This window comes from Synechococcus sp. PCC 7336 (assembly GCF_000332275.1).
In the GTDB taxonomy this organism is placed as follows: Bacteria; Cyanobacteriota; Cyanobacteriia; order Thermostichales; family PCC-7336; genus PCC-7336.
In genome coordinates this window covers 746,621-803,183 of sequence record NZ_CM001776.1, presented here as the reverse complement: position 1 = coordinate 803,183, position 56,563 = coordinate 746,621, and the positions used below count along the sequence as shown (strand labels likewise).

The 56,563-nt window shown below is 54.0% G+C and carries 55 protein-coding genes (2 of these 55 cut by a window edge); 27 read left to right on the top strand and 28 right to left on the bottom strand.

All coding sequences use genetic code 11. The features are described 5' to 3' along the window. Positions 1–210: the 5' portion of a 2Fe-2S iron-sulfur cluster-binding protein gene (locus SYN7336_RS03925; RefSeq protein WP_026100673.1), read on the bottom strand. It extends 105 nt beyond the left edge of the window; the window shows 210 of its 315 coding nt (coding positions 1–210); the start codon lies at positions 208–210; its stop codon lies off the left edge, out of view. An 892-nt stretch (positions 211–1,102) separates the two neighbouring features. Here SYN7336_RS03925 and SYN7336_RS24365 point away from each other — a divergent pair. Next, positions 1,103–1,588: an FHA domain-containing protein gene (locus tag SYN7336_RS24365; protein ID WP_017324618.1), complete on the top strand. Its 486-nt coding sequence runs from the start codon at positions 1,103–1,105 to the stop codon at positions 1,586–1,588. Between the two features lie 359 nt (positions 1,589–1,947). Continuing rightward, a complete protein-coding gene (locus SYN7336_RS24360; RefSeq protein ID WP_017324617.1) occupies positions 1,948–2,394 on the top strand; it encodes a two-component system response regulator in 447 nt (148 codons plus the stop codon). A gap of 84 nt (positions 2,395–2,478) precedes the next feature. On the opposite strand, the gene SYN7336_RS03910 is transcribed toward SYN7336_RS24360, so the two are convergent. Then, a complete protein-coding gene (locus SYN7336_RS03910) occupies positions 2,479–3,288 on the bottom strand; it encodes a response regulator transcription factor (protein WP_026100672.1) in 810 nt (269 codons plus the stop codon). 542 nt (positions 3,289–3,830) lie between these two features. Between SYN7336_RS03910 and SYN7336_RS24355 the strand changes: the two genes are divergently transcribed. Both SYN7336_RS24355 and SYN7336_RS03900 read left to right on the top strand, forming a co-directional pair. After that, positions 3,831–5,216, top strand: coding sequence for a hybrid sensor histidine kinase/response regulator (locus SYN7336_RS24355; protein WP_227498594.1), 1,386 nt, complete (start codon positions 3,831–3,833; stop codon positions 5,214–5,216). Between the two features lie 234 nt (positions 5,217–5,450). Further along, on the top strand, positions 5,451–6,602 hold the full coding sequence (locus tag SYN7336_RS03900; protein WP_017324614.1) for a hybrid sensor histidine kinase/response regulator: 1,152 nt from the start codon (positions 5,451–5,453) through the stop codon (positions 6,600–6,602). A gap of 24 nt (positions 6,603–6,626) precedes the next feature. On the opposite strand, the gene mgsA is transcribed toward SYN7336_RS03900, so the two are convergent. Further along, entirely contained in the window at positions 6,627–7,898 is a 1,272-nt protein-coding gene (gene mgsA / locus SYN7336_RS03895; RefSeq protein WP_017324613.1) for a methylglyoxal synthase, read from the bottom strand. An 855-nt stretch (positions 7,899–8,753) separates the two neighbouring features. Between mgsA and psb35 the strand changes: the two genes are divergently transcribed. The 6 genes from psb35 (at position 8,754) to SYN7336_RS24335 (ending at position 15,417) form a co-directional block, all read left to right on the top strand. After that, positions 8,754–8,960 (top strand): photosystem II assembly protein Psb35, encoded by a 207-nt coding sequence (psb35, locus tag SYN7336_RS32830; RefSeq protein ID WP_071590735.1) that lies wholly within the window; start codon positions 8,754–8,756, stop codon positions 8,958–8,960. A gap of 57 nt (positions 8,961–9,017) precedes the next feature. Next, positions 9,018–9,449, top strand: a complete 432-nt coding sequence (locus SYN7336_RS32140) for a chlorophyll a/b-binding protein (protein WP_017324612.1) — start codon at positions 9,018–9,020, stop codon at positions 9,447–9,449. Positions 9,450–9,616: 167 nt separating this feature from the next. After that, the gene (locus SYN7336_RS03885) at positions 9,617–11,848 is read left to right on the top strand and encodes an amino acid permease (RefSeq protein WP_038025720.1); all 2,232 of its coding nucleotides are present in this window, start codon (positions 9,617–9,619) and stop codon (positions 11,846–11,848) included. A gap of 56 nt (positions 11,849–11,904) precedes the next feature. Further along, positions 11,905–13,350 (top strand): hypothetical protein, encoded by a 1,446-nt coding sequence (locus tag SYN7336_RS24340; protein WP_017324610.1) that lies wholly within the window; start codon positions 11,905–11,907, stop codon positions 13,348–13,350. A gap of 132 nt (positions 13,351–13,482) precedes the next feature. Continuing rightward, the gene (locus SYN7336_RS03875) at positions 13,483–13,734 is read left to right on the top strand and encodes a hypothetical protein (protein WP_026100670.1); all 252 of its coding nucleotides are present in this window, start codon (positions 13,483–13,485) and stop codon (positions 13,732–13,734) included. A gap of 123 nt (positions 13,735–13,857) precedes the next feature. Next, a complete protein-coding gene (locus SYN7336_RS24335; protein WP_017324608.1) occupies positions 13,858–15,417 on the top strand; it encodes a metallophosphoesterase in 1,560 nt (519 codons plus the stop codon). 58 nt (positions 15,418–15,475) lie between these two features. Here SYN7336_RS24335 and SYN7336_RS31420 read toward each other — a convergent pair whose 3' ends face one another. From SYN7336_RS31420 to rsmH, 5 genes are all read right to left on the bottom strand, one after another. After that, complete coding sequence (locus tag SYN7336_RS31420) at positions 15,476–15,631, bottom strand: hypothetical protein (protein ID WP_017324607.1); 156 nt, start codon at positions 15,629–15,631, stop codon at positions 15,476–15,478. Between the two features lie 1,592 nt (positions 15,632–17,223). Further along, complete coding sequence (locus SYN7336_RS03860; protein WP_017324606.1) at positions 17,224–18,288, bottom strand: isocitrate/isopropylmalate dehydrogenase family protein; 1,065 nt, start codon at positions 18,286–18,288, stop codon at positions 17,224–17,226. 154 nt (positions 18,289–18,442) lie between these two features. Further along, entirely contained in the window at positions 18,443–19,651 is a 1,209-nt protein-coding gene (gene tyrS / locus SYN7336_RS03855) for a tyrosine--tRNA ligase (RefSeq protein ID WP_017324605.1), read from the bottom strand. Positions 19,652–19,749: 98 nt separating this feature from the next. Further along, positions 19,750–20,223, bottom strand: coding sequence for a hypothetical protein (locus SYN7336_RS24330; RefSeq protein ID WP_017324604.1), 474 nt, complete (start codon positions 20,221–20,223; stop codon positions 19,750–19,752). Between the two features lie 57 nt (positions 20,224–20,280). Beyond that, complete coding sequence (rsmH, locus tag SYN7336_RS03845) at positions 20,281–21,189, bottom strand: 16S rRNA (cytosine(1402)-N(4))-methyltransferase RsmH (RefSeq protein WP_038025718.1); 909 nt, start codon at positions 21,187–21,189, stop codon at positions 20,281–20,283. Between the two features lie 83 nt (positions 21,190–21,272). Here rsmH and SYN7336_RS03840 point away from each other — a divergent pair, with 83 nt between their 5' ends. Continuing rightward, entirely contained in the window at positions 21,273–21,485 is a 213-nt protein-coding gene (locus SYN7336_RS03840) for a hypothetical protein (RefSeq protein WP_038025717.1), read from the top strand. Beyond that, positions 21,473–21,820, top strand: coding sequence for a DUF2887 domain-containing protein (locus SYN7336_RS24325; RefSeq protein WP_017324601.1), 348 nt, complete (start codon positions 21,473–21,475; stop codon positions 21,818–21,820). The genes SYN7336_RS03840 and SYN7336_RS24325 overlap by 13 nt, the downstream gene beginning before the upstream one ends. A gap of 51 nt (positions 21,821–21,871) precedes the next feature. Here SYN7336_RS24325 and holA read toward each other — a convergent pair whose 3' ends face one another. Next, positions 21,872–22,846, bottom strand: a complete 975-nt coding sequence (holA, locus tag SYN7336_RS03830; RefSeq protein WP_017324600.1) for a DNA polymerase III subunit delta — start codon at positions 22,844–22,846, stop codon at positions 21,872–21,874. 71 nt (positions 22,847–22,917) lie between these two features. Between holA and SYN7336_RS03825 the strand changes: the two genes are divergently transcribed. Together SYN7336_RS03825 and truB are read left to right on the top strand one after the other, a co-directional pair. After that, positions 22,918–23,322 (top strand): NIL domain-containing protein, encoded by a 405-nt coding sequence (locus tag SYN7336_RS03825; protein ID WP_017324599.1) that lies wholly within the window; start codon positions 22,918–22,920, stop codon positions 23,320–23,322. A gap of 40 nt (positions 23,323–23,362) precedes the next feature. Further along, positions 23,363–24,247, top strand: a complete 885-nt coding sequence (gene truB, locus SYN7336_RS03820; RefSeq protein ID WP_017324598.1) for a tRNA pseudouridine(55) synthase TruB — start codon at positions 23,363–23,365, stop codon at positions 24,245–24,247. Between the two features lie 196 nt (positions 24,248–24,443). Here the strand turns inward: truB and SYN7336_RS03815 are convergent, their stop codons facing one another. Beyond that, positions 24,444–25,106: a DUF3611 family protein gene (locus tag SYN7336_RS03815; protein WP_017324597.1), complete on the bottom strand. Its 663-nt coding sequence runs from the start codon at positions 25,104–25,106 to the stop codon at positions 24,444–24,446. A gap of 346 nt (positions 25,107–25,452) precedes the next feature. Here SYN7336_RS03815 and SYN7336_RS03810 point away from each other — a divergent pair, with 346 nt between their 5' ends. The 3 genes from SYN7336_RS03810 (at position 25,453) to SYN7336_RS03800 (ending at position 26,657) form a co-directional block, all read left to right on the top strand. Then, positions 25,453–25,674: a type II toxin-antitoxin system HicA family toxin gene (locus SYN7336_RS03810; protein WP_017324596.1), complete on the top strand. Its 222-nt coding sequence runs from the start codon at positions 25,453–25,455 to the stop codon at positions 25,672–25,674. Further along, positions 25,671–25,934 (top strand): type II toxin-antitoxin system HicB family antitoxin, encoded by a 264-nt coding sequence (locus SYN7336_RS24320; protein ID WP_017324595.1) that lies wholly within the window; start codon positions 25,671–25,673, stop codon positions 25,932–25,934. The genes SYN7336_RS03810 and SYN7336_RS24320 overlap by 4 nt, the downstream gene beginning before the upstream one ends. A 216-nt stretch (positions 25,935–26,150) precedes the next feature. Beyond that, entirely contained in the window at positions 26,151–26,657 is a 507-nt protein-coding gene (locus SYN7336_RS03800; protein ID WP_026100668.1) for an inorganic diphosphatase, read from the top strand. Here the strand turns inward: SYN7336_RS03800 and SYN7336_RS03795 are convergent. The 5 genes from SYN7336_RS03795 to rlmB form a co-directional block, all read right to left on the bottom strand. After that, on the bottom strand, positions 26,654–27,685 hold the full coding sequence (locus SYN7336_RS03795; RefSeq protein WP_017324593.1) for a DUF3326 domain-containing protein: 1,032 nt from the start codon (positions 27,683–27,685) through the stop codon (positions 26,654–26,656). The genes SYN7336_RS03800 and SYN7336_RS03795 overlap by 4 nt on opposite strands. Before the next feature lie 21 nt (positions 27,686–27,706). Continuing rightward, a complete protein-coding gene (locus SYN7336_RS03790; RefSeq protein ID WP_017324592.1) occupies positions 27,707–27,901 on the bottom strand; it encodes a hypothetical protein in 195 nt (64 codons plus the stop codon). Beyond that, positions 27,901–28,215: a 2Fe-2S iron-sulfur cluster-binding protein gene (locus tag SYN7336_RS03785; protein WP_017324591.1), complete on the bottom strand. Its 315-nt coding sequence runs from the start codon at positions 28,213–28,215 to the stop codon at positions 27,901–27,903. Before SYN7336_RS03785 ends, SYN7336_RS03790 begins: the two co-directional genes overlap by 1 nt. 74 nt (positions 28,216–28,289) lie before the next feature. Next, the gene (locus SYN7336_RS03780) at positions 28,290–28,526 is read right to left on the bottom strand and encodes a DUF1816 domain-containing protein (RefSeq protein ID WP_017324590.1); all 237 of its coding nucleotides are present in this window, start codon (positions 28,524–28,526) and stop codon (positions 28,290–28,292) included. Between the two features lie 65 nt (positions 28,527–28,591). Then, the gene (gene rlmB / locus SYN7336_RS03775) at positions 28,592–29,560 is read right to left on the bottom strand and encodes a 23S rRNA (guanosine(2251)-2'-O)-methyltransferase RlmB (protein ID WP_017324589.1); all 969 of its coding nucleotides are present in this window, start codon (positions 29,558–29,560) and stop codon (positions 28,592–28,594) included. Between the two features lie 144 nt (positions 29,561–29,704). On the opposite strand from rlmB, the gene SYN7336_RS03770 reads away from it, so the two are divergent. Continuing rightward, positions 29,705–30,556, top strand: coding sequence for a glycosyltransferase family 2 protein (locus SYN7336_RS03770; protein ID WP_017324588.1), 852 nt, complete (start codon positions 29,705–29,707; stop codon positions 30,554–30,556). Between the two features lie 150 nt (positions 30,557–30,706). Here the strand turns inward: SYN7336_RS03770 and SYN7336_RS03765 are convergent, their stop codons facing one another. Further along, positions 30,707–31,891 carry a glycosyltransferase family 4 protein gene (locus SYN7336_RS03765; RefSeq protein ID WP_017324587.1) on the bottom strand — a complete coding sequence of 395 codons (1,185 nt, stop codon included), beginning with the start codon at positions 31,889–31,891 and terminating at the stop codon, positions 30,707–30,709. Between the two features lie 181 nt (positions 31,892–32,072). Between SYN7336_RS03765 and SYN7336_RS03760 the strand changes: the two genes are divergently transcribed. Beyond that, positions 32,073–32,312, top strand: a complete 240-nt coding sequence (locus SYN7336_RS03760) for a hypothetical protein (protein WP_156820017.1) — start codon at positions 32,073–32,075, stop codon at positions 32,310–32,312. On the opposite strand, the gene SYN7336_RS27665 is transcribed toward SYN7336_RS03760, so the two are convergent. After that, positions 32,309–33,130 carry a bifunctional 2-polyprenyl-6-hydroxyphenol methylase/3-demethylubiquinol 3-O-methyltransferase UbiG gene (locus tag SYN7336_RS27665; RefSeq protein ID WP_051039738.1) on the bottom strand — a complete coding sequence of 274 codons (822 nt, stop codon included), beginning with the start codon at positions 33,128–33,130 and terminating at the stop codon, positions 32,309–32,311. The genes SYN7336_RS03760 and SYN7336_RS27665 overlap by 4 nt on opposite strands. 354 nt (positions 33,131–33,484) lie before the next feature. Between SYN7336_RS27665 and SYN7336_RS24310 the strand changes: the two genes are divergently transcribed. Both SYN7336_RS24310 and SYN7336_RS03745 read left to right on the top strand, forming a co-directional pair. Continuing rightward, positions 33,485–34,381, top strand: coding sequence for a glycosyltransferase family 2 protein (locus SYN7336_RS24310; RefSeq protein WP_017324584.1), 897 nt, complete (start codon positions 33,485–33,487; stop codon positions 34,379–34,381). Between the two features lie 74 nt (positions 34,382–34,455). Continuing rightward, on the top strand, positions 34,456–35,460 hold the full coding sequence (locus tag SYN7336_RS03745) for a glycosyltransferase (protein WP_017324583.1): 1,005 nt from the start codon (positions 34,456–34,458) through the stop codon (positions 35,458–35,460). 157 nt (positions 35,461–35,617) lie between these two features. Here SYN7336_RS03745 and carB read toward each other — a convergent pair whose 3' ends face one another. Next, a complete protein-coding gene (gene carB, locus SYN7336_RS03740) occupies positions 35,618–38,833 on the bottom strand; it encodes a carbamoyl-phosphate synthase large subunit (protein WP_017324582.1) in 3,216 nt (1,071 codons plus the stop codon). 296 nt (positions 38,834–39,129) lie between these two features. On the opposite strand from carB, the gene psb34 reads away from it, so the two are divergent. Next, the gene (psb34, locus tag SYN7336_RS30460; protein WP_156820015.1) at positions 39,130–39,300 is read left to right on the top strand and encodes a photosystem II assembly protein Psb34; all 171 of its coding nucleotides are present in this window, start codon (positions 39,130–39,132) and stop codon (positions 39,298–39,300) included. A gap of 69 nt (positions 39,301–39,369) precedes the next feature. Here psb34 and SYN7336_RS24305 read toward each other — a convergent pair whose 3' ends face one another. The 9 genes from SYN7336_RS24305 to eno form a co-directional block, all read right to left on the bottom strand. After that, positions 39,370–40,170 (bottom strand): hypothetical protein, encoded by an 801-nt coding sequence (locus SYN7336_RS24305; RefSeq protein WP_017324580.1) that lies wholly within the window; start codon positions 40,168–40,170, stop codon positions 39,370–39,372. 16 nt (positions 40,171–40,186) lie between these two features. After that, positions 40,187–41,542, bottom strand: coding sequence for a histidinol dehydrogenase (hisD, locus tag SYN7336_RS03725; protein WP_017324579.1), 1,356 nt, complete (start codon positions 41,540–41,542; stop codon positions 40,187–40,189). A 199-nt stretch (positions 41,543–41,741) separates the two neighbouring features. Beyond that, positions 41,742–43,469 (bottom strand): bifunctional 3,4-dihydroxy-2-butanone-4-phosphate synthase/GTP cyclohydrolase II, encoded by a 1,728-nt coding sequence (gene ribBA / locus SYN7336_RS24300; RefSeq protein ID WP_071590733.1) that lies wholly within the window; start codon positions 43,467–43,469, stop codon positions 41,742–41,744. Positions 43,470–43,637: 168 nt separating this feature from the next. Beyond that, positions 43,638–44,624 (bottom strand): LysR substrate-binding domain-containing protein, encoded by a 987-nt coding sequence (locus tag SYN7336_RS24295; protein ID WP_017324577.1) that lies wholly within the window; start codon positions 44,622–44,624, stop codon positions 43,638–43,640. Positions 44,625–44,869: 245 nt separating this feature from the next. Then, positions 44,870–46,093 (bottom strand): geranylgeranyl reductase, encoded by a 1,224-nt coding sequence (gene chlP / locus SYN7336_RS03705; RefSeq protein ID WP_026100667.1) that lies wholly within the window; start codon positions 46,091–46,093, stop codon positions 44,870–44,872. 306 nt (positions 46,094–46,399) lie between these two features. After that, positions 46,400–47,815, bottom strand: coding sequence for an aspartate ammonia-lyase (locus tag SYN7336_RS03700; protein WP_017324574.1), 1,416 nt, complete (start codon positions 47,813–47,815; stop codon positions 46,400–46,402). Positions 47,816–47,916: 101 nt separating this feature from the next. Then, entirely contained in the window at positions 47,917–48,468 is a 552-nt protein-coding gene (locus tag SYN7336_RS24290; RefSeq protein ID WP_156820014.1) for a hypothetical protein, read from the bottom strand. 57 nt (positions 48,469–48,525) lie between these two features. After that, positions 48,526–48,864 (bottom strand): cytochrome c6 PetJ, encoded by a 339-nt coding sequence (gene petJ / locus SYN7336_RS03690; RefSeq protein ID WP_017324572.1) that lies wholly within the window; start codon positions 48,862–48,864, stop codon positions 48,526–48,528. Between the two features lie 153 nt (positions 48,865–49,017). Further along, a complete protein-coding gene (gene eno, locus SYN7336_RS03685; protein WP_017324571.1) occupies positions 49,018–50,295 on the bottom strand; it encodes a phosphopyruvate hydratase in 1,278 nt (425 codons plus the stop codon). Between the two features lie 368 nt (positions 50,296–50,663). On the opposite strand from eno, the gene SYN7336_RS03680 reads away from it, so the two are divergent. Next, positions 50,664–52,142 carry a hypothetical protein gene (locus tag SYN7336_RS03680; protein ID WP_026100666.1) on the top strand — a complete coding sequence of 493 codons (1,479 nt, stop codon included), beginning with the start codon at positions 50,664–50,666 and terminating at the stop codon, positions 52,140–52,142. Positions 52,143–52,492: 350 nt separating this feature from the next. Next, a complete protein-coding gene (locus SYN7336_RS27660) occupies positions 52,493–52,945 on the top strand; it encodes a late competence development ComFB family protein (RefSeq protein WP_017324569.1) in 453 nt (150 codons plus the stop codon). Positions 52,946–53,045: 100 nt separating this feature from the next. Here SYN7336_RS27660 and SYN7336_RS24280 read toward each other — a convergent pair whose 3' ends face one another. Next, positions 53,046–53,501: a hypothetical protein gene (locus tag SYN7336_RS24280; RefSeq protein WP_156820013.1), complete on the bottom strand. Its 456-nt coding sequence runs from the start codon at positions 53,499–53,501 to the stop codon at positions 53,046–53,048. Between the two features lie 353 nt (positions 53,502–53,854). On the opposite strand from SYN7336_RS24280, the gene SYN7336_RS03665 reads away from it, so the two are divergent. The 3 genes from SYN7336_RS03665 to gltX form a co-directional block, all read left to right on the top strand. Further along, positions 53,855–54,433 carry a hypothetical protein gene (locus SYN7336_RS03665; protein ID WP_017324567.1) on the top strand — a complete coding sequence of 193 codons (579 nt, stop codon included), beginning with the start codon at positions 53,855–53,857 and terminating at the stop codon, positions 54,431–54,433. Positions 54,434–54,720: 287 nt separating this feature from the next. Continuing rightward, positions 54,721–55,131 (top strand): DM13 domain-containing protein, encoded by a 411-nt coding sequence (locus SYN7336_RS03660; protein WP_026100665.1) that lies wholly within the window; start codon positions 54,721–54,723, stop codon positions 55,129–55,131. Between the two features lie 91 nt (positions 55,132–55,222). Continuing rightward, positions 55,223–56,563 carry the 5' portion of a glutamate--tRNA ligase gene (gene gltX / locus SYN7336_RS03655; protein ID WP_017324565.1) on the top strand. It continues 96 nt past the right edge of the window, so 1,341 of the gene's 1,437 nt are visible here — the first part of the coding sequence; the start codon lies at positions 55,223–55,225; its stop codon lies beyond the right edge, outside the window.

The window sequence follows — 56,563 nt, the reverse complement described above, 5'->3', positions numbered from 1 at the left end:
AAAAAACATCTCTGGCTGACCGGCAGAGTCGTCCACATCTCCTTCAATCACGCGGCCCGTACAGGATGAGCAGGTGCCAGAGCGACAGCTAAAGGGCAACTCGATTTCTTCGAATTCGGCCACATCGAGAATGTACTCGTCTTCGTCAACCTCAATAGTTTCGTCGAGACCGAGATTTTCATTGATCAAGCGAACTTGATATTCAGCCATTTCCCTCAACTCCTCCTGGAGATTAATACTGGGGCAAATCCCGCTCGAAGTGCTATGCAGCCAGATTCCAGCAACCACTCCGCTGCCGTTGATTTGCGGGTGAAACGAGTTTAGAGCCTGTTGAGCGATCTCGATCGAAGCTTTTTGAGAAATTTAGAATGTGCCGCTGCGATTTGGGAAAAGCGCAAACGCCTTAAACCTCGTCCATGTTGAGACCTGGCGTTTTCAGACGTTGCACTCAGCCCCCTAAATCCTCCACTAGGGGTCGAATGCAGCGAGCGGCAGCGCTAGTAGGAAGAACTCAAAACTACGGGTTTCAAACTAGACTCGGTTTAACAGAAGCCAAGCATCTCGAGGTCGCAATTCCTACTCGTGTTGCCTGGGGCAATTGGTAACTCGTGGCAGTTCTCCCAGGCTACAGCGGCAAAAACCTTTCATGCCGGCAGGAAAACTCATGCCGGCATGAAAACAGGGGTTCATCATCCCTTCATAAAAGCCGTGAAATCTTCACGCAGTATTTACGCAGAAAAGCGACAGCTTCAGTATAGGATATATTAATTACCGTAAATGCACGAGCTCTCAAGACAAGAATTTTCCATAAAAATAGCTTTATCGTGTTTCATTCGCATAACCTCAGGCTTTTTCTCGCAAGCTGGGACATAAGCCCTCTGTCTCTTAGCGAAACCTTACTCTTAGCGAAACCTTACTCTTAGCGAAACCTTACTCTTAGCGAAACCTTACTCTTAGCGAAACCTTACTCTTAGCGAAACCTTACTCTTAGCGAAACCTTACTCTTAGCGAAACCTTACTCTTAGCGAAACCTTCGAAACCTTACTCTTAGCGAAACCTTATCTTAACGAAACTTTAGCAGGAGCCTGATGGTATGAGAGCTGTGGGTCGAAGTTTATCCCCTCAAGTATTTGTTTTACGCGATCGGGCAGGTAAACGGGCTCTGATCCTCCAAGATGAGGAATACACCATTGGCCGTTCGTCTAAATGCTCCATTCGGTTGTTCGACCCCTTTATCTCTCGCTGTCATGCTTACCTGCGCCGCATCGATCGCGGTAACGGGCAATTTCATTACCTCTTAGTCGACGGGAACACAGAGGGCCATCGCAGTGCAAATGGCATGTTTATCAACGACGCTCCTGCCCAAAGTCGACTCTTGCGGGTTGGCGATGTAATTAATTTCGGGCCTCAAGTGACTGCCCTCTTGTGGAAAGCTCACGACATTCCCACGGCGGAACTGGAGTTATTAGAAACGGCTTTCACCCGAGCGCAAATGGCTAGGAAACATTCAGAGACTCGTCTTCCGGTTGGTGTCGTAGCCAAACCTCCGACTGAACTAGTCGGGTCATCACATCAGACCCCTCAGTAATCAGCCCTATCAGTCATCAACCCTATCTGCATTTCGACCTAGGCTGTTTCAGCTCGGCGCTCGAGTAGCCTAGAGTTCTCGACCTGCAAGGTCGTCAGACATATCCTCAAATTCAATTCGATTCACCCTGTCAGTCATAGCAACTTATATTACCGCTATAGACTGATTTTAATAGCAATATCTACAGAGACTATTGCTCAATCGAGGGCTTGTGTTAGGTTTTGTTTGCAAAGCGCTCGAGCTTCCCCGATCGTTGACGACTGAGTACTCGACTGCAGCAGACAAGAGCCAAGTTGGGTATAGCGCAGATTTGCCCTAAACTCGACTGTTGCCTCTCCGAAATACTTACGGAGGGCAGTATGAATGAAAACTGTATTTTCTGCTTTGCTGGCTACAAGCATCCAGCGAAACCGCTGGTTTTGGCCGTCGATCCCGATCCCGACAACCTGCGCTTGTTGGACCTCGTTCTGAGATACCTAAATCTCTCAGCGGCAACGGCACTCGATGCGTCTCGAACCAGTCAACTCCTCGATGCATTACAGCCGCAGCTACTGATGCTCACTCTGCCCTCTACAATCGGCCAGGGTGCCCGCTTAGTGGCGGCTTTAAAAGATGACCCTAAGACTCGGCAAACCCCAATTTTGGCGGTTACCACATCTATCAATCCAGATGAACAGGCACACCTGTTAGCTTCGGGTTGTTGCGGCCTCATCTGCAAGCCGTTCATGCTGGATGAACTTGCAGCCCTACTCAATCGGCATCTGAAGCATAAGGCTGTTCGAGACGTTGAATTGCAGGCTCCATAGAGATTCCAAGCCCTTATCGCGGACCTCTTCTCGCAACGCCAATTGAGCCAAAGATGAATATTGGGTTGTTTTGCTAGTTCTGCGTTACTGAACCAGGCCCGAACGTAGTGCGCGAACTGCAGCTTGAGTGCGATCGTTAGCACAGAGTTTGTTCATAATGCTGCGGACGTGGGTTTTAACGGTTCCGACAGTAATGAACAGCTTGTCAGCGATCGCCGCGTTGCTACAACCAGCCACAATGTGCTCCAAGACTTCTAACTCGCGCTCGGTGAGGGGACTACTTTCGATCGCTTGCATATACTCGGGCTCAATTGCCGCAATGGTGGCCACATCTCCTTCGCTGTTACCGGAAATGCTATCGTCTGCCGTCTCATCGGCTAGTGTAGGCTCCGAGCTGGTTTGACTGTCTGTGGCGGATAAACTGATCGGTGAAACAGCGGTTGCACGGCGTGGCTGATTCTTGACCTGCCGCAAGACTACGCGGGCGATCGCGGGGTCGATCCAAGCGCGATCGTCGGCAGTGGCCCTCACAGCTTCTAACAATTTGTCGATGCCCACATCTTTGATGCTGTACGAATCAGCACCTGCGGCAAAAGCGGCAAGAACGGCTTCCTCATCGTCGTGCATCGTCAGAATTAGAACCTTGGTTTGCGACGCGCCAGTCTGCTGTTGCAATTGCCGTAGTTGCTGAGTCAGCTCTATACCGTCCATATCGGGCAAGCCAATATCGATAACAGCTACATCGGGCTGGTGCATTTCGATCAACCGCAAGCCTTCTTCTGCCGTCCCTGTTTCCCCAACAACATCGAGCTCGTCCGCCTCCTGCAAAGCCGCTCTGAGCCCAATGCGCGTCAGAGCGTGATCTTCTATCAGTACAATCTTAGTTCTGTCCATTGCGAACACCAGATCCTTGCAAAGCCGCTCTGAGCCCAATGCGCGTCAGGGCACGATCTTCGATCGGTACAACCTTAGCTCTATCCATATGCGAACACCTGCAGCAAAATCAATACTTAGGTTGCACAGCCTATAGCCTCGGTATTGTGCATACAAATTTAAACTCACTGCACCTGCTTGAAGCAATACCAGCACTATCTGTCTTAGGTAAGAAGCCGCAGAGAGATTGGGTTGCACCACTTGACATTCATCGTGGCACAGAGATTCGCAGTTTGCCTAAACCCCAGATGGCAATCGGTCGAGCCGCGATCGAGGTCACCTGCACGGAGAATCCATGATGGAATGCCCATACCTTGTAAAAAGTCTACCTTCAGTAGCGCTTGAATGTATGTAGCAAAGCGCGGCAATAGAGTAGCACTGCAATGGTAGGCCAATGCTACCAAAGAGTCGTAGCACAATACTTTTTAGAGAAGGTATCGTACAATACCTCTTTCGCTAGATGCGATCGTCAAGTTGAGCTAGTAATCTAATGGTTGGGGACTGTGGGGAAGTCTTCTCGATTTCTCGATTTTTTGGTGGTAATCGAGCGAGTTGTTGATGGTTCTGCTCCCGACTTTTTTGGCGAAGTGGTGGTTGAGCTATATCAATACTGGACACAATGCGAGATGTCACGAGCCACTGCCAAAGATAAAGAAGAAATAGGTTGTATGGTCGAACCTTTAAAACTACTCATCGTCGATGATGACCGGGCGGATCGAATGGCGATTCGTGAAGCTGTTATGCGCAGTAATCTAGTGGCTCGCTGCGACGAGGTTTGCAGTGGCGCTGAAGCTCTAGCCGCGCTTCGAGGAGAGGACTACAATTGCGTTTTCCTCAACTTTTGGCTCCCCGACACTGATAGCCTGTCGCTAATCAAAGAAATTCGCCAAGCGGACGTGAAAGTTCCATCGATCGTGCTGACAGGTCGGGGGGACGAGCAAACTGCTGTGAACCTGATGAAAGCAGGAGCTTCAGACTACCTATCGAAGTCAAATGTTTCTTCAGATAATCTCGCCCCATTGGTTCGCAATGCCATTCGCTTGTACGAGGCCGAGTGCGAAACTGCATTGGCCTATCAAAAGCTGCATGAAAGTAACGAGTTGCTTAAGAAGCAGAACCGGGAGCTGGAAGAACAGCGTCAACAGATTCACCTGAAAAACCTCCAACTTATAGAAGTATCTCGCCTAAAGTCAGAGTTTTTGTCGACAATTTCTCACGAACTCAGAACTCCTCTCAATGCAATTATTGGATTTTCTCAGCTGCTATCCCGTCAGTATCCAGACCCACTCACTAGCGATCAATTGGACATGATAGAGCGGATTCTCAGCAACGGAAAAAATTTGCTGGCAATATTTAGCGAAGTACTTGATTTCTCCAGACTTGAGGCAAACCGTCTAGAGCTTATTTGCGAGCCTTTCGATCTTGAATGCCTTGTGACTACCATCACCTACGAACTAAAACCTCTGACCAAAAAAGGCGATTTGAAGCTTATAGTCAAAGCAAACTTAGCAGAACCTATCATTAAGGGCGACAAGCAGAAGATCCGTCAAATAGCGATCAACTTACTATCTAATGCAGTTAAATTTACTGAAAAGGGCACTATATATATCGAATTAAACTCAATCGGGACAGATTGGGTCGAAATTGCTGTGTGCGATTCTGGAATTGGCATTCCTGAAGAGCAACTCGATCGCATCTTTGAGGCATTTGTACAAGTGGATCAGACAACAAAACGCCGATTTAATGGCACGGGGCTGGGATTGGCGATCGTTCACTCCCTTGTCAAATTGATGAACGGTTCCATCTCAGTTGAGAGTCAACTGGGTCGAGGCAGCGAGTTTAGAGTGCGCATTCCCAGGAATGCTTTGCGTACCGCCTCAGCAACTTAGCCTTTGCGATGTTATCCCAGAGAAACGAAAAACTTGTACGATCTACGTCGATCGACCTATCGGTATAAAAGTAGTGTACTGAGAGAACCCCTAGTAGACCTGTTAATTTTCAACATATATCATGCAAATATATGTCAACTCTATCTGGTCTAGTTTTATAGAAGGAAATATTCCGTTCTACTAAACTGTAAGGCTGTTAATGTTCTAAATTTGACTCGTTTGGCAAGAAGATTGATGAGTGATAAATTGCTGCATAAAATTAGCGAAGCCAGAATTCTGGCAGTTGACGACTCATCAGATAATCTATTTTTGCTAGAGAAAATATTGGGGCCGGAAGGATATGACGTACAGACCTTGAGCGATCCTCGGCAGGTGTTAGCAGAGATTGAGCGAGAGCCCCCCCACCTGCTATTGCTCGATGTCATGATGCCCGCGATGGATGGTTATGAAGTGACCAGGCAATTGCGGCAGGAAACAGATCTACCTTTCATTCCAATTCTGTTAATCACCGCCCACGATCGAGCAAGCGCCGTCAAAGGATTGGATGCAGGTGCCGATGACTTTATCCGCAAGCCAGTTGAGATGGATGAGTTATTGGCTAGAGTGCGATCGCTTTTGAGACTCAAGCAAAGTATCGATCGGCAGCAGTTGATGATCGGGCAGCGCGAAGATTTTGTTTTCCGCTTGACCCACGACTTACGCACGCCGCTGGTGGCTCTAGACCGCATGATGCAGCTCTTCGAGCGTAGCGGTCTGGATCTGTTGCCTCCCGACCGTCGCGAAATGCTCGGCCTGATGCGCGAGAGCAATCAAAATCTGCTGCACATGGTGAACAATATCCTCGAAGTGTATCGGCTTGATGCCGGTCAAGAGCAATTTGCCTTTAGTCAGTTAGACTTTCTCGCGTCGATCGAAAGCGTTCAGCAAGAATTGCTTCCGCTGGCGGAAGCAAAACACTTGGAGTTATCAATTCAGTGCGATCGCAGCAGTAGCGAGCGATTTGACGAAACGATCGCTTCAGTTTGGGGCGATCGGCTAGCCCTGCGCAGAGTATTTACCAACCTCGTTGGCAATGCCATCAAATTCACTGAAAAAGGCTCGGTCACGATCGAAATTTGCATCATTGCTGCTCCTGGAAGGACGAACAACGGCCACTCCCCCTCTCCGTGGTTGCAAGTCAGCGTGCGAGATACGGGGCCGGGAATCCCCCTTGCAGAGCAAAAGCACCTGTTTGAACGATTCCGCAGGGGCAAGCATTGGCGATCGGGGAGTGGCCTCGGTTTGCACCTGTCCTCTCGCATCATTGAGGCGCACCACGGCCAACTTGAAGTTGAATCAGAACCCGGAGAAGGAAGCTGCTTCAGAGTTCGGATTCCAACTCATTAGAGCCCAAAGAAGGGTTCCAACTGCTTATTGCTCGCCCACAACTACCGTTAAACTCTGGGGGATGCACTCAATTTCAATGGGAGTCATTTCCACAACCTCCCCATCCACAACCACTTTTTGAGGAGGGTCAGTGCGAAGCACGACCTGTTTCGCTTGTAAATGAATCGCTTTATCGGACTGTAGGTTAGAGCCAATCGTGGCCGCCCCAAACATCTCCAGCAACGTCCGTACAGCGTCCAATTTCCCTTCTGCTGTCACGATGGTGATATCCAACAAACCGTCATCAGACGTCACTCTACCGCTCCCCTGGGCTAGCACCGAAGTGGGTGGGGCAGCATTGGCGATCGTGATCGCCCCTGCCTCAAATTGCCGCAGATTTCCGTCAACCTCCAACTCCATCTCAAAAAGCTGATGCTCCTTCAATTGCTGCCACCCAGCAAACAGATAGGCTAAGACTCCCCAGCGATTTTTCACCTCGCGATCGGCCCGTTCCACCGCCTCCGCCTCAAACCCCACTCCTGCCAATAAAATCATGGGGCGACCGTTGATGGTGGCTGTGTCCATGACTCGCGTGTGTCCTTTGAGAATCGTCTCGCAGGCATTGTTGATGGGATTAATTGCGGTGGCGAGACCCAACGAAGCCGCAAACGCATTTGCTGTGCCGCGCGGTATGACCCCCAAGGGAATTTGGGTTCCCACTAGCGCACCCGCCACCTCGGAAATTGTGCCATCTCCACCCGAGGCAATGACTAGATCTGGCTCGTCAGCGATCGCCTCTTTGGCGAGGTCTGCGGCTCCCACTTCGGGGGTGGTGGTGTGAATCTGGAGCTTCATGTAAGGGGTCAGCCGATCGCGAATCAGCTCTAGGGCCTGTTGTTCGTCCCTTTGGCCAGATACAGGATTAAAAATCAGATGGGCAATACGGGCTTGGGCTAGAGAAGTGGCGATCGCTTCTGCAGTCGCTAAGTTAGTGGCCAGAGGAATGTTGCGAATATTGCAAATCCGCAGGAAAGCCCGAATGTCAGGTTCGTAAGGTTTGGCATAAAGGGGATCGAGCAGGAATATGACGGCGGTAACTTCACCCGAAGCGATGCGGGCTCCGATTTCCTGGTCTCCACCACGAGGTCCCGACAGCATAATTTCAATCGCCAGTTGAGTACTCTCTCGGATGCGTTGGCCTGTGGTGCCAGTGGCAATCAAGTGGTAGCGAGCAAACACGGGAGCATGTCGCTGTACCAATGCGACCATGTCGTCTTTTTTGCTGTCGTGGGCAATCAGAGCAATAGTAGCGGCCATAGGCTGCGATCGAAGAATGTTGAAGTCAGGAATAATTTCAGATTAGTCAGCAGTATAGCGGAGGGAACTACAGACAGGATAGGAACAGAGTGTTGAGAGCAGGTAAAAAATGACTTGATTATCATTGATGAAAGCATTGACTTCATAGCTTACACCCACCTAAAGATAGAATTTAGTTAGGCCGCAATCTCGCGATAGGTAGAAAAACATCAACTAAGCTGCGACTCGACCCTACTTGCCGCGCCGAATGCGACCCTAAAAAGCCGAAACTCTTTCACAGCATGGCTTACATGCTGTCTCGTCTGTAGGGAAAGAAGGCGTTTTGCAATCTAACTACAAGCAAGTCTGCGTGTAATCACGGACTTAAAAATCGCAGGCCAATTTCGGGAAAGTCCTAATTGCTTCTTATTGGATAATCAATTTATCTGTCTTTCGATTTATCTGTCTTTCGATACACGCTGGAAGCAATGCTGCCATGTTAAATTGCAGTTGTAGTCAAAAAAACGAAATTGGAACGAAGTGAAATATTCATTATTAAGTAAGTTACAGCATCGACAACTTCAGATATGGACATGTAAGACTCTGTAGCTCGAGCTTTGATCCGATCGGATACCGACGATTGTGCTTCATCCAAGTATATCAAGTATGTAAGATATCAAGTATGTAAGACTCAAGTATGCAAGCAATCCATAAAGCTATTTGCGTCGCCTCATCCCCAGACAAGTTCTCGGTTTCTACTTTTGCAGAGAGCGATCGGGAGTGAACATTTACTTCTGTGAGCGGAATATCTAAAGGTATCTGTTAAATTGACTTGTCTCTTTCACGACAGCACTGTAAATTAGGAGGATTTCCTTTATGCTTCCACAGCAAACACTTTTCCACATATTTTCTACTACTAGCAGCCTTTCAGAGTCACACTTTCCTTATGCAGCAGTCGCAGCACTGGTTGTAGGGTTTCTAGGGGCTGTGTCTATAGGCTCTATCGCCTGGTACAATTCCCGTCGACCAGTGGGTTGGCAAGACAAGGAAAAGCCTGATTTTGTACCTGATGTGAAGCAATAAGGCTCCCAAATGTAAATCTCATATCACTATTTCACGTCAATTCAGTTGGAGGTCTTTATGGCTACTAATGCAACAAACGAGCGCAATGACACGACGGTAGATGGGTTTGACCGGGGGATCGTCCCGGCGGAAACCGCTGCCCGCAAGGAGCGCGAGGGCGATGCCTACAAGTCGCTTCCCGACAATCCCGAATCTAGCGATACTTCATCGGGTTATACCGTCGATAGCGAGGGCTTGCTGAACAATTATGCGACCGAGCCAGAAATGTATGTTGAGGGAGGATCGAGCAGCTCGGATCCTAACTTAGAGGAAGCACAGCAGGCAAAGCAGCAGCGAGACGCTGCGCGAGGTCTAGCGAAACCTAGATTTGGATTTACGGAATACGCGGAGAATCTCAATGGCCGCCTCGCGATGTTTGGATTCACGCTCTGTGTAGTCACTGAGTTACTAACTGGTCAGGGCATGTTGTCTCAGCTCGGCATCCTGTAATTGTCATTGCCCGATCGATCCATTGATATCCAAGGCCCCACCTCAACAGCAGGAATGGGGCCTTTTAATCGTGTGGTGGAAAACAATCTCGAGCTGACATACGATCCGAAGACGACACCTGGACTGCCAGCAAGGCCCCATTCCTTCAAATTAGGCTAGATAGAACGATGAAACGTCTTTTTACTGGGGCATCTCCCACGGTAGTAGTCCCCACGCCCAATACAGCTTCTGACGCCGCCAAACTCGGTACGTTTGGCGGCGTATTCACGCCTTCAATCTTGACGATTTTGGGCGTGATCATGTACCTGCGTTTTGGCTGGGTGGTGGGCAATGTTGGCTTAGTGGGGGCGCTAATTATTGTCACTCTCGCTACTAGCATCACGTTTTTAACGGTACTGTCCATCAGCGCAATTGCCACGGATCGCGTCGTTAGGGCGGGAGGGGCTTATTACATGATCAGCCGCTCGCTGGGGATCGAAACGGGCGGCGCGGTGGGTATTCCCCTCTACTTTGCCCAAGCGATTTCGGTGGCGCTATACGCGATTGGTTTTGCCGAAAGCGTTGTTCGCACCTTCAGTTTTCTCGACCAACAACTCGTGGCAGTCGTGACGGCGATCGCGGTGACGGCCCTGGCCATCGTATCGGCGCGAACGGCCATTCGGACCCAGTATTTCATCATGGCGGCGATCGCGTTCTCGCTGTTGTCGCTGCTCTTTGGCAAGCCGCTGGAAACCACCGATATCGAAATATTTGGCGCTACCGAGCAGCTCAGCGAGCCGTTTTGGTCCGTGTTTGCCGTGTTTTTCCCCGCAGTAACAGGCATTATGTCTGGCGTCAATATGTCGGGGGATTTGAAGGAGCCCACCAAGGCCATTCCCATCGGCACGCTAGCGGCTGTGGGGGTAGGATACCTCATTTACATGGGGCTGCCCGTGTTGCTAGCGAGTCGGGCCGATGCCAGCACATTGATTGCCGATCCCCTCATTATGAAAAGACTGTCGCTGTGGGGCCCAGCTATCTTACTTGGGGTATGGGGCGCGACACTATCGAGCGCGCTAGGCAGTATTTTAGGGGCACCGCGCGTGTTGCAGGCCCTCTCCCGCGATCGCGTATTACCTCGCTGGATGCGGGTTCTAGGGACCGGCACCGGCAGCAACGACGAGCCGCGCATCGGCACGATCGTGACCTTGGGAATTGTGCTGGCGGCAGTGGTACTGGGGGACTTGGATGCGATCGCTCCTGTTTTATCCATGTTTTTCTTGACCACGTATTTAGTGCTCAATCTGGCAGCGGGGATCGAAGGATTTTTGGATAGTCCGTCGTTTCGACCCACGTTTCAGGTGCATTGGTCTCTGTCGCTGCTGGGGGCAATTGGCTGTCTGGCGGTGATGTTTTTAATTAATTCGGTGGCCACGATTGCGGCAGCGGCGATCGTGGCCGCGATCTTCTTTTGGTTGCAGCGACGAGAACTGCGGACGGCCTGGGGAGACTCGCGCCGAGGCATGTGGATGGCGATGCTGCGGCAAGGCATTTATCAGTTGCGCCAACAAGAAGATACAAAGAACTGGCAGCCCCATCTGCTGGTGCTGTCGGGAGCACCCACCAAACGCTGGCCTCTAATCGAATTCGCCAACGCTCTCATTCACGATCGCGGTATTGTCACCATTGCCACCGTCTTACCCAGTGGTTCTCGCGATGGCGCGCAGCAAGAGTCTATGGAAGACACCATTCGCGATTACATCGAGAATCGCGGCGTTCGAGCCCTCGTGCGAGTCGTGACGGCCCCCGATCCCTTTGACGGTATGCGCCAACTGGTGGAAACCTATGGCATCGGCCCCCTCGTACCGAACACGATTGTGTTGGGCAGCAGCACCGATTCCGAGCATCTCGAAGCCTATACCAATGCGATCGTGCAACTGCACCGAGCGAAGCGGAATGCGGTCATTTTGCGGGAAAATGTCCAGCGCGGCTTTGGCGATCGCCGTCGCATCGATGTGTGGTGGAGCGGCGCGGAAGGGAACGGAGGCTTGATGCTGCTGCTGGCCGATCTGCTCGCGGCCGATATCGACTGGCGTCAAGCCAAACTGCATCTCAAACTGATGGTGCAAGATAATGCAGCAGTGGCTGCAGCCCGAGCAAACATCGAGCGTCTGTTGCGTCGACTCCGGATCGACGCCCAGTCTCAGATTATCGAATCAGTCAGTCGTCCTTTTCACGTCGTCTTAAAAGAAACCTCGCAGCATGCCGATCTCATCTTTTTGGGAATGAATGCGCCTAAAGATAATGACTACGCTCAGTACTATGACGAGTTGCAGCAGCGCACAGCGGGGCTGCCCAGTACGGTTTTTGTCCTCGCGGCCTCGGGCTTTACCTTTACCGATGTACTCAGACAGAGTTAGCGACGACCGTCTGACCGCTACTATTCAAGAAACCTAACATGGCTGCCGTACCCTCTATGTCAGGCCCACAACCAACCACTGTCGAGCAAGAGTTCCGCCATTCTTGGTGGGGAAAATTTGTTGCCTTAATTGCCCTCGTCAATCTCGCTCTAGTCTTATTCAATTTGACTTACTTACCCCTGCGGAACACATACATTCACTGGGTTCCAACTCTCGTAAATCTCTACGATCCCGTTGCTGCGATCGAGCGGGAACCGCACACTACGCAATATCTCGATACCGTCGAGCAGCTTGCCGGTCAACTCAATCGCGAGTCGAGAGACGCCCCTCAGGTTCAGTCGTTACTCACTCAGCTGCGGCAACAAAGTGAAACGTTGGTTGACGGTAGCCTGTTTCTCTCTTCAGGCAAGCTGGGCAGCTACGGCACGATGGCGAAACGCATTGAGGCATACCAGCAAACCCATTCACTCGATCGGGCATTCGACCAGTTTTGGAGCAGCTCGACCTTTAGCCCCGATAACTGGCGGGACGCGATGGACTTTTTCAACCGCCAGATTCGACCCGAGCTCGAAACCAACTATCTCCGTCTAGTCGATCGGGACAATTGGCAGGGCACGCGTTTCTGGCAACTGGATGCCCCATTCGTAGCTTTTTTTGCTGTAGTGTTTGCCGTTCAGACTCACATGGTCAGCCGCAGTCAGCCGAGTTTGACCTGGTGGGGGGCCATGGTACGCAGGTGGTACGACGCTTTGATGCTCATTCCCATATGGCGGTGGCTGAGAATTTTGCCAGTCGGGATTCACCTGCATCGGTCGGGACTGTTAAACATCGAACGACCACTGGCTCATCTCGCTCACGATCCAACGGCTTACCTATCCGATCGGGTCGCTGAATTTCTGATGGTGAGGCTAGTCAATCAAGCCAAAGACTCAGTTAGCGAGGGAGAAGCCTTAGCGTTGCTCGTTCGATCCAGTGAGTACGTTCGCTCGGGAAATACCGATAAATTGGGGGCGATCGCCGATCGGCTGCTCGAACTCACAATTTACAATGTGATCCCCCATGTTGAGCCCGAACTGCGCGAACTGTTAGAGCACAGCATGGAGGAAACCTTACGCCAGTTCGATATTTATCGAGGAGTCGAACAGTTGCCCGGTCTGAGACAGTTACCCGGAGCAATTTCGGAACAGCTTGCAGCGTTTTTGACTCAATCGAGCAGTCAGGCGATCGCCGAAGCCTATGCTGACGACAAGGGTCGAGAACTCTTGTCGTCATTAATCGATCGCTTCAGGCAGTCTTTGCGAGCTGAACTGCAAAGTGCTACTACACAAGCGGAGCTACAGACTATGTTGATAGAATTGCTAGAGGATTGGAAACAAAAGTATGTAAAAAAAGCTACATATTACGATCCCGAACTCACTATGGCTGAGCTAGATGAAATTCGCATCCAAACGGACCCAAACTTGTCTAATCAGCAAGGGGATAATCCGATCCCAGCTGAGTAACAGGTGACTCGATCGAGGGATTGTGCTGCTGGCTGGCAAAACCCTACTCCGCGATAGATGTCAGAACACACGCCAGTCATCTCACCTGAGTTGTGGCCGACCAGTCAAAATATTTAAGCGAAAGGATTCTTTATGCCATCACCTATGCCTTTAACGGGAACAGAGCTCATCGACTGCGCTCGGGCGAATGCGTCCCTCGGATTGGATGTTGCCACAGAAAGTTGTGGATACAAGCAAGATACAGAAGCATTCGAGCAAGCACTGAAACAAGCATGTAGCGATATAGGCGTTAGTCCCAAATCGTTGGAAGACTTGCTCGCCGAGCCAAAAGTCGTGCGGCAGGAAGGGGTGATTATTGCCCCCGACAGTCCCACCAGCTTGTGAGGAGCTGTTTTGTCAAGCGAGCGGTTGCTGAATAAGCAATAATGCTGATTTTCTCGATATCCATCAGCCGGTAACTCCATGAGATTTGTTTCCGAACCATCCGTAGAAACAAAGATTCACCGCATGCGAGAGCGCGTTTGCTGGCAGCATCCAGAAATTTTGGCTCGCGGCATCGACCAAACGCGACTGGCGATCGACGATCGCGGCAGTGCTGAGACTGAATTTACGTTTTCGGCGATCGGCGATAGTGGCTCGGGCCACAAACGCAGGCATAATCCTCAACGTCGAGTGGCCGAACAACTCGCCCGAAAAAGTAGTTCGAGCCGATTTGTCTTGCATACCGGCGATGTTATCTACCTAGTCGGGTCGAGCGAACAATATCTCGAAAATTTCATCAAACCCTATCAGTTTCTACTGGCTGGGGATCGAACTCCCGAGCAAATACCCTACGATTCCATGGTATTTGGCCGACCGTTCTTGCCCGTTTTGGGAAACCACGACTACTACGATCTACCATTCCTGTACGGGGCGATCGCTCAAGCAACGTGGCCTTTGCGCTGGCTGCTGCGATTCCCGAAGTTAGATGTGGGATGGCATGGTTCCAGGCAAGGGGATGCCTACGCACGTGCCTTTCTCGACTATCTCAAATCGTGTGGCTCCCCAGCGCAACTGAGCAAACACCTCGATCGCCACTATACTGCTAAGACCTTTGGGCAGCGCTGCCTTCGCTATCAGCCCGGAGAGTTTACGCGCATTCCCAATCGCTACTACAGCTTTCACTACGGAGGCATAGATTTCATTGCTCTAGACTCATCAACCTTCAACAACCCCCCATCCTTACCCAACTCTCCCGAGGGTGACTCTCAGCGCCGCGATCTCGAACGTCAGCGACAAATTATTCAACATCAACAGCAAAAGTTGTTCGAGGCCATTACTCAGCTCGACCGCACACTCCCCGAAGATAATGGCGATATCGACGATATGGACGATATCTACACCCAACTCGAACAACTTGAAGAACAGGAACTCGATATCGAAAAGCAACTCTCTCGGACCAGCTCAGCCACTGTAGATATCGACCAACTCGAATGGCTAGAGCAGACGCTGATTCAATCTTGGCAGCAGCCGGGCTCGCGTAGCCGCGTTCTCTTTTTTCACCATCCCCCCTACGTCACTGAAGCAACCAAGTGGCATCAAGCCCAGACCACTGTTGTCCGACAGCGCCTGCGGACAGTACTCGATGCAGTAGCTCGGGCAACCGCAGCGATTAGGAGAGAGCGACCGGTCATTGACCTCGTACTCAACGGCCACGCCCACTGCTTCGAGTATCTGCGAACGAGCGACACCGGCCACGCCGACTCTCACATTCCATGGGTTGTCTGTGGCGGTAGCGGGTTCAGTTTGCGTCGTCAGCGGCATGAAGGTTCGGTGTTGACTGAACCCGATCTGAAGGGGAACAATCGCGAAATTGCTCGGTCCTACCAATTTCTCGGCCGCAGCGGTCGCGGTTCCGACAAGCGAAAAGCATACTCGTTCTTGAATATTGCGGTTAAATCTGGAGAGCCACCCAGTTTTGAAATTCGCCCACAGGTTGTTGAAAGATACCACCATCAATGGCATCATTACGAACTCGACCCCATCGATACCAAACAGCACACTTCGCCCAGCCAGATCGCAGAATAGCTGGCTTATCGCCCACTCGATACTCAATTAGTGCCCATCGCGGCGAAGGCTAGCGGCATCATTGCACCCGATTGTTCCCAGCCTGCTGCTCCACGCCTTCCGCCACTCGATCGCCTTTCATCTGGTCGCGTACAACTTGCTGCTGGGTCACGACCGCCTTGGTATGCTCTCGCTCGCCCACTAAACCGGCCTTCCGACGATCTAACTCGGCCAAAAATGATGCGGCGACGAACCGGGTGATTGACGATTTGCTCGGATTCTCGCGTTGTAAAGCCAGCTCCGGTAAATGCGGATCGGGCCTGGAATCTGGCTAACTCTCGGGAGACACCAGTTAAAACTAGGGCTATAGTCCCAATGCGCGTTACCAACAGGGATAGGGTTAAAACAATGAGTAGTGAAGCAAGCGCAGCCACGGCTGATATAATCCAAAGCTATTACGTCACCAATAGGGTTTTTAGAGTTTCTGCCCGAGCAATCAGATAAATCTAGCCATATTCTTTAAATTATCTATAGCGATCCTACGTCAGTCGTAGACGACTTGAGGGCTGAAACCCAATGCTGGCAAGGACTCAAATTTATAACTCATTTAGGATTGCTATATGACTGTATCTCGCAGTTTGAAGTTGTATTCAGTCCTATCAGATAGAAATCTTTGGCATTCAAAGAATTAATTGCAGAGGTTGATTTGCTGTAAACGCAAGCAATGAAAAGCTTTCTCTCGTTATATTGCACCATCTCTGCCGCCGGAAGCGCTTGCGAGAACATTGCACGGTATTTGGTGTCGAATTGTACAGAATATTTTCCATAGATCTCTGGTAATTCAAGTATAGAGAGTGTATTAACTTAGAGTCTTCTAGAGCTGAGCCCCTAGTCTTAACTTTGCCAGTTCTAAGGCGTTTGTAAGTCAGAGATATACGGATCTGTTTTGAGTCACTGTCCCTCGTGATAGATATCGATCTGCGGACAACATTACTCCAATGACAAATTTCCTATGGTTCTCTATCTCCGCTACAGCCAGACATTGATGGCAATCAGAATCCGGGCTTGGGAAGGTATAGAAGCTTCCGACCCTTGAGGGGTAGGACGAAACAATGGCAATGGTGGATTTTTACGAAAAACCAGGCTGTATCGGTAACGCCAAACAAAAGAGAATGCTGTTGGCAGCGGGTCGTGTTTTACGAGTACACAACCTGCTGGCAGAGGCTTGGACCCCGGAGCGACTGCGTTCTTTCTTTGGCGATCGCCCCGTGGCGGACTTGTCCCCATACCTCTACGAGCTAGAAAGAAGGCGATCGACCTTTCTACAGAGACCCACTACTAGGAGACCTTTGACAATGTCGACTTTGCTAGAGCAATTTTCAGGTGGACAACGTACGCTCTAATTTTCAAACTTAGAATCTCCAATCTCCTTCGGTACAGAGGGTATACCACCAACCTGGAAAATGCTCTAGAGACTGCTCAATTCTCGAACTACCCCACAAACTGATGTGCGTGCATCAGACCGATTGCCCGAGTGGCTTTCACTGCAAGAAAAAGAGAATCGGCGGAGCTCGTACGCCGAATAATATTAGACCAATATTCACTAAATATAATTCAAAATTATATTAAAGCTGTCGTCCTAAGGAGGCAAAGTTAAGCACTCGTTCTACAGCTCAAAATACTAGGAATGGCAACAAATGCTCGATCGTCATCTACTTTAGGATGCATCGACGCAAAGAATCGTTTCGGCTCCTTAGCCGACAGGGCTTTGGGCGATCGCAGTTCGAGCAGCCGATCGCCCTGACGAGAACTCTTGCTTGCGGATATCTACAGAGCGTTGGCGATCGCCTCAGCCATCTGTTGCGTCCCCACCGGCTCTCCTTTCGCCAAATCATAAGTCACTGACTTGCCTTCTCTAATGACCTCGCGTACAGCAGCTTCCACCCGTTTGGCGGCATCCTGCTCGCCCAGATGGCGTAACATCAATGCTCCAGACAGGATCAAGGCCACTGGATTCACCTTGTTCTGACCGGCGTATTTGGGGGCAGACCCGTGGATGGCTTCGAAGCAGGCGTAGTCTCGACCGATATTGGCACCGGGGGCAACTCCCAGACCGCCTACCATGCCCGCACACAGGTCGGAGACGATATCGCCGTAGAGGTTGGGCAAGACGAGCACGTCGTACAGCTCGGGCTTTTGCATCAATTGCATGCACATGTTATCGACGATGCGATCGTCGAACTCGATCTCGGGATAGTCTTTGGCCACATCGCGAGCCACTTCTAAGAAGAGGCCGTCGGTGAATTTCATGATGTTGGCTTTGTGGACGGCGGTCACTTTCTGGCGATCGTTTGCCTTGGCGTACTCAAAGGCGAATTTGACAATCCGGCGGCTACCCATCTCCGAGATGGGCTTAATGCCGATCGCCGAGCCCTCCACCATCGGCTTGCCCGAGAGGTTGGTTAAAAAGTCATACGCCTTTGCTGCTTCGGGGGTGCCACTCTCGAACTCGATGCCGGCATAGAGATCTTCGGTGTTTTCCCGAACCACCACCAAATCAATATCTTCGAATGTGCTCTTGACTCCCTTAATGGTGGCAGCCGGACGGAGATTGGCGTAGAGGTCGAGGGCTTTGCGAATGGCGACGTTGACGGAGCGAAAGCCGGAGCCGACAGGGGTGGTGATGGGGCCTTTGATAGCAGTTTTGGTGTCGCGGATGGCGTCGAGTACGTGTTCTGGCAGAGGGGTGCCGTATTGGTCCATCACGTCAACGCCTGCATCGACGATCGTCCAGTCGAATCCCACACCCGTGGCATCCAGCACAGTCTGAGTTGCCTGAGCCACCTCGGGACCGATACCGTCACCCCGAATTAGCGTTACGCGATGCACCATAACTGTTACTCCTTTGCCGTTCAGTCAAAAAGCCAAACTTTACTCTATCGGTCGGCGGTGGCTGACTCAAGCGTCAGCCACTGTTTAACCTAGCTGAAATATCTGCCAATAAAGCATGTCTGCCAATTCCTGTCATCAACAGACGACTGGAGGCTTATGGGACCAAGCGCAGGAAACGTTTTTTCCCCACCTGCAGGACGCGATCGCCCAATTCTTCGGCAGTCATAAACTCCTGACTCGGATCGGTGAACTTTTCCCCATCCAAGCGCACCGCCCCATTTTCCACCTGCCGTCGCGCATCCCCCACGCTCTTGCACAACTGCGCTTCCCGCAGCAAGTAGGCCAGCTTGGCCGGAAAATTCACTGCGGCGAGGGAAAATTCCGGGATCGCGGCAGTGGCGTCGCTGCTGCCTGTTTTGACGATCTCTCGGGCGGCTTGCTTGGCTCGCTCTGCAGCTTCGGGGGAGTGGTACTGAGCGACCAGCTCGGTGGCAAGCACGATTTGACGCTCTCTCGGATTGTCGGGCAGTTCCGCTAGCGACCAGTTGGTCAGCAGCTCGAAATATTTGGGCACCAAGTTATCGGGCACTTTCTCTAGCTTGGAATACATCGAGAGGGGATCTTCGGTCAGGCCGACATAGTTATCCAATGACTTGGACATTTTCTGAAAGCCATCCAAGCCTTCCAGCAGAGGCAAGAGGAGTCCGAACTGCTGCGGTTGCTTCCGCCACTGCTGCAGATCGCGACCGCAGAGCAAATTAAATTTCTGATCGGTCCCCCCCAATTCCACATCTGCTTGCAACACCACCGAGTCGTAGCCCTGCAGTAGCGGGTAGAGAAACTCGTGCAAATAAATGGGGGTACCGGATGCATACCGTTGGGAAAAATCTTCTTTCGCCAACATTTGACCGACGGTCATCTGCGCCTGCAGCTCGACAATTTGGCTCGGCGTCAGTTGGCCCAACCACTCGCTATTGCGTCGAATTTCCAACCGTCCCGGCGTCTCGAAATCGAGAATCTTGCGAGCCTGTGCTAAGTAGGTCTCGCTATTGGCCTCGACATCCTCGGCACTCAAGCGGGGGCGAGCCTCAGACCGCCCTGTGGGATCGCCAATTTGGGCAGTGAAATCGCCGATCAACAGAATGGCGACATGTCCGGCATCTTGAAACTGGCGCAGCTTGCGCAGAGCTACGGTATGCCCCAAGTGCAGGTCGGGACGGGTGGGATCGATGCCGAGTTTAATGCGCAAAGGGCGATCGCAGGTGGCTAACCGCTCGGCCAGTGCTGCAGAGCCCCCCGGAAAAATTTCGACAACGCCCCGTTCGGTCAGGCGCTGAATATTGGCTGCGGTAGTCTTGCTCAACGGTTTACTTCAAATTGGGCAATTTTGCGTTTCAATTATCCCCGCTTGCGGATCGTCCCCGCAAAAAGATGCAGCGATTTCGGCCGAGGTTGCCAACCTCAATACCCACCCGGGAAATGAACCGCCTCCCGATCGCCCTCGGATAGATCTCGCAAAGGGCGCGGGGGAGCCGCATCGATCTGCAACATGCGTTCGGGGCTGAGAGGCACCATATCGATGGTTGTCGCCGTTTCTCGCAAGGCATTCGCCATCCCTTCGCTATTCACCAAATGCTGGCGCTCGTCTCGCCGCAACTGCTGCAAATTGCTGTATTGTCCCCCAAACATTTCCTGCGTGCGAACCGTCTGCACGTATACCCCCAACGTTGCCGCTGTCGATACTGCCGCGATCGCGAACGTCGCTGCACGAAACACCTCCACTCCCTTCAACCACAGCGGATGCGGCTCGCGGGCGGGAATAAGCTCAATCACTTCTGCCGGTTGAGGAGCCCGTCGGGGGGAAACTCGACGGCTAGAACCCGAGGTGGGAACGGACTGGAGATGGGGCTCGAATTGAGATTGCGGAAGGGCCATGATAAGAAATCCTGCGGGGAGAGCACCTGCTCGGCGATATCGGTAGAGCAAGCGATCTTAGGGATGGATTGGAGCGCTGGCTTTAGAGTTAGGCAGTCGGCGCGCGACGCGCAACTTGGCCGAACGAGAGCGGGGATTGGCACGAATGTCAGATTCGCTAGCTCGAACTGGCTTGCGGGTCATGACTTCCAGACGCTCGTCCCGTCGAAAGTGCCATTTTACCCGCCGATCTTCAAGGCTATGGAAACTAATCATAGCGAGTCTTCCGTGGGGGCGCAGCCAATCTGGCGATCGCGCCAGCAATGTATCTAGAGCCTCCATCTCTCCGTTCACGGCAATGCGCAGAGCCTGAAACACCCGCGTGGCAGGGTGAATCCTGCCATAGCGGGCTTTGGGAGGCACCGCCAGTTGAATCGCTTCTGCCAATTGGGTCGTGGTGGCAAACGGGCGTTTGGCTACAATTTGGCGGGCAATCCGCTTGGAAAATCGCTCCTCCCCGTATTCTGAAAAGATTTGTACCAATTCTTCGACATCGCGGAAATTGACCCAATCGGCAGCCGTGGGGCGATCGCTGTCGGGGTTCATGCGCATGTCGAGGGGAGCCTCGTAGCGAAAGCTAAACCCCCGTTCGGGGCGATCGAGCTGTGGCGAACTGACGCCGAGATCGGCAATAATGCCGTCAAATTGGCGATCGGGTTCGAACTCGGCAAAATTTGTCTGGTGGAATTCGACCGTTACCCCCTCCGGTCCCCCGCAATAGGGGACCAGCCGTTCGCGAGCGGCATCGATCGCCGCGCGATCGCGATCTAGCGCCACAATGTCTGTCGCACCTGCCGCAATCAGTGCTGCTGTGTGTCCGCCTCCCCCCACGGTCGCATCCAGATAGCAACCGCCCGACTTTACCTCTAGATAGGCGATTGTCTCCTGCTTCAAGACTGTCACATGCTCGAACGCTTTAGCCAAAATCCTATTAACCGCTAATCTCTGCAGCTCTATTCTGTCTGAGACTGCGTTACTCCGGTTTAGGGGTGGGGGTGCAGGGCGCTAGAATGGCAGACCTGGCTGCGCTTGAGGAACAACTGCGGGATTTGTCTCATGGCTCCCAGGCTTTGGGACTGATTCAGGCATTTGCGAAGGGGGTAGGGAAGACGAAGGCACGTCAGGTGGTGTTTGTCGCTGATGGGGCTTTGGGGCGATCGCTCGACTGGCGATCGAGCCGCTCGCGCAAGCCAGCGAACGGTTTGCGCGAGTGGTTCGCTTAGTTCGCCAGGAAATTAGCAATCCCACCCTCCAAGCAGAGATAATCGGGTTAATCGAAGAAATGGCGATCGAACGGTTTCCCTCTCTTTCCCAGCAGGAGGTTGCGCAGATGTTAGGCTTTGCCAAACTTGAAGAGACTCGGGTTTACAAGGAAGTCTTTGCTGAAGGCAAGCAGGAAGGCAAGCAGGAAGGCAAGCAAGAAGGCAAGCAGGACAATGCCCGCGAGGTCTTTGAGAAATTACTCCAAAGGGGCTTTTCACGAGAGGAAGCCCTCGATATCTCGGGACTCGATCCCCAAACCCCGACAGCAGACTCGGGGGAAGAAACCCCTCAATAAGTCTGCGAACGCTTCAACCTCTCCCGTAACGGACAGACTGCGTGGAGTTGTCTATGGTTGCGAGCAAACTCCACAAATCTGGATGCAAGCGGTCTGCAACGATCGCCGTTCGTCCTGCCCCCGCTTCAAGCCATACTCCAACTCCAACAACAACTCCATCGCGCCATAAAGCTGCTGACTGGAGATCGCTCGCACCTCCTTCTGCAAAAAATAAACCCGCTTCGGATTGCCCAACTCCGCCATTTGCGCGATCGCCTTGTTATCCCGCTCCCCTGCATCCATCGCCACCCGCACCCACAACCACGTGCGAAACTGCCCCACCAACACCGCCAAAATCTTCAGCGCCGGTTCGTTGCGATCCAATAACTGCATCAAAATTGTCAGCGACTTATCCACATTCCCCTGCCGCAACTGCCCCGCCAATTGGAAGGCATTGTAAGCCGACGCCGGAACCAACTCAGTCACATGGGCCGCCGTCACCCGCTGCCCCACCGGCACGAACAGCGACAACTTCTCCAACTCCATATCCAGCTTGCGGCGATCGTTCCCCACCGCCTCCGCCAATAACTCCTTCGCCTGCCGCTCCAACTCAATCTGCTTCTCCCTCGCGGCCCCCTGCACCGCATCCATCAACCCGTCCGCATCCCAGGGTGCAACCGGCTGAAACTCCCGCACCTGTGCCACTTTCTTCAGCAACTTAGTCGATTTCAACCGTCCATCCGGCTTATTTCCCGTCGTCAGTAACAGGTGCGTGGATTCCGGCAGTGCCTCCAGCGTTCGCTCCAACTCGCGAAATACGTCATCGCTGCATTGCTGCATTAACTGCGTCTCTTCCAACCACACCAACCGATCGCCGGGTCCTAACGGTGGCGTCATCGCCTGATTCAGTCCCGTTGTCGTCTCTTCCGGTGGCAGGCGATCGCAATTAAATGCCATCCAAGCCGGGTCCAGCACTTTCTCCTGCAGCGCTTGCACCGCTTTCTTCAGCGAAAAGTCATCCCCTCCCCAATACAGATAAGCTGGCACAGCAGTTCCCCAGAACGAGCGCTAAGATCGTGGCGAATATAGCCCAATGCTAGCCACCTGTCAGGAACTCCATGCGCAAGCGCGTCACGATGATCTTCCCCCGCCACGTCGTCAACCTGCCGATTACCTATCGGTTGGCACGGGATTTTGATGTGGCAGCCAACATCGTGCGGGCTCAGGTGGCACCGGATGAGGTGGGGACATTGGTGGTGGAGCTATCGGGGGATATCGACCAGGTTGAGGCGAGTTTGGAGTGGACGCGATCGCAGGGCATCGAGGTTTCGGAAAGTAGCAGCGAGATTCGGGTCGATCGCGATCGCTGTGTGGATTGCGGCTTGTGTACGGGGGTTTGCCCCACTGAGGCTCTCGTCCTCAATCCCGAGATATTTGCCCTGGAATATTTGCGCAATAAGTGCATTATGTGCGAGCAATGCATTCCCACTTGTCCGGTGGATGCCCTCAGTGCTGCTTTATGATGGGGCGGCAGTTTCAGGGCGAGCGGGCATCTCGAATTAGATGCAGGGATTTCTGAATTTAAATAAACCGGCGGGCTGGACCTCCCACGATTGTGTGGGCAAGCTGCGGCGCGCGTTCAACACCCGCCAAATCGGCCACGGCGGCACCTTAGATCCCGATGCGACCGGGGTTTTGCCGATCGCCGTCGGTCGCGCCACTCGGTTTTTACAGTTTTTGTCCGGCGGTAAAGCTTATCGCGCCACGTTTGTGTTGGGACAAACTAGCACCACGGACGATGCCTCTGGGGAGATAACCGCCCGCCATCCCGTCCCCCACCTACAGCGAGAGGATGTGCGCGCTGTTCTGCCGCAGTTTATCGGCACCATTGCCCAAATCCCGCCGGTCTACAGCGCCATTCGCAAGCAGGGCAAGCGTCTCTACGAACTCGCCCGAGCGGGAGCGACGGCTGAGTCTTTGGCACTGGAACCGCGAAGGGTGGAGATTTATCGGATTGAGTGTTTAGCTTGGCGAGCGGGGGAGTATGCCGAAATCGATCTCGATATTGAGTGCGGTACCGGCACTTATATTCGGGCGATCGCCCGCGATCTCGGTCAAACACTGGGTTGCGGCGGGCTCATGAGTCAACTCCATCGCACCCAAAGCGGTCCCTTTCACGATCGTGACAGCATCCCCCTCGATACCCTGCTCGAATCTGCCAATCCAGACCAGTTTCTGAGCCCGATCGCCTTTGCATTTCGCGATTGGCAGGCGATCTCGCTCGATCCAGACAGCGCCCGACGCTGGTGTTGCGGTCAAAAACTGCTCCATCCCGATCCCGACAATCCCAACCCGATGAAAGTCATGCAAGGCGATCGCTTTTTAGGACTGGCGCAACTGCAAGATGGCCTTCTCAAACCATTGCGAGTGCTAGCGAGTCAGGGGTAGCGCTGAGAAAACATAAAGATCCCCGGCCCCCAAAGTTGGGGGTAGGGGTTAGGGGAAGGGGGCCACAGGCATCTAGACAAATGGCCAATGTTTCGGAATATGAATTTCGCCAGCAGCATCAAACTTGGGAGAGGGGCCGGGGGTGAGGGCAGTCCGGCATCGCTGAATTAACCCAGCACAAAAAACACAGCTCGCGCTATTCTCCATGCGGCCTCGGATGCGGCTCTGGATGATGCGGCTGGGAGGGCTTGCCGGGGGGAAGGAGCGATGGGCGATGGGGTTCTTCAGATGGGTGGCGATCGGCTAACAGCAGTCCCCGCAAGATCCACAGCGAAGTACTGATGCCAACAAAATGACCTGCCACGATAAAAATCATCGACTGAATCACCAATAGGTCCAAAGGCTGGATCGTCCGTTGGGCATCACTAATGATGCCAGGGACTAGCGTCATCGCTACCGACATCAAAGCCACCAAAATGGAGATGGTGCCGCCGATGGCCAACACCATCCCCACCCACGAGAGGATGACATCGAAATCCAATAATCGAATCAGCTTGCGAATGGCGGGCCAGCGTTGGCGATCGACCGATCGCAACTGCCTGCCTGCCAGGATCTCTAATACTTTGACCAGTACGCCCGCAAACAGCACGATTAGAGCGGCACTGGCCAGAAAGAGCGAAAATCGAGTGCCGGGGTGATTGATGGCTTCGCGCTCGCTCGAAAACATCAAAATAGATGCCGCTGCGATCGCTAAGACCAATTGGCTCCAAAACCCCAACCATCCTGCCAGACGAAATGTGTAAGCTAGCTTGAGGTGAGAGAACAGCGGAAACAGAGGATGGTTGGCATCGTTTGCCATCGGCGGCTACCTCGGTGATGCGGCAATGGGGGGCCTGTAGCGGCGATCGGCTGACCCACTATTTAGACGCTATCATCTCTCAGCAAACTAGACCTGAGGCTCCCACAAAAGTACATCGCAGCCGATTGCTCGATCCACGAGTCGTCGGTTCTTTAGGGCGATCGCCTATGGGGTTAAGGCAAAATTCTCCGCATTAGCGCCGCTAAGATAGGCTAGCTAAGGCCCTCCCACTTCGGCTAGGCTGTGGCATGAGGGTAGGCTCTAAGTTCTGGCACCGTCATTCTAGAACCCTTCTAATGGCAAAGACTGGTTAAATAGAACAATCCCCTCTTTTAATCTCTGATAAATGCCCAAGAAAATCAGAGAATTAAAAGCAACACTACTCAAAGCAGGCTTCCAAATGCGCCCTGCTAAAGGCAGCCACACAAAATGGACCCATCCCCTCTTGCCAGGAAACATCATCCTCTCTGGAAAAGACGGCAGCGATGCTAAGCCCTATCAAGAAAGAGACATCGCTCAGGCAATTCGCACACTTGGAACGATCGAACGACAGCGGAGAGAGGAATGAAATCTCAGTATTCGATTCTCATTCAATGGTCTGACGAAGACGACTGCTATGTCGTCAGCCTACCGGAATGGGGTGACTTCTGCCACACCCACGGCAACACCTATGAAGAGGCCCTTGCCAACGCCCAAGAGGTTTTAGAACTCCTCATTGAGAGCGCCCGAGATCGCAATCAACCCTTCCCTCAACCCAATACCTACGATCGCCTACCGACTCCGCCCCTAACCCCTCAAGCTGCGCGATCGCGAGTTACCTCTGCCTAACCCGATCCCCCCAGACTCCAACATTAGCCCTCGAACGATCCCGTCGAGGGCTCGATCTCGCTTCACCGATCGCGACAGGAGGGCAGAATCCCCTTAAATCCAACCCACAATCTCCCCCTTTGACGGCAGTGCCGCCGTTCCCCATAATGAGGCTTGGCTTGAGAGCCCACTGATTCCAAGCCAACCGATTTCGACCCAACAGAGGTAGCAACTGTGATCGACCTGTCTCGCATTCCCCCTCAACCAGAACCCGGCCTACTCAACGTCTTGATTGAAATTCCGGCGGGCAGTAAGAACAAATACGAATTTGACAAAGACATGGGTGCGATGGTTCTCGATCGCGTCCTCTACTCCTCCGTTCAATATCCTTTCGACTACGGCTTCGTGCCCAACACCCTCGCTGACGACGGCGATCCCCTCGACGGCATGGTGATCATGGACGAACCCACCTTCCCCGGTTGCGTCATCGCCGCTCGCCCCATTGGCATGTTGGAAATGATCGACGCAGGCGATCGCGACGAAAAAATCTTCTGCGTTCCCGCCGAAGATCCCCGCTATGCCGATGTCAAAACTCTGGCAGATATCGCCCAACACCGCCTAGACGAAGTTTCCGAGTTCTTCGCCACCTACAAGCGCTTGCAGAAGAAAGAAACTCAAATCTTGGGTTGGAAAGGGCTGACCGAGACCCAAGCACTGATCGAACAGTGCATCAAAGCCGGTTAAATCTCGGGTAATACCGACTTCAGAGCTACACCCGCCCGATGGGCGGTGACGAGACCGATCGCCTCCAGATAAGAGTCCACCTCAATCGCAGCAATGCCCAGATCTTGCGGCAGCACCTCCATCACGGAAGTATTTTCGCTGACAGCCACAAATAAGGGGGGGCGCTCCCTGGCGGCGAGATGGAGCAGGGCAGGGCTGCCGAAGGCCGTAGCAGGGGCGATCGCCACATCTATTGCCCCCGCCGAAATATCTCCTAACTGTGGCAACTCGGCAGACGGCACAAACTGCGGCGCGTAGCTCAAGCCCGCCAACACAGAGGGCAAAAACGTAAAGCCAATTTCTTCCGCTGCCGCTCGTGGGTGAACGGCGGTGGGGGGATCTTCCAACCGCAATGCCGGAGCGTGGGCGCAGGGACAGCCGAACTCCCGCACGACTAAATGGCTCAAAATCGCCTCCACACCCGCTAGAGGATCGACCCCGATCCCCCGACTGTAATCCGTAAAATCTAAGTCGTCCGGGAAGCGGGCCACAATCGCGATCGCCTCTGCCCCCATCTGTAGGGCTCTTTGCGCCCCATCTAATAACGCCCGAGGCCGAGCCAACGTACCGCAGCTAGCCCCGGACGGTGCCTCAGTAATTTGCACCCCCAACGGCTCGGCAGTCGTCACTCCCACGACAATATTCAGGCCCAATGTGGCCCGAGCAGCTTGTATGGCATGGTGGTGTCGCTGTAGCAAGTCCGGTTCAATGGCTGCATCAAACACCATTCCCACACGATTTTGACGCACGGGTCGTAGGTTCCACTCTCCGGCACAAGCCCGATCGATCCCCAGCCCCTCCACATACAGAGCGTTGGCAATCGGCCAAAACAACGAGGCCCCATTCAACACATTGGGATGGGCGATGAGTCGATCCACTGCTGCTGCGAGCGATCGCGCCACCGGCAGCGCATCCCCGGCAAACCCACCGACAGCAGCACCAATGCCCGTGGGCACTAGCAGCAGCGCGGTATAAGGGGACTGCAGCATGGTGGAGATTCCCCTCACGAGTCAGGAGTCGGGCAAACTGGCTACGACTTCCACTTGCGCACAGCCCTGGGCCCGATCGGCACGGGTCACGGCCCAACGGAGAAGTTCAGCGCTGGAATACTGAGATCGCACCGCAGATAGAACCGCCGCTGGCGCGTCAGCCGGCAGGGCGATCGCACTCAGCGGCAGTTCCAGATTGAGAAACTTCAGCCTCACTACACACCAAACTGAAGTTCGTACACTTCGTCTTCTTTTCCGGCTTCGAGCTCGACATCGGACTTGGGGTAGCCAATGCAGATCAGAGAGTATCCCTGTGCCTGCACCTCCGAGCTAATCCCTGCCCCCTGCGACTGGTCGATTTCCCCCGATAGAACTTTGACCGAGCAAGTGGTGCAAACCCCCGCATAACAAGAGGAGGGCAACTGCAGTCCAGCCTCTTCCGCTGCCGCCAGAATTGTGCAGTCTTCAGGCACCGAAATTACTTCAGTTTTGCCTTCATAATGAACAGTCACAGAATAAGTCTGGCTCATGCCGTCAGCCTCGGTCAGTTCGCAGTTTGCTTCAATTGCAATTTCAACTAGGGATATTCTGTTTGCTGCTCCACCTATGCTGCTTCGACAGTGAGATGCTGGGGGGGGCGGCATTGTGTCACTTCGGTGGTAATCCCCTCAGCTCCTTCAGCCTCCAGGTCGGCAAGATAGCCCTTCTGCTTCTCGCGGGCTTCTTTCGGACTCAAAAATGGCCCGAAGTAGTAGGTGCATTGGGGCTGTTCGGTTTTAACCACCAACCAGTAGGCCAGACCAACTCCAGCCAAGACATTTGTCATCAAGTTGTTTAGCATTTAGGCTCGATCCCCAAGTTCGATTGGTCGAAATTCAAGGAATGTAAATAATAGTCTACATTTGTCTACATTCGCAATTCTAATGTTTTTTGCCGCCGTTGGCGGCTAATTTCAGACAAGATTGCCCCCGTTGCCACCGAAGCGTTCAAGCTTTCTGTCTTGCCCGCGAGCGGAATCGAGACCAAAACATCGCAGGCTTGCTGCACCCGCAACCCCAACCCCTTGCCTTCCGAACCGATGGCGATCGCGATCGGACCACTAAATGTGGTGTTATATAAGTCCTGCTCGCCCGTGGAGATCGCGCCATAAATCCAAAATCCGGCAGCTTTGAGTTGCTCTAAAGCAGCGGTGAGATTGACGACACGGGCAATTGCCAGAGATTCTAGAGCGCCAGCAGCCACTTTTGTGACGGTGGAGGTGACCCCCACTGCCCGCCGCTGGGGCACGATCAAGCCTTGGCCGCCCATCGCTTCAGCGGTACGGGCGATCGCCCCGAGGTTGTGGGGATCTTGAATGCCGTCGGCCACCACAATCAAGGGCTCGGAACTGGCCTTCAAGGCGTTGGCAATGAGTTCGTCGAGATCGGTGTAGGCGTATGGAGCGGCTTGGGCAACGATACCCTGGTGTCTGCCCCCATTGGCGATGGAATTGAGGCGGTGGGAGTCAACTTCGTCAATAACGGCCCCGCGAGCTTTGGCGGCGTCGAGCAGGGAATGAAATTTCGCGTTGTAGCGCACCTGCGGCGTGACCCAAATGCGGTTGAGGGTGCGTTTTTCTTCCAGCGCGGCTAAGACGGCATGGCGACCGAAGATCGTATCGGGAGATTCGTCAGCTTCCGCCCCGTTAGAATAATCCGCATTCGGTGGAGCAGCAGCGTGCCGATCCTCCCTGCGATCGCGGTGAGGGTAAGGGGCATCTTGTCGGCGATCTGAGCCCTCGCGGCGATCGCGGCGAGGCCCCGAACGACGGAGTTTGGGCTTTCCTTTGGAATCGTCGCGGCGGTTGGAGTTGCGACGGGGAGGGGCAGGGGACATTGACGTGAATCCGGTAGGCAGACTCCCAGTCTAAGGGCTAACTGCTCGGAGGGGTTGCCATCCCCCAAACGTTTTGCTGATAGGGGGAGGGCAACCGCCGATCGAGTTGTGTAATGTTATTCTTTTCGAGAGCAAAGAATATCCATGTCTCTCAGCATCAGTGCTTATATCCCCTGCTACAACAACGCGGCTAGTTTGGGGGAGGCGATCGCCAGTATTCTCCAGCAAACCCATGCAGTAGAGCAGGTGTTGGTGGTAGATGACGGGTCTACTGACGGTTCCGTCGAGGTGGCGAGAGATTGTGGCGTCCAGGTGGTCTCCCACGAGCGCAATTTAGGCCGTGGAGCCGCCCGCCACCGAGCGATGCAAAGCCTGACAACCGATCTCGTGCTGTGCTGCGACGCCACGAACCGACTGCATCCCGAATTTATCCGGCGCGGCCTGCACTGGTTTGACGACGATCGCCTAGCTGCGGTCTTCGGACGATTTGCCCCCGCCCCCACCCACTCCGCGATCGATCGCTGGCGAAATCGGCATTTATTTCTCGTGGACCGATTGCACGCACCCCCGCGCCATCGGGCGGGCCTGAATACCTACGGGGCGATCGTGCGGCGCTCGACCGTGATGGAAATAGGGAACTACGATGCTCGCTTGCGGCGGGGGGAGGATGCGAATTTGGGCAATCGCCTCTTGGCGGCGGGGTTCGATACCGTTTGCGATCCCCAATTGACTGTTGTTTCCACCGTCTCTAACACGCTGCCGCAAGTGCTGGAACGCTACTGGCGCTGGAAAGCGGAATATCGCGATCGCGGTCTCTCTTGGCACGACTATCTCAAGCTCGTCTACTATTCTGTCAAGATCCTGGCTCGTCGGGATTTGAAGGATCGAGACTGGATGGGGGTTCCCATTAGCCTGCTGACCCCCCACTACCAATTGTGGCAATCCCGCCGCCGCGCCAGTCGAGCGAGCGGCAGCGATCGCCCTCTTTCTACCTAGCGTGAATTAGCGCCGCCGAACCGCCCTCACCCCCGGACCCTCTCCCCCGGACCCTCTCCCCCGGACCCTCACCCCAGGGAGAGGGGAGTAAGGGTCAGAGACTCTATATTGATTTGTCAAGATTCTCCTCCGCAAAACGTCTCCAATCGCTTACAAACCTGCGGAAATCTCGTCCGCCAGCCGATCGCAAATGACCGCCCAATCGTACTGTTGCCAATATTGCTCCTCTGCCTCTCCCCATTCGAACTGCTGGAGCTGCTGCAACGCCTGCACCCACACCTCTGTATCGGGCCGTTCCACAATGGCGAGATTTCGCACCGGTAGGTCTTCCGCCCAAGCTACCGGATAACTGACCGCCGGTTTGCGAGCGGCGGCGTACTGAATCATCTTGAGGGGGACTGAATGATATAAAAACTTACTTTGGCGAGTGTCGGTCAAGATAATTCCGATATCGCTCAGACGATAGTAGAGGGCGGTTTCGGCAGGGGGTTTTGCGCCCGCGAAGGTCACATTGGGCAGCGATTTGCTGGGCACATTGCCCACAATAACAAAGTGTATCTGGGGCAATTGGCGATCGCAGGCTAAGGCCAATTCCCGCAAGAAATCCCCATCATATTTGGCGTTGGTGCCGATGAACGTCACCACTGTTTTGCCCGCGAGCTCCAACTGGGTGCGCAACTGCTGAATTTGCTCTGGCGTCACGCCGCGAATCGTGGCAAAGTCTGCACCGTTGGGCAGGGCCTGAAACTGAGTTGAATATAGGGCTCCCAGGCGATCGGCGGTGGGTTGGCTGACCGCATAGTTGCGGAAGGTATGGGAGTAGTTTTCGGTTTGATAGCGAATTTCTGAGGCTGAGATACGGGGGCGGGTTTCGTCAAAGTCATCCTGCATGTCGGCGATCGCCCGAGCCCGCATGGGCACCCAGGGAAACAGGAAAAAGCCATCGGCAAAAAAAACAATATCGGGATCGATCGTTTGTAAAAACCGCTTCAACGTCTTGCGGTTCACCCAACGCATGAACTGATAGGCATAATAATCCCCGACAAATTTGCGAATAAATGCTGTCTGCGCCACTGGTCCGATCGCCCGAGAAAAACCATCCCGCTCGTCGTAGCGGATAGAAAGCGGTCTCGCCAAAGACCCAGTGAAGCAAGCTAAAGAGTTCCAAGCCGAGCCGCGCCCCCCAGCCCAAATCGCATCCATCACATCGTTCCAATCCACAAAGAATAGCTCGAAGCGATCGGCCAGACCTTTTGCTAAATAGTAGGAGCGCGAGATACGCAAACTAATATTATCTGTCGGAATAAACAATAGTTTTTGCTTGCGATCGGCCATCGCTTCTACCTCGAAATATGCTGTTTTTAGATACTAGCTGTCGGACTCAGATCGAGAATTTATAGATAGAAGAATCATAAGATTTTCGGATGATGATTCTCAATTATGTTTAGGGCGATCGAGTCTTTGACAGCAATTTAAACTGAGTCTAGTTCGAAAACTCGCAGTTTTGATGAGATACATGTTCGTCCCTCTCACTAGCGCTGTCGATCGCTGCATTCGCCCCCTAAATCCCCCACCAGTGGGGGACTTCCGCGAGGCTATTGACTTCGTTCTACAACTGTCGATCGCCGCGATCGCCGATCGCCTTCCCAGTCTCCCAATTCCAACTGGCACTGCACTCAAGTCCCCCAGAATGGGGGATTTAGGGGGCCGAATGCAATGCCTGAAAACTCTAGGCTTCAACATGGTTGAGGTTTAATGGTTTGATTTACGGATTTTAAGGCCAATATTATAGGCCGCAGTCCCAAAGCGGATGCGCTGTTCTAAATCCACCAGAGCACCCAGCGGGCGAACAATCCTTTGCAATCCCTCAGGCAAACCAAACAAATCGGCATAATATTCGAGACTAAAGACAAGAGGCTCCAGGACTAATCCCCAACGGCTGACCTCTTCAATCTCGTAGTGATGGCCGAAACTACTGCGATCGAGCAACTGCTGTAAATCCGCCAGAGAATAATGCCTGTGCATCTCGCGATCGTTGGCAAATGGATTTTGAGGCTTGTCTGTGGGAGCGGGATGTCCTTTTCTCAGGCGATAGAGCGAGCGATAGATTGGCGAGAAGTATTTCTTGCCGACATAGGAGAGCGCCCGACCGGAGTTGAGTGGGTCCATAAAACCGAACATGCCCCGATGGGGTGTTGTCAAAATCAACAATCCACCCGGCTTTAACACTCGATACAACTCATTCAAACAGGCAACTTCGTCATAGACGTGTTCGATCACATCCGAAAACACCACCACATCAAAACTGGCAGAGTCGAAAGGCGCGTGCTCTAAATTGCCTTGAAAAAACTCTAGGTTGGGATAGTTTTGCTTAGCTTTCTCGACATCTTCAGCCATCAGATCGAAGCCGCAGGCATAGTTGCACTTCCGAGCAAAGGCCGCTGTCGTATCGCCAAACGCACATCCAGCATCCAACAGTCGATCCACCTTTGCTGGCAGCCAGTTAAATACCACGCGCGCTCTACCCCGCACCCGTGGCATCTCTGACTCTACCGGGCTTTCTGTCGCTACCATATTTCCTCTCTCAAACGGTTCGCGGTGCGCGATGAATCTAGGGGCGATCGCTATACTTTCGAGCAAAACTCGACAGCCAATTGGTTAAACCGAAGGGAGGCAATCCCCTTTCGAGCAGTCTACCGTCTTTTTTGTGTATTGATTGTGTCTCGATGGATGGTAGTACTATATACGCATGACTAGAATTCCCGACAATGCCCTCCAGGTTAGCAGCCTATGGCATCGGCCATCCCCGGCCGCGAGTCCGCATCGATTATGGAGAGGATTGGGAGATCGCTTAACGAGTCCGATCCAGTCTCTTCAAACCCTCGTTCGGTAGCCTTTCTCACACCTTTTTGCCATCCCGACAGAATCATGAGCCAGCTTCTCTTCTCGGTTGTCGTCCCCACTTACCAACGGATCGAAACCCTTGCGACCTGTTTGGACTGTTTGGCCCCTGGAGCTCAAACTCTCCCCAGCGATCGCTACGAGGTCATCGTCACTGATGACGGTCGCGAGATTACAGCAGAAGCCGCCATCCGAGAGCGCTATCCCTGGGCAAAGTGGTATGCGGCACCGCAACGGGGGCCTGCAGCCAATCGCAATAACGGTGCCGCCCGTGCGAGCGGCCAATGGTTAGTGTTTACCGACGATGATTGCTTGCCAGACCCCGGCTGGCTGGAGGCATACGCCAGCCAAATTGCCCGCAACCGCGAGGCTGGCTCCACCAAGCTATATCGAGTGCTGGAAGGCAAAACCTACGCCCCTCGCCCCCGCCGCAGTCTGGACGAAGAATCGCCCGTCAACGAAACGGGGGGAAATCTCTGGTCTTGCAATTTTGCGATCGAGCGATCGCTGTTCGAAGAACTTTCCGGCTTCAATACCCGTTTCCCCTATGCGGCGGCAGAAGATATAGACCTGCACTGGAGATTGCGCCAACGGCAGGAATCGATCGCCTTTGTGGAAGCCGCCTCTGTCTGCCATCCCTGGCGGCCATCGGGGGGCTGGAAAGCCCATCTGCGCTACAAAGAATCCATCTTGATTTACCTCGCCCTCCACCCTGAAGAACGCCAGCGCCTCAACCCTCGCCACTATTTGAAATGCTGCGGGCGGGCTCTGCTCAAAGAACTTTTACCCGGCCTGCTGAAATATAAAGCGGTAGGATGGCAGGCCGAAATTGTCAGGCTCCTGGGCTTCCTAGACATGGCGTATATCCTCATCGCTCGCGGGGAGCGCGCCTACCCCGATTTGGAGGCAGGACAGCAGTCCTAGTGTCTTCGTTCTCGCTCTAAAACAAGCACCTATCCCTTTTCTGTCCAGTCTGTAGGCGGGAGAAACTAACCTAAATGGGAATCATCTACATCAATTCATCGCTGGCGAACGAGCGAGGCATTAGTGAAGACAAAACAATCAGTCCTTTCCACTACTGGGGATATAAGCCTAAAAAAGATGATTTAGTTCTGACGGGAAAGCGAGATCGTTATTCCATCAAACTGAGATATTTGCTTAAAGGTGTCGATCTGCAGATTGTACTGTCTGTATTCGTACGGTTATTGAAAGGCGATCGCATCATCTATTTGATCAGCAGTCCAGACCTAATGTTGGCAATACCTGCGATCAAAACCTTATTTCCCAAAGCTAAAATCATGACGTGGGTGTGGACCTCTCACAGCATAGAGCAATATCCACGCGAATTTAAACTGTGCGATCGCCTCTTGTGCCTGACGGAAGATGCTTTCGCCAAAGTCTCTCAAATTGGCTTGGAGTCCATGAGCGAATTTAAGCTCTTAGGAGCCGATCCAGATTACTACTTTAGACCAGTGAAAGAGTCTAAATATGATGTATTGGTTATGGGGCGATCGTTAAGAGATTCCGATGTGATTGTGCAAGCTCTAGCACAAACGGAAATAGAGAAAAGTAGAATTGCCACCACCCAAATCTCGGCTAAATGGTTACGCCTCAACCCAGATGATAGTTCAGAATCTCTGACATTTCTCGATGTCGATACTCACCAATCGCTGGTGACTCTTTTGAATCAAACCCTCGTGGTTTGGATTCCTCTCCTGCCAGACATTAAAGATCCAGCAGGTTATACCAATTTAGTGGAAGCACTACTTGCAGGAACCAGTGTCGTCATCTCCGATTCAAACCTCATTCCCCAGGAGATTATGGCATTGCCGGGGGTATACGTTTGCCAGGTCAGTAGCCCAAAGTCACTCTTGGAGAAAACGCAAACTGCTTTAGAAGACTATCGGCAAAATCCCAACTATCGAGCCGAAATTCGAGAAGCTGCATCTCGCTTACTGGATGGCGATCGGCTTCGGCAAACGATTCATGAGTTTCTCAGTTGAGTTGAACTAGAGCAATTTTCAGGTGGACAACGTACGCTCTAATTTTCAAACCTAGAATCTCCAATCTCCTTCGGTACAGAGGGTATACCACTAACCTGGAAAATGCTCTAAACCCCATCCAAATTGAGATCTGGAGTTTTCAGGCATTGCACTCGGCTCAGTGATGGTGATATTCCTGAATGGGTTTGACATCCAGTTGACCGGCTTGGAGGGAGCGGATGGCAGCGGCAGTGGCGCGAGCGCCTGCCAGAGTCGTGATGAGGGGAATTTTGTAGAGTAGAGCGCTGCGGCGAATTTTGCGACCATCCTGTTGGGCTTCGCCGCCAGAAGGCGTGTTCACAATCAGGTCCACTTCGCGGTTTTTGATGGCATCTACGACGTGAGGGCGGCCTTCGTGCAACTTTTGAATTTTCTGGACGGGAAGGCCGCGATCGCTCAGAATTCTTTGTGTGCCTTCTGTCGAGATCAGTTTGAACCCTAATGCGTGGAAGTCTCGGGCAATCTCGACAACCGCCTCTTTATCGCGATCGCTCACGGTGACAAACACGGTTCCAGAGAGGGGCAACTGCAGTCCGGCAGCAATTTGTGCCTTGGCAAACGCCCTCCCGAAGTCAGTATCGATGCCCATGACTTCACCCGTCGATCGCATTTCGGGGCCGAGGAGCGTGTCAGTACCGGGGAATTTATTGAACGGCAACACAGCCTCTTTGACCGAGATATGAGCGGGGATGACCTCTTGGGTAAAACCAATCTCCTCTAAAGTCTTGCCGCTCATCACTAAAGCTGCATAGCGAGCTAGCGGCACCCCGATCGCCTTACTCACAAACGGGATCGTCCGCGATGCGCGAGGATTGGCCTCTAACACATACACTTGCTCGTCTTTAACGGCATACTGAACGTTCATTAAACCTACCACCCCCAGCTTTTGGGCCAATTGGCAAGTCCAGGTGCGGATGGTGGCCAGCACGGCCTCACTCAAGGTGCGGGTGGGTAAGACGCAGGCAGAGTCGCCAGAATGGATGCCCGCCTGCTCGATATGCTCCATAATGCCGCCAATGGTGACCGCCCCCGTGCGATCGGCGATCGCATCCACATCCACTTCCACCGCATTTTCTAGAAACTTATCCACCAGAATGGGGCGATCGGGGTCCACTTCCACCGCTGCTTCGATGTAACGTTTCAGGTCCGCATCCGAATAGACAATTTCCATTGCCCGTCCCCCCAAGACGTAACTGGGACGAACCACGACGGGATAGCCCACCCGCTGGGCGATCGCCAACGCCTCTGCATACGATCGGGCAATCCCGTTGGCCGGTTGCAGGATGTCGAGATCCCGCAGAATTGATTCAAATCGCTCTCGGTCTTCGGCAATATCGATCGCATCCGGCGAGGTGCCCCAAATGGGGGCGTTGGCTGCCGCTAGCCCTTGGGCCAAATTGAGCGGGGTTTGACCGCCAAATTGGACAATGATGCCCACAGGCCGTTCGGCTTCGACCAAGTTGAGCACGTCCTCGTGGGTGAGGGGCTCGAAGTAAAGGCGATCGGAGCTGTCGTAGTCAGTCGAAACAGTTTCGGGGTTGGAGTTGACCATAATCGATTCGTAGCCCGAATCCTGCATGGCATAGGAGGCGTGACAGCAGCAGTAATCGAACTCGATGCCCTGGCCAATCCGGTTGGGACCGCCCCCCAAAATCATCACTTTGGGGGTATCGGAGGGGAAGATTTCGGTTTCGCTTTCGTAGGTGGAATATTGGTAGGGGGTAAACGCCTCGAATTCAGCGGCACAGGTATCGACGGTTTTGTAAACGGGGATGATGCCTCGAGCTTGGCGGGTCGTGCGTACTTCAGCTTCTGTCGAGGCGGCGAGGGCAGCCAGTTGGCGATCGCTAAAGCCCAATTGCTTCAGACGCCGCCAGTCCTCGGCAGCGAGAGTCTGCAAGTCCTGCCCCTGAATCCACAGCTCCGTTTCCACCAATTCCTGCATCTTGTCGATAAACCAGGCATCGATTTGGCTGAGCTTGTGAATCTCTGTCGCCGTCAGTCCGGCTAGAAAGGCAGTCCGAATCATCAACAGCCGAGCGGGATTGGGTACCCGCAAGCAGCGACGGATGTCTTCAATGGAGGGCAACACTTCGGGGCGATCGGCTCCAAATCCGTAGCGACCGATTTCGAGCGATCGCAAAGCCTTCTGCAATGCTTCTTGGAAGGTTCGCCCGATCGCCATCGCTTCCCCCACCGACTTCATCTGGGTGGTGAGGACTGCCTCGGAACCGGGGAATTTCTCGAAGGCAAAGCGGGGCGCTTTGACCACTACGTAGTCGATGGCAGGCTCGAAGCTGGCGGGGGTTTTTTGGGTGATGTCGTTGCTAATTTCCGGCAGCGTATAGCCGACGGCGAGTTTGGCCGCGAATTTGGCGATCGGAAAGCCCGTCGCTTTAGAAGCCAGTGCAGAAGAGCGGGAGACGCGCGGGTTCATCTCAATGACCCGTACCTCGCCATTATCGGGATTGACTGCGAATTGCACGTTCGAGCCACCGGTTTCCACCCCGATTTCCCGCATGATGGCAAGGGAATAGTCTCGCAGCCGTTGGTATTCCTTATCCGTCAGAGTTTGAGCGGGGGCCACCGTGACCGAATCGCCCGTGTGAACCCCCATCGGGTCGATATTCTCAATCGAACAAATGATGACCGCGTTATCGGCTAGATCCCGCATCACCTCCAGCTCGAATTCTTTCCACCCAATGATGGATTCCTCCACCAAAATTTGGCAGACGGGACTGGCGTCTAAACCGTTGGCACAGATGGCTTCAAATTCTTCTTGGTTGTAGGCTACACCGCCCCCAGTGCCGCCCAGTGTAAAGGCAGGGCGAATAATTAAAGGAAAGCCGATCTGTTTGGCGATCGCCCGAGCCTCTTCGAGCGTGGTAGCCAAGCCCGACTGAGGCACTGACAAACCGATTTTCTGCATCGCTTGTTTGAACAACTCGCGATCTTCCGCCTTCAGAATGGCCTCGAGCTTGGCTCCAATACACTCGACGCCGTACCTTTCCAATACCCCTGTTTCTGCCAGAGCCACGGCCACATTGAGGGCGGTCTGGCCGCCCATTGTCGGCAGGATGGCATCCGGGCGCTCCCATTCGATAATTCGCTCGACAAAGTCTGGGGTGACCGGCTCGATATAGGTGCGCTCCGCTGTGGCGGGGTCGGTCATGATGGTGGCGGGGTTGGAGTTAACTAACACCACTTCGTAGCCTTCTTCCCGCAGCGCCTTACAGGCTTGGGTGCCGGAATAATCGAACTCGCACGCCTGACCAATCACAATCGGACCAGCCCCAATCAACAGAATTTTCTGCAGGTCGTTGCGGCGCGGCATGGATATCTCCCAATCGTTTTGCTGGCCCAGGGCTGGACCCGTTTTTGCAGGCTCAACCCTCGCTCCGACAGCCGCAGCGAGGTAAAACCACTCTATTGTAGGGGCGTTTGGGGCATGCCTCCGATCGTCCCCACAGGCACGGCTAAATCCGCTGCGGGCTTTAAGAAACTTTATGTTTGCGCAAAACTGCTTAACATAATGCCTCGGTCGTTTGGCGATCGCCACCACTGCCCTCGAGATCGACAAGTATCGCGGGAGATGATTTATAGTTACTAACTAAACAACTGGAACTGCTGATGCCCTACACATCTGACGAACGCGGGATCATGAACAATTTCCCGACGGAAACCAAAGATCGCGTTGCCGAGCCTCCTAACAAACAACAAAAAATTCAGTACGCCGTCACAGCAGCGATCGCTACGGTTCTCGTGGGTGGTTTAGTCTTGCTGTCTGTCGCGGTTTCCTAAGCGATCGCCCTCTAAATTTCACCGCCGTAAAGCTTGGGCATTGGGAGATCGCGCCCGAAAAGGTGGGTCTCAAGAAGGCAAAGCAGGAGCGCAAAGCTGGCCGGTAATGGCAGGCCAAGCGGATTCCCAACTGTCTAATTCTGCCTGGGCCTCGGCGTTGGTGACCGGTGCTTCGAGGTTGACGCTGGCGGAGATATCTAGCCAGTCGGGGGCGGGAACATCGGCGATTGCGTCAGTGGCGCTGGCACTGACGCTGACCACTTCAGGCAAGCTGAGAAAATCGCTGACGGCAAATAAGACGCGATCGGCAGACCGTTCGTCCCAGCCCAACAGAACCGTCACGGCAGGCATGGGATCGGGCGATCGCACCTCCAATACCCCCGCCTTTTCGCCCCCATTGGGGGACCACAGGACCGCTCGATTGAGAATGGCATTGGAGCGGAACAAGCCCGAAAACTCCCGCGCCAACACGCTCTCCGCTTGCCACTCGACGGGTAATAGCAGCACGAAATCGGAGTTGAGCCCCTTGCGATCGGCAAATGTAGACGGGGGCGTGTAAATCGCCTCCAGTTGGCCGGTCTCGGTATCGCGGGCAAACAGGACGCTGCGCAATTGGCGACGGCCCACGGGCGTAACGTCATAGGTCAGACGGCTGTAGACCTCCCACTGGCGATCGGCAGAGGTCACCGGTTGACTGCGCAACAGCCCCACCATGCGACAATTCTGCTGCCACGATTGATTGGCTAAATCCTGCAGCCACAGTCGGGGGATGGGTATTGCACTGGCAGGAGCCGCATGGCCACTAGACGCCAGTGCCCCCAGAACGCCCAGCGACAAACCGATCGCAATCCCCCACCGATGACCGAGCATGGCTGTTGTACTTCCCCTAATGACGTGAATCTCCTGACAGCCGCAACCGCACGGAGGCTCCGTGGGAAGGCAGTCCCTCTGCTTCGGTTAAAGCGGCGATCGCTCCAGAGACCTCTTGCAGGGCCTCAGCACTATACTCGATCAGACTGGAATGCTTCATAAACGTTTCCACCCCTAAGGCGGAAGCATATCGGGCTGCGCCGCAGGTGGGCAAGGTGTGGTTGGGACCGGCGATATAGTCCCCCACCGCTTCGGGGGTATTGTGGCCCATAAAGATCGCCCCGGCATGGCGAACGCCCTCCACCACCTCCCAAGGATTGGCCACCTCTAGTTCGAGGTGCTCGGGGGCAAACAAATTGGACAGTGCCACTGCGACATCGAGGTTTTCGACCACGACAATCAGTCCGTAATGGGCGATCGCCTTTTCCGTCAGCGTGCGGCGGGGGTGTCCCTCCAGTTGCTTGTCCACCTCGATTGTCACCTGTTTGGCTTGACCGTAGTCGGTGGTGAGCAGGATGGCAGCCGCGAGCGGATCGTGCTCTGCCTGAGCCAGCAGATCGGCAGCTAAATAGACTGGATTGGCGGTTTCGTCCGCAATCACCAGCACTTCGCTCGGGCCAGCCAGCGAGTCAATCCCGACGGTACCGTACACCTGCTTTTTCGCCAGCATGACGTAGACATTGCCGGGACCGGAGATAACATCGACTTTCGGGATGCTTTCAGTACCGTAGGCCATCGCCGCGATCGCCTGTGCCCCCCCCACCCGATAAATCTTTTCAATACCGGTCTCTTGGGCTGCAACCAACACTGCCGGACTAATACCCGACCCCCTGCGCCCGTTATCCCCTGCTTGGCTGTTGTCCCCCGCTTGGCTGTCCGATCCCGGCGGGGTCGCCATAACAATTTCGCGCACCCCGGCCACCATGGCGGGAATCGCATTCATCAGCACTGTACTGGGGTAGGCAGCACTACCGCCGGGGACGTAAAGACCAGCGCGATCGACGGGAGTATAGCGTTTGCCCAAGACAATATCGGGCTCGGAGAAGCTGACCCAGCCTTTGGGTACCCGCTGGCGGTGAAAAGCTTCAATCCGCTGTTTGGCCATCTGAATGGCAGCGAGCAACTGGGGCGACACGGTTTGATAGGCCGCTTCTAACTCCGCCCCCGAGACTTTGAGTTCGGTCGGAGACAGGTCCACCCGGTCAAACTCGGCAGTGTAGTTGAGCAGGGCGGTATCTCCCTGGCGGCGGACGGTCTGAATAATCTCGCGGACAGTCGCTTCCCGATGCACCTGCCGGTCGGATTGCGTGCGATCGCAAATACGCTTCAGCTCGGCCTCTGCTTCAGTGCGTTGGGTAACAATTCTCAGCATGGCAATATCGAAACAGCACGGGGCTGGGGGAGGCTGTGTCAGGGTACGGCTTTACAAGCTCGTGCTCATAGCTTAGCTCGATTTTTGCCGTTCATCCGAGCGGGCAGGCGGATGACAGTTCCTAGTGTAGCTGGGCAGGAGGGCGACCGAGGGGTTCTGGTGGCGACTCGATGCTGACTCGAATCGAGCTACTTTGCACCTAGGCCGAAACGGGGCTCGTGGCGGTTGCCGAGCGAGTTTTCAAGCGGTAAACGGTGCGTTCGCGCCAATCGATCGCCTCTTCCATTTCTAAGGCCGACAAGCGATCGCAATCGTAGTGCTGTTCCGGCCAATCCTCCTGCAGGTTGGCCAGCGGATCGCGACCGGCGGACACCATCCAGGCGATCGCCCGCAACTGCGGATGCTGGCTCAACTGCACCAGTAACTGAATCAGCGCCTTGCGATAGTCTACCAACTGCGGATCGGAACTGGCGACGTACCACTGGGCGGCGGGGAGGGCTTCTGCAAGCCCGACGTGGGCCACTAAGCTCGCGCCCGAAAACATGGCGCTGGCGATCGGGCGGGGATCGGCCTGAACGAGGAGGGGACTCGATTCGGTCAGGTGGTTGAGATGGTCTACCCATTCCGCTCGCTCGCGACTGGACCACTGTTGCTCCTCCGATTGGGGATAGAGCGCAACGCTCAAGAGTCGCGTGCGCAATAGCAGGTGCCCCAGTTTTTCCGCTTTGGTGGCAAGGTAGCGGGCGCTGAAATCATTCGCTTCCACAATCAGGGGAACGCGATCGACCACCTCCAGCCCAAAGCCTTTCAGACCGGCAATTTTACGGGGATTGTTGGTGATCAGGCGCATGTTGCGAACCCCCAGGTCGTTGAGAATTTGGGCTCCAACGCCGTAGTTGCGCAGATCGGCGGCAAACCCCAAACGCTCGTTCGCTTCCACCGTATCGAGTCCCATATCCTGGAGGGAATAGGCTTTTAACTTGTTGATCAAGCCAATGCCGCGACCCTCCTGACGCAGGTAGACCACAACCCCCTGGCCGTGATGTTCGATTGTCTTGAGGGCCGTTTGCAGTTGGCGGCGACAGTCGCACCGCACCGAGCCCAAAGCATCCCCCGTCAGACACTCGGAATGCACCCGCACCAGCACATCTGACTGGGGAAAATCAGCGGGGTTGCCTTTGACGATCGCCACGTGCTCGCCGCCATTTAACGTATCGCGGTAAGCATAAATCTGGAATTGGCCGAATTCAGTCGGCATTTGAGCCACTGACTCTCGCCGGACGAAGCGCTCGTGACAGAGGCGGTAGGCAATCAGGTCGGCAATGGTAATAATTTTGAGGTTGCGTTCGCGGCTGAACTCGATCAACTCCGGCAGTCGCGCCATGGAACCGTCGGGGTTTTGAATCTCGCAAATCACCCCAGCGGGATAGAGCCCCGCCAGCCGCGCTAAATCGATACTGGCCTCCGTATGTCCGGCCCGCACGAGCACGCCCCCTTCCCGCACCCGCAATGGGAAGATGTGGCCCGGTCGGCGCAAGTCTTCGGGCTTGGTTTGGGGTTGGATGGCCGCCTGAATGGTGCGAGAGCGATCGCTGGCAGAAATGCCCGTCGAAACCCCCAGATGGGGGGCGGCATCGATACTGACGGTGAAAGCAGTCTGGTTGCTGTCGGTGTTCTCTTCCACCATCATGGGAATTTTTAAGCGATCGAGGCGATCGCCTTCCATCGCCAAACAGATCAGGCCGCGCGCGTGAACGGCCATGAAATTAATTGCATCGGGGGTGGCAAATTGGGCTGCACAAACCAAGTCCCCTTCGTTTTCGCGGTTCTCGTCGTCGACCACAATAATGGATCGCCCAGCTTTGAGATCCTCGAGTGCCTCCTCCACTTTGTGAAATCTAAAGTCAGACAGATTCGTTATAGGCATGTGTACTGCACAAAAACAGTTCTGGTCGAAGCGGCGATCGCCTCTAGCAGGCAAGCACGATCGCCATTGCTCGCTTGGGGATCGGCATTGAAACCAGCCTCTAAATTGTAACAGTGCGGCCTAATGAGACCGGGCTCGATTGCCACCTCTAGGAGTCCCCAACGCCGATTAGGCGTGTACTGCCTCGGCTCGCGCCGATGCCTCTTGCAGGTGCTGTCTGAAGCTTTGGGCCACCTGAGACTGATAGCGGTTGGGGCTATAAATCAGGCGCAAGGTTCGCTTCACCTCTAACCCCTCGACGTGCAATTGCTCCAGCAGACCCAGTTCCAGATCGGCAGCCACTGCCGTAAGGGATAGAAAGGCTACCCCCAGCCCCGCTTTGACTGCATTCTTGATCGCCTCTAGCGAAGTCAGTTCCATCTCCACCTGAAACTTGGCCGGATTGATGTCGTAGGTTTCGAGGCTGGAATCGATCGCCTTTTTAGTGGTGGATTGAGGATTGAGGGTGATAAAACGCAGCTCGTAGAGCTCTTCTTTCCTCAGGTGGGTGGGGATATCGAGGTTGGAGCTTGCCAGCGGACTGCGCTCGAACTGAGCTGCTACGGCATCGGGGTGGGCTCGCACCAAAACGAACTCATCCGTGGCATAAGCGCTGACGTCCAGTTGATCTTTGAGTTGAGGAGGAATCGTCCCGCCCACGATCGCCAGATCGAATTGTCCTTCTGCGACTCCACTGGCAATTCGCCGGGTTGAAAGCACCTGCAATTGCACCGAAATTTGGGGATAGGACTGACGAAATTCTGCGATCAGTCGGGGCATCATGTAGGTGCCCACTGTCTGGCTAGCTCCCAAGGCCAGGGTTCCCCGCTTCAGATCCTGCAAGTCCACTAAGGCCCGACAAGCTTCTTCGCTCAGGTTCAGAATGCGGCTGCTGTAGTCCACCAGTAATTTGCCCGCCTCGGTCAAGATCACCCGCCGTCCGCCCCGATCGAACAGGGTGACTTCCAGCGAGCGCTCCAGACTCTGCACCTGCAAGCTGACTGCCGGCTGAGAGACAAACAACTTGTCGGCAGCTTTGCGAAAGCTGCCATACTCGGAGATTGCTCGTACAATACGCAGTTGATCGAGCGTAAAGGGAACGTCAAACTCGGCCATAAGTTTAGAGTGCGAGTGTGAAAAAGGCTGCGACAGCGAATTCGATTTCGACCCAACCGATGGAGTCAACTCGAGGCAAGTTGACCTGAAGAGAATAGCGATTGCTCGGGCGCTGCAAACGAGCACCCCAATCATAAAACAGGGGCGCATCATTCGCGCCCCTGTCCATCAATCGATACTTCAACCCATCGCTATTTCAAGCAAGCGAATCTTAAGTCAGTCGAACCTTCAACTGAACGATCGCTCTAGGGAGCCAGAGCACTGCCGCGCAGCAAACTGCCAATGGTCTTAGCGGTAATCTTGAGTTGCTTGAGGGGATTGGCAGGTACGACGGTTTTGTATAAGTAAGAGTCGAAGGTAAGCCTTTGGACGTCAATGTCGTCACACATTTCCACAAAGGCTTCGCGGGTGGCATCCGAGCGATAGAAGACCCGTTGCAGAATGTCGAGCACCTTGTAGGTCAGCCCATACTGGCGATCCCAGCGTTTGAGATATGTTTTCAAGTCCGCTTCGGTGGGAATGCGCTGGCCGCGATTAGAGACTTCCACAATGGTTTCAGCGCAGATGCGACCGGACTTGGCGGCAAAGTAAATACCTTCGCCTGAAGACTTGGTCACATAACCCGCAGCATCCCCCACAAGTGCGGCTCGACCGACAACGCGGCGGGGACGGGGATGTTCGGGGATGGGGTGAGCCTCGACCTTAATCACTTCGCCACCGCGAATTTTGTCAGCGGCGCGTCTGCGGATGCCCGCCTGCAGGGTCTTGATATCTGCTTTATGGATCTGCATGGTGCCGGTGCCCACCGAGACGTGATCGTGTTTGGGAAACACCCAAGCATAAAAGTCGGAGGAAACGTCGTTACCGACATACATTTCCGCCAAATCTTCGTAATAGGCCATTTTGTCGTCGGGGATGCGAATTCGCTCCTGGAAGGCGATCGCATAGTTGTAGTCTCCAGCATCAATGGCCTTTGCCACCTTGGAGTAGAAGCCATCAGCGCCAATGAGCAAGTCCACTTCGAGGGAGCCGAGGCGATCGGGGGCATCGCTCCTCTTATCGGCGTGGCTGTAGTGAATGACGTAAGGGTCGGTATCGTTAGCGGGCAGTTGAATGTCCAGCACCGTCGCGTTAATCAGTTTGGCCCCCAACTCGGCAGCTCGGTTGCGCAGAAAGGCATCCAAAATTTCGCGCCGGGTCATGCCGATGAACTCGCGATCCCGCTCCACCGCAATATTGACCTCGCGGTTGGAGGGGGAAATCATCTTCATGCGTCGCACTTTGCGATCGATAATTTCGTCCGGCAACTGAAACTCTTCCACCATACACAAGGGAATGGCACCGCCACAGGGCTTGGCATTATCTAGCTTGCGCTCGAACAAATACGTTTCGATTCCAGCTTTGGCCAACACTTCAGCCGTACAAGATCCAGCAGGGCCGCCGCCCACTACAGCAACTCTCAGACTCAAGGTGAGTTCTCCCTATCTGCAAAGTTTTGTTAAATAATTCTGGGCCGCTTGTCGCACTCAGCGAGGTTGGCTGCCCAATTACGCGGGCATCGTAACACAGCTTTGAGAATCCTCTAAAAGAGCTTACAAGTCTCTTACAAATCGAAGGCACGACCCATTAAATATTGAGAAATATTGCAGTATGGCTTGCTAATATCGCAGTCTTTTTGTCAATGCAAGCGCCGTTGTTTCCGTCAATAAGTATCAATGCTTATGGCCCTCTCGGACAGAGAAGCGATCGCTCATCCCCTTCGCCAAGAGGAAGGGTTACGCTTGGGGTTGCCGCACTATTTGGCTCGTGGCATCCAAATCTAACACCTGGGCTAGGGTTGCCTCGTCCATTAACCCGCGAGCGATCGCGATTTCCCGGATAGATTTGCCCGTTGCCAGCGATTCCTTAGCTACATCGGCAGCGGCGAGGTAGCCAATATGGGTGTTGAGGGCTGTGACGAGGGCGAGGGTGCCTTCAGCATAGGCTCGGCAGCGATCGCCATTGGCGGTAATCCCTTTGACGCAGCGCTCGCCAAAAGCCTGGAGGGCGCGAGCGAGGATTTGAATGGCGTGGAGCAAATCGTAGGCAATCAGCGGCATCATCACGTTGAGCTCGAACTGACCGGCTTGGGCGGCGTAGGCGATCGCCGTATCCAGACCCATCACTTGAAAGCAAACCATATTCAACATTTCCGCCATCACCGGATTGTATTTCCCCGGCATGATTGACGAGCCCGGTTGTACGGGTGGTAGCTGAATTTCCTTCAGTCCCGTTTTGGGGCCAGAATCCATCAATCGCAGGTCGTTGGCAATTTTGCTGCAGTCTTGGGCTAAGTTTCGCAAGGCACTGGAGACGCTGACGAACGGCCCCATGCTTTGCATGGCGGCCATGAGATGGGGAGCGGGTTCGAGCGCGAGACCGGTGTAATCGGATAGTCGTCGAGCAACGCGATCGCAATATTGGGGATGGGTATTCAACCCAGTTCCGGTAGCGCTGCCCCCCAAACCCAGAGAGTGCAATTCTGTAGCTGCTCGACGCAGGGTTTGTTGGCGATCGCTCAAAATCTGCGCGTAGGCTCGAAATTCCTCGCCCAAGCGTACGGGCACGGCATCCTGCAGGTGGGTGCGGCCCGCTTTAACAATGGCGGCAAATTCGTCTGCCTTGGCGGCAAATGCCCCCTCCAGATCCTTCAGCCTGGGGAATAGCTCTCGATGCAGGGACAGCAGTGCCCCAATCCGAATCGCCGTCGGAATCACGTCATTGGTGGACTGACCGTAATTGACGTGGTCGTTGGGGCTTACCCGCTGGTAGTTACCCTTGACATCCCCTAAAATCTCTAAGGCCCGATTGGCTAGCACTTCATTCACATTCATGTGGTGGGAGGTGCCTGCCCCCGCTTGATAAATATCCACCACAAACTGATGGCGCAGTTTTCCCGCCAGAATTTCGTCCGCTGCCTGCACTACGGCAGCTCCAATCTCTGCTGGAATGCAGCCCAGTTCGGCATTGACGCTTGCTGCTGCCTTCTTGACGAGCAGGCAAGCATCCACATAAATCGGCAGCGGCTCAATCCCGCTAATGGGGAAATTCTCTTGCGCTCGTAGGGTTTGGATGCCGTAGTAGGCGTCGTCGGGCAGATGGCGATCGCCCATCGAATCCCGTTCGATGCGGCCAGATTCAGGAGTACTCATGGTGGATTGACGATCTCGACGCGCAGCAAGTTTTTGCAACCGAATTGGCTGCAAACCTCAGCTTAGCGCCCGACAGGAGGAAGGGGGGATTTGACGAAATGTTACTGTGCGGCAACGGTATCGGGCACAGTGATTGTGGTGGTAGCCGATAAGACCTCGCTGTTGTGAACGAGGGTTTCGTGCCGGTTGGTGTTAAGGGTGACTGAAATCTCGCGATCGCCCGCGTCCAACTCTCCCAAATAAAACCAGTTGCCATACAACCGAGTCACCTTCTCCCCATCGATATACAAATGGGCGTGACCCTCATTTTGGGACGAACTCCCTTCGTTGACCGACGCGGGGGCAAAGCTAAAATTGGTAACTCGTACTTCTAAATTCCAGCCTTTCAGCGAGTCTTCGCGTACCGTCAACTCAATTGCTGGAATGGGGCGATCGGAAGCGACTTCGAAAGGTTGGTGGCGATCGCTGCCACCTGTATGACCGTGATGGGAGGGTAGTTCGCGAGAATGCTCTGTAGCGGCCTCAACCTCCCCGCGATGGTGGCCTTGGCTGAGTAAACCGTCGGCAGAGCGCTCATTCGCCTCTACGGTGGTAGTTCCAACCATTACAGTGGCAGCGATCGCGATTGCCTCCAATATTCGACTCATCTTCATGCTGACTGTCCTCTGCAAACGATATCCCTGGAATACGCCTGTCCAATGTGGGGACAATTATTTCCAATCGGCGTCTGCCTGTGCCAAAACGTAAGCAGCCACTGATTCGATTTGTCCGTCATCCAAACGTCCCTTAAAGGCAGGCATTCCGCCTTTTCCATTACGCACTTGGGTGGAGATCGCCTCTACAGACGCCATACCGTACTGTTCCAGCGCACCCTTTTGCAAGGTCTTCGCAGCAACCACGACATTGAGCCCCCCTTTGTGGCACGAGGCACAGTTGCTGGCAAACACCTTTTTCCCTAGAGCTAAGTCGGGTTCGGCGCTAGCGGGCGCAGCTAAAAAGACTGCGGCACAAACCAGAACCGATAGAACTATCCTGCAAACTCTATTCATATGACGCACACTAGCCAAAAGAGCGATTGAAACACTTCCAGCTTTAAAGATGCAGCTGCGGGAAATCAACAGACAGTCCGTCAAACATCACAGAATGTGAATGCTCCGAGCGGCGATTCTGTAGAAACTGACGCCATTTGGCGATCGCCGACCCTATATTTTGAAGCCGAGACCTCCCATGCCGTACACCGCTGCATCCCCCAGATCGTCTTCAATCCGCAGGAGCTGATTGTATTTCGCCACCCGCTCGCTGCGACAGAGAGAGCCTGTCTTAATTTGTCCGGCCCGCGTCGCCACCGCCAGATCGGCAATGGTGGTATCTTCGGTTTCCCCGGAGCGATGGCTGACCACAGACGTCAACCCATTGCGGGTGGCAAGGGCGATCGCCTCCAACGTCTCACTTAAAGACCCAATCTGGTTGAGCTTGATCAAAATCGAGTTAGCCGCGCGGCTGTCAATCCCCCGTTGCAGGCGTTCGGGGTTGGTGACAAACAGATCGTCCCCCACCAACTGCACGCGATCGCCCAACTGGGCAGTGAGCGCGACCCAATTCTCCCAATCCTCTTCGGCTAAGCCATCTTCAATCGAGACAATCGGATAGCTCTGGAGCAGTTGCTCGTAATAGTCGATCATCTCGGCGGCAGACTGAGCTGTACCCTCAAACGTGTATTGGCCAGCCTCGAAGAACTCGGTGGAGGCCACATCCAGGGCCAGAGAAATATCTTTACCGGGTTCGTAACCCGCTTTTTCGATCGCCGCAACCAGCAAGTCGAGTGCTTCGGCATTGGAGCCGAGGTTGGGGGCAAACCCCCCTTCATCCCCCACGCTGGTGGCCAATCCTCGCTCGCCCAGCACCTGTTTGAGCACGGCAAACACCTCAGCTCCGTACCGCAGGGCTTCTTTAAACGTGGGAGCTCCCACCGGCACAATCATGAACTCTTGAATATCGACATTGTTATCGGCATGGGCACCGCCGTTGAGAACATTCATCAAGGGAATTGGCAACACATTGGCCAGCGGACCGCCCAGATAGCGGTAGAGAGGCAGCCCCAACCACGCTGCAGCGGCTTTTGCATTGGCCAGCGATACCGCCAGGATGGCGTTCGCCCCCAACTTAGATTTGTTCGGCGTGCCGTCCAATTCGATCGCCGTGCGATCGATGGCGAGCTGGTCTAGAGCATCGAGTCCGATCAGCTCTCGGGCAATTGACTGTTCGACATTGAAGATTGCTTGCAGGACTCCCTTGCCGCCATAGCGATCGCTGTCTCCATCCCGCATTTCGTGGGCTTCGAAACTGCCGGTGGATGCACCACTGGGAACCTGAGCGACTCCAAGCGCCCCACTGTCGAGCACCACCTCCGCTTCGAGGGTCGGTCGGCCCCGAGAATCAAGAATTTCCCGTGCAGTAATGGAGGCAATTGACGTATCCACAGTGAGACTCCCAGTCGATCGATCCGCTCAATAAGTTAGTCTACGATCTGTCTGTAGGAAATTCCTGTCTCGCACAAACTTCAGTTTTCAAAAATCCCGACCCAGTGGTATTCCTCAGAGGGGCAGCGGCGGCCGCTACGATACAGGTAGCAGCAGTGCGAGTTGCCGAAAGCTTCAGGCTGGACTTGAATGAGTGGGAAAGCCAAATCTAAGCTGACGATCGTTGCAGTGGGGCACGCTGTTCGACAGTTTGTAAAATTGTCAGACAGAGTCCTGCGATGCAGCTGCCGAGGCTAATCGAAGCCATTCCCCTCTACTGCCTTTGACTTCGACGTTTGGTTGTTTTCTACCCTTGTTTTTCCTCGGCCATGGCCGCTATTTCTGTCCAGCGTTACGATCTCTACCTGCAAGCCACCCGGCTGCTGCACCGCTATCGCCAACTTGCGGTGGGCCTGCATCCGACGGGGGTGGAAGTGGTATTGGCGATTCAGTTTGCCCGCGATCGCATGCCTTGGGTGGGAGACACACGCGGTCTGGCCTTGAGTGCGATCGCCCAAACTATTTGCGACCCCTTCTACACCAAATCTCACCCCAAGCTGCCCTGCTTCTCTGACAACTCCTCCTTGGTCTGGCCGTTATTCAACCAAGACCCAGAAGGGGTGGCCCAGCCGATCTTGCCCCAGGCTGCCGCCAAGTATTACTGGGAGCGGCGCTGGCTCAAAGCCTGTAACGCTCAGGCGGGGATTGGCTGTCACGCCAGCTCCTCTAAAATGTGGCAAGATGCAGAGTTTCTCAATAGCGATCGCGACGTTTGTCCGCTGCGCTTTTATGACGGTACCTTCCCGATGACGGTCGATCGGGGCCGCCAGCGCTGTCGGTTTGACGATCGTCCCTGCGGCTGGCAATCGGGTTTTCCCAAGATGTTGCAGGTGTTGGGCAGCGGTCCCGAGGCAGAGGTATTTCGGACCGATTGGTCGGAAGCGATGTGGGCAATGCTAGTGCCCGTCCATCAGCCCGTGCCGGTTTACCCACTGATTGTGGCGCTGTATTTCGGCAGCGAGCTGTTATGTCAGCGTCGCGAGGCGATTGCGCCCGAGCAACTGGCTGCCGATCTGGATCTCGACTCCTGGCACCTGCGCCGAGTGTTCGATCTAGACCCCAATTCTGCTTTCAACCAATCCTTGCTCCAATTGGCCGCTCAGTCAGAAACGCTCTCCGATGCTATCCCCCATCCCGGCGAAACCTTTCACCTTAGCGGCTGGTCGATCCCCAAACTGTTACCCCAACCGACCGGCGGCCACATCCTGCTCGACCCCGACGAGCCTCCCACCTTCAAAACCAGCGGCCTACCGGCGGGATCGTCCCACGGCGATCCACTCGTGGCCGAGCGTCGCCGCCGCCGCCAGCTAGAGCGCACCCCTGCCCACAACGAGCTCCTGCGCCAATTCCGCCGTTGGTTCCGGTTGGCGGGAATTGAAGTGCGGGAGGATCGGCAGTTTTTTGACTTTTTGGCGGTCAAGGACAATCGCGTTCTGTTGGCTGAAGTGAAATTGCTGTACCACCAGGATGTGGCGGAAAGTATCCAAGAGCTGGTGGGGCAGTTGTTTTATTACGAGCGTTTTGCCGTTGCCCCTTGGACAGAGCGAGGATTCACGCTGTTGAAGGCAGCGGTGGTCGATCGCCCTCCATTGGGGGATTACATTACATTTCTGTCCGATTTGGGAATTGCGACCTATTGGCTGACGGAGGAGGGCAAGATTGATGGGTCGGAGGAGGCGTTGCGCCTATTGCGACAAATGCAGGTGGCGGTGCGACCCGATCCCGAGCGATTAGAAACAGATGCCTGAGCGGTCTGCAGGACTCAGCGCTGCTTGTGTGCCTGCAGTACGCCCAGCTCTTCTCTCGAATACAGCCAAGCTCGATCGGTTGAGCTTCAACTGCATACTCAATATTGGGCAGAGGTATTTTCTCTATGTCTAGAATGTATAGAATTATCTGATTATCCGGTGAATCTATAAGATTAAAATTAAACTTCGCTCATAAATCTCATATTTTTGATAAATTAGAAGCTAATTGAGCCTGCTGGGGTAGTGATTGCATCTAATGATGAATCAATTGTTACCAGCAGCTTGAAGCCAATTTTTATGCATAGATCTTTCTCTAGCCCTTGCGGACCCAGATCGCACTGAGAACCCTTATGAACTACTCGCTAGATGACACGCGACCGATGATCAATGTGCTCGAAGAGCAAGTGTTGATGGAGGCCCGACGTCAGTTTCAACGGTTGCCCGAGCTCGATCGCCATAAGTTTTGTGCGGTGGATATCGCTGCTTACGCACTCAATCGCATGCAGCCGATGTACGCCACCAATCGAGATGGGTGGGGATACCAGCGCGAACGAGCGCTGCGGCGCGTCAGTCAGGAGATTCAGACACAGGTCACCCGCGCCATTCAAAAGCTGCAGAAGTGTCCGCGTCGCGAGGGCAGACCTTTACCCGAAACAGTCGAGGCCCGCAATGCCCTCAATCAAATTCGGGCTTTACTCGATCGACCCGATCTAGATTGGCGAGACTTGCCGAACCTAGTCGAACACTTGACGGAAGCTGCGGCAGCGAGTCATGCTGCGATCGAGAGTGGTTCTTGGTATTGAGGCTGGGAGCTTCTGGCTGAGCAGCGTGCATCTTGACGACGAGCGTGCGAGAGCGAGCCGGCAAGCATCGCTCGCAATAGCAATACTCGCAATAGCAATATTAGATCTGCGGGCGATCGCCACTGTCGGGTTCAACTAACAAGATTTCCATTTGCCGGTCGGGCAAGTAGTTGAGGTGTTCTCTCATAGCAGCCTCTGACTGCAGGGGGTCCAAGCCCAACTCCACTTTGTCTCGCAACGCTTCTACCCGTTCCTCCATAACGCCGACAGCCTGTTCCAAGGCATTGAGATTGCGGTGTTGCGTTTGCCAGAGAGGCACCAGTCTCGCCAGCGCAATGGCAGTCGCGCTGAGCCACAGTCCATTCACCACCACAGCCACGCCAGCCTGCCAGCCCAGGGTTCGGCGGTATTGACGCAAACGCTGTTGCCGTCTTTGTTGCACCGCCTGCAGCCGTCCCGAACGCCCGTTGCGATCGCCGCCAGAGTCGGCATCTGCAGTAGGGACAGCCTGAGGAACCAGCCTCAGTCTAGGCGCAGGCACTCGACTCGATGGCACAGTCCTATTGAGGCTTCGATCCCGTCGCGAGAATGGCGAGCGAGAATGGGAGAAGCGGCGTTTAAAGAGGCGATCGCGCACTAAACAGTCTCCAATCATCACCTTTGCTGACACTTAGAGCGCTTGGCGGTCGAGCCAGCAACTTGGATGGTTTATATACAGATTGAAGCCCACATCTTCACTCCTGTCCAAATGTGTAGGTTTCCAAATGTGTAGGTTTCCAAATGTGTAGGTTTCCAAATGTGTAGGTTTCCAAATGTGTAGATTAGGTAATGCGACTGGCCGCTTTTGTCCTCAATACCTTTTTCTTTCAATATTGTATGGATTAATTATACAAACAGTGGGGCTATACCATGACATCAAACCAAACAACCGTCGAGGAGCGTCGATTTAGTGACATCGACACTTGGATGCCAACTGGCAGAGGCACAAATCTTCCCGAGGTCTTACAAGGTATTTATTTTATGGATGGGAATCCTCTTCCAGAAGATTGTTTGACCCTACACTCAACCTGGAATGCTGAGACTCGCACTCTGGAGTTTCCGGCTTACGGTCCGCTCCAGTGGACCTTTCATCCAACGGAGGAAGGACGAAACCTTCTGCAGAGTCTACAAAATGGGCGTGGGGTCGTTCAAATCCGTTTCCAGGATGACAACCTGAGACATGCCGTCGTGATTCCCATTTTTAATGGCGTACCTGTTCCGAGATGGAGAATGAAATGGACGATGACTCAAACTCCAGACAGCGAGCATGGAGAAACGTGGAATCGTAGAAATACTATCTTCTTTGGGCTTATCCCCCGAGGCGGATATACGCTTCGCAAGATTGTTGACCATACTGGTCAAAAAACAGCGGCATTTGACAAAATGCTGGCTCAGGTGCAGGAAACGTGTCTCGTTGTTGTCGATCGAGATACCCATGACTCATTCTAGACACTCATCGCCAGCAACTGCCCAAAGCTATTCGGTATCGCAAACACTTCATTGTAGCTCCTCTTTGAATGCGATGCTGCTAAACGTTCGATGTTAAATCCTAAACTGGGCGATCGGTTTACGTCAGTTCGACAGGTGTCTGGCCCGAATGGCACTGAAATAAGCTCAACTATGTAGTCAGCTGAAGAATCGTCTTGTTCTATGACAGTACTATGACAGTATATTTATGACGATAGAGATCGCAGTGCTCAGAACACTACACATCCTTGAGAATCGGAGGCGACACCATGGGTAAAGTCAAGTCTTTAATGCTTACTGCACTGGTGACAGCATTGAGCTTGGGTCCTCAAGCTTTTGCACGAGCTGAAAGTGTAATAGCGGGTGGTGAAGTTATTCACACAGCCAGCTTTACCGGTCAGAGCAACCATACTGTCAGTGGTCAAGTTCAGCTCGTTCGTCGAGGAGAAGTGTTCTATTTGGTATTGGGCGATGACTTTTTATTCGATGGTGCCCCCGACCCACGGCTTGGTTTTTCTGTTGACGACCAATTTGTAAAGGACAGCCTTTTTACAAGCTTGAACTTGGACAGTGGCCTACAGGTCTACCGCCTACCCCCTACGCTAGATGTGTCTAACTTTGATGAAGTGACCATTTGGTGCGAGAAGTTCAGCGTACCCCTTGCAGAAGCAAAATTCTAAGATCGTTGCAGCCAGTAGATTCATCCACCTGCCTGACAAACGTTCCCGCCACACACTAGGATGTTGGGTGGCATTTTGAGGGGAACTCTCTGTGACAGTTCGCGTGCGCATTGCACCTAGTCCGACCGGAAACCTACACATCGGCACTGCCCGAACGGCAGTCTTTAATTGGCTGTATGCCCGCCGTCACGGCGGTCGCATGCTAGTTCGCATCGAAGACACCGATCGCGAGCGATCGCAACCTCGCTATACCCGCAATATTTTGGAAGGGCTGTCTTGGTTGGGTCTCGACTGGGAAGAAGGCCCCTTCTACCAAACCGATCGCCTCGATCGCTATGCCGAGGTGATTCGAGAGTTACTCGATCGAGGACTCGCCTATCGCTCCTATACCAGTGCCGCAGAACTCGACGCCATGCGGGCTGCCCAAAAAGCAGCCGGAAAAGCGCCGCGCTACGACAATTGCGATCGCCACCTCACCCCAGAACAGATCGCCGCTTACGAAGCCGAAGGCCGCCAACCCGTCATCCGCTTCAAGATTGAAGAGCCCCTCACTGTCAGTTGGAACGATCGCATTCGCGGCGACATCTCTTGGAACAGCCAAGATCTCGGCGGTGACATGGTAATCGCCAAAGCTGACGGCCAACCCCTCTACAACCTCGCCGTCGTCGTGGACGATATCGACATGGGCATCACCCACGTCATTCGCGGCGAAGACCACATCGGCAATACCCCCAAACAAATCCTGCTCTATCGCGCCCTCGACCGAGAGCCCCCCGTCTTCGCCCATTCCCCCCTCATTCTCAACCCCGAAGGCCGCAAACTCTCCAAGCGAGACGGTGCCACCTCTGTGGCTGAATTCCGGCAAATGGGCTACTTGCCAGAAGCCTTGAAAAACTATCTCGCCCTGCTGAGCTGGTCTTCCCCCGATGGGGAAGAAGTCTTTGCCCTCGAAGACGCTGCCGAGGTGTTTGACTTCGATCGCGTCACCAAATCCGCTGCCCGCTTCGATTGGGACAAGCTCAACTGGCTCAACAGCCAATACCTGCGCCAACTCTCCCCTGCAGAGCAAGTGGAACGGCTAACTCCCTTTTGGGCTGCTGCTGGGTTGGCGATCGCGGACGTGCCCGAGCCCCAGTGGCTCGAAGAGATGGCTGCGTTAATTTCAGAAGGCTTGACACTATTGACCGAAGCCGCCCCCCTGAGTCGCTATCTGCTCCAGCAGGAGTTGCTTTACGCCACCGACGCGATCGCGCAGTTACGGTTGCCCGATGTTGCTCCGGCGATCGCCCGCGTCGCTGAAGCCACAGCAGCGATCGACCCCACAACCCCCGCACTGGGGGATGCTCTCAAAACAATGGTGGGGGCTGTCGCGAAAGAGCGGGGTGTGAAAAAAGGTTTGGTTATGAAGTCGCTGCGGGCTGCCCTAACGGGA

What these genes read in the sequence shown, in the direction of transcription:
- mgsA (WP_017324613.1), bottom strand. Translation starts at nt 7,898, where the DNA reads ATGGCCGCTACTATTGCTCTGATTGCCCACGACAGCAAAAAAGACGAC.
- SYN7336_RS03795 (WP_017324593.1), bottom strand. Translation starts at nt 27,685, where the DNA reads ATGCTGCAGTCCCCTTATACCGCGCTGCTGCTAGTGCCCACGGGCATT.
- SYN7336_RS27660 (WP_017324569.1), top strand. Translation starts at nt 52,493, where the DNA reads ATGAACTACTCGCTAGATGACACGCGACCGATGATCAATGTGCTCGAA.
- truB (WP_017324598.1), top strand. Translation starts at nt 23,363, where the DNA reads ATGCAGGGATTTCTGAATTTAAATAAACCGGCGGGCTGGACCTCCCAC.
- SYN7336_RS24290 (WP_156820014.1), bottom strand. Translation starts at nt 48,468, where the DNA reads ATGAAGATGAGTCGAATATTGGAGGCAATCGCGATCGCTGCCACTGTA.
- SYN7336_RS03810 (WP_017324596.1), top strand. Translation starts at nt 25,453, where the DNA reads ATGCCCAAGAAAATCAGAGAATTAAAAGCAACACTACTCAAAGCAGGC.
- SYN7336_RS03765 (WP_017324587.1), bottom strand. Translation starts at nt 31,891, where the DNA reads ATGGCCGATCGCAAGCAAAAACTATTGTTTATTCCGACAGATAATATT.
- SYN7336_RS03665 (WP_017324567.1), top strand. Translation starts at nt 53,855, where the DNA reads ATGACATCAAACCAAACAACCGTCGAGGAGCGTCGATTTAGTGACATC.
- SYN7336_RS24330 (WP_017324604.1), bottom strand. Translation starts at nt 20,223, where the DNA reads ATGGCCCTTCCGCAATCTCAATTCGAGCCCCATCTCCAGTCCGTTCCC.
- SYN7336_RS03900 (WP_017324614.1), top strand. Translation starts at nt 5,451, where the DNA reads ATGAGTGATAAATTGCTGCATAAAATTAGCGAAGCCAGAATTCTGGCA.
- SYN7336_RS03825 (WP_017324599.1), top strand. Translation starts at nt 22,918, where the DNA reads ATGCGCAAGCGCGTCACGATGATCTTCCCCCGCCACGTCGTCAACCTG.
- SYN7336_RS24310 (WP_017324584.1), top strand. Translation starts at nt 33,485, where the DNA reads ATGAGCCAGCTTCTCTTCTCGGTTGTCGTCCCCACTTACCAACGGATC.
- SYN7336_RS03860 (WP_017324606.1), bottom strand. Translation starts at nt 18,288, where the DNA reads ATGGTGCATCGCGTAACGCTAATTCGGGGTGACGGTATCGGTCCCGAG.
- SYN7336_RS27665 (WP_051039738.1), bottom strand. Translation starts at nt 33,130, where the DNA reads ATGGTAGCGACAGAAAGCCCGGTAGAGTCAGAGATGCCACGGGTGCGG.
- SYN7336_RS03815 (WP_017324597.1), bottom strand. Translation starts at nt 25,106, where the DNA reads ATGGCAAACGATGCCAACCATCCTCTGTTTCCGCTGTTCTCTCACCTC.
- SYN7336_RS03760 (WP_156820017.1), top strand. Translation starts at nt 32,073, where the DNA reads ATGTTCGTCCCTCTCACTAGCGCTGTCGATCGCTGCATTCGCCCCCTA.
- petJ (WP_017324572.1), bottom strand. Translation starts at nt 48,864, where the DNA reads ATGAATAGAGTTTGCAGGATAGTTCTATCGGTTCTGGTTTGTGCCGCA.
- psb35 (WP_071590735.1), top strand. Translation starts at nt 8,754, where the DNA reads ATGCTTCCACAGCAAACACTTTTCCACATATTTTCTACTACTAGCAGC.
- ribBA (WP_071590733.1), bottom strand. Translation starts at nt 43,469, where the DNA reads ATGCCTATAACGAATCTGTCTGACTTTAGATTTCACAAAGTGGAGGAG.
- SYN7336_RS24340 (WP_017324610.1), top strand. Translation starts at nt 11,905, where the DNA reads ATGTCAGGCCCACAACCAACCACTGTCGAGCAAGAGTTCCGCCATTCT.
- SYN7336_RS03910 (WP_026100672.1), bottom strand. Translation starts at nt 3,288, where the DNA reads ATGGACAGAACTAAGATTGTACTGATAGAAGATCACGCTCTGACGCGC.
- SYN7336_RS03840 (WP_038025717.1), top strand. Translation starts at nt 21,273, where the DNA reads ATGGCAGACCTGGCTGCGCTTGAGGAACAACTGCGGGATTTGTCTCAT.
- SYN7336_RS24295 (WP_017324577.1), bottom strand. Translation starts at nt 44,624, where the DNA reads ATGGCCGAGTTTGACGTTCCCTTTACGCTCGATCAACTGCGTATTGTA.
- SYN7336_RS24320 (WP_017324595.1), top strand. Translation starts at nt 25,671, where the DNA reads ATGAAATCTCAGTATTCGATTCTCATTCAATGGTCTGACGAAGACGAC.
- SYN7336_RS03700 (WP_017324574.1), bottom strand. Translation starts at nt 47,815, where the DNA reads ATGAGTACTCCTGAATCTGGCCGCATCGAACGGGATTCGATGGGCGAT.
- SYN7336_RS32140 (WP_017324612.1), top strand. Translation starts at nt 9,018, where the DNA reads ATGGCTACTAATGCAACAAACGAGCGCAATGACACGACGGTAGATGGG.
- psb34 (WP_156820015.1), top strand. Translation starts at nt 39,130, where the DNA reads ATGCCCTACACATCTGACGAACGCGGGATCATGAACAATTTCCCGACG.
- SYN7336_RS03785 (WP_017324591.1), bottom strand. Translation starts at nt 28,215, where the DNA reads ATGAGCCAGACTTATTCTGTGACTGTTCATTATGAAGGCAAAACTGAA.
- carB (WP_017324582.1), bottom strand. Translation starts at nt 38,833, where the DNA reads ATGCCGCGCCGCAACGACCTGCAGAAAATTCTGTTGATTGGGGCTGGT.
- SYN7336_RS03875 (WP_026100670.1), top strand. Translation starts at nt 13,483, where the DNA reads ATGCCATCACCTATGCCTTTAACGGGAACAGAGCTCATCGACTGCGCT.
- SYN7336_RS03770 (WP_017324588.1), top strand. Translation starts at nt 29,705, where the DNA reads ATGTCTCTCAGCATCAGTGCTTATATCCCCTGCTACAACAACGCGGCT.
- SYN7336_RS03680 (WP_026100666.1), top strand. Translation starts at nt 50,664, where the DNA reads ATGGCCGCTATTTCTGTCCAGCGTTACGATCTCTACCTGCAAGCCACC.
- rlmB (WP_017324589.1), bottom strand. Translation starts at nt 29,560, where the DNA reads ATGTCCCCTGCCCCTCCCCGTCGCAACTCCAACCGCCGCGACGATTCC.
- SYN7336_RS03745 (WP_017324583.1), top strand. Translation starts at nt 34,456, where the DNA reads ATGGGAATCATCTACATCAATTCATCGCTGGCGAACGAGCGAGGCATT.
- SYN7336_RS24360 (WP_017324617.1), top strand. Translation starts at nt 1,948, where the DNA reads ATGAATGAAAACTGTATTTTCTGCTTTGCTGGCTACAAGCATCCAGCG.
- SYN7336_RS03660 (WP_026100665.1), top strand. Translation starts at nt 54,721, where the DNA reads ATGGGTAAAGTCAAGTCTTTAATGCTTACTGCACTGGTGACAGCATTG.
- hisD (WP_017324579.1), bottom strand. Translation starts at nt 41,542, where the DNA reads ATGCTGAGAATTGTTACCCAACGCACTGAAGCAGAGGCCGAGCTGAAG.
- SYN7336_RS03780 (WP_017324590.1), bottom strand. Translation starts at nt 28,526, where the DNA reads ATGCTAAACAACTTGATGACAAATGTCTTGGCTGGAGTTGGTCTGGCC.
- SYN7336_RS24335 (WP_017324608.1), top strand. Translation starts at nt 13,858, where the DNA reads ATGCGAGAGCGCGTTTGCTGGCAGCATCCAGAAATTTTGGCTCGCGGC.
- SYN7336_RS03885 (WP_038025720.1), top strand. Translation starts at nt 9,617, where the DNA reads ATGAAACGTCTTTTTACTGGGGCATCTCCCACGGTAGTAGTCCCCACG.
- SYN7336_RS24305 (WP_017324580.1), bottom strand. Translation starts at nt 40,170, where the DNA reads ATGCTCGGTCATCGGTGGGGGATTGCGATCGGTTTGTCGCTGGGCGTT.